Annotated in this window: 55 protein-coding genes (2 of these 55 running past the window's edge); 27 read left to right on the forward strand and 28 right to left on the reverse strand. The window is 66.3% G+C overall.

Annotated elements, in window-relative coordinates:
- The 3 genes in view from sdhA to sdhC are tightly spaced (at most 15 nt apart) and all read right to left on the reverse strand, a layout consistent with a single transcriptional unit that may run on beyond the window.
- A protein-coding gene (gene sdhA / locus Q7514_RS07825; protein ID WP_330132697.1) for a succinate dehydrogenase flavoprotein subunit crosses the window boundary here: on the reverse strand, positions 1 to 1,108 show its 5' portion. 644 nt of this gene lie to the left of the window's left edge; only the first 1,108 of its 1,752 coding nucleotides appear in the window; it begins with the start codon at positions 1,106 to 1,108; the stop codon falls past the left edge of the window.
- Positions 1,109 to 1,123: 15 nt separating this feature from the next.
- Positions 1,124 to 1,564, reverse strand: coding sequence for a succinate dehydrogenase hydrophobic membrane anchor subunit (locus Q7514_RS07830; RefSeq protein WP_330132698.1), 441 nt, complete (start codon positions 1,562 to 1,564; stop codon positions 1,124 to 1,126).
- Between the two features lie 2 nt (positions 1,565 to 1,566).
- Positions 1,567 to 1,974: a succinate dehydrogenase, cytochrome b556 subunit gene (gene sdhC / locus Q7514_RS07835; protein ID WP_330132699.1), complete on the reverse strand. Its 408-nt coding sequence runs from the start codon at positions 1,972 to 1,974 to the stop codon at positions 1,567 to 1,569.
- Positions 1,975 to 2,227: 253 nt separating this feature from the next.
- Between sdhC and Q7514_RS07840 the strand changes: the two genes are divergently transcribed.
- From Q7514_RS07840 to Q7514_RS07850, 3 genes are read left to right on the forward strand one after another with little or no spacing between them, the layout of a single operon-like run.
- On the forward strand, positions 2,228 to 2,647 hold the full coding sequence (locus tag Q7514_RS07840; protein WP_330132700.1) for a cytidine deaminase: 420 nt from the start codon (positions 2,228 to 2,230) through the stop codon (positions 2,645 to 2,647).
- Entirely contained in the window at positions 2,640 to 3,923 is a 1,284-nt protein-coding gene (locus tag Q7514_RS07845) for a thymidine phosphorylase (RefSeq protein WP_330132701.1), read from the forward strand. Before Q7514_RS07840 ends, Q7514_RS07845 begins: the two co-directional genes overlap by 8 nt.
- 18 nt (positions 3,924 to 3,941) lie before the next feature.
- On the forward strand, positions 3,942 to 5,030 hold the full coding sequence (locus tag Q7514_RS07850; protein WP_330132702.1) for an adenosine deaminase: 1,089 nt from the start codon (positions 3,942 to 3,944) through the stop codon (positions 5,028 to 5,030).
- A gap of 64 nt (positions 5,031 to 5,094) precedes the next feature.
- On the opposite strand, the gene Q7514_RS07855 is transcribed toward Q7514_RS07850, so the two are convergent.
- The 5 genes from Q7514_RS07855 to Q7514_RS07875 form a co-directional block, all read right to left on the reverse strand.
- A complete protein-coding gene (locus Q7514_RS07855; protein WP_330132703.1) occupies positions 5,095 to 6,321 on the reverse strand; it encodes a primosomal protein in 1,227 nt (408 codons plus the stop codon).
- Between the two features lie 57 nt (positions 6,322 to 6,378).
- The gene (locus Q7514_RS07860; protein ID WP_330132704.1) at positions 6,379 to 6,678 is read right to left on the reverse strand and encodes a YbaB/EbfC family nucleoid-associated protein; all 300 of its coding nucleotides are present in this window, start codon (positions 6,676 to 6,678) and stop codon (positions 6,379 to 6,381) included.
- Between the two features lie 85 nt (positions 6,679 to 6,763).
- A complete protein-coding gene (locus Q7514_RS07865; RefSeq protein ID WP_330132705.1) occupies positions 6,764 to 7,102 on the reverse strand; it encodes a hypothetical protein in 339 nt (112 codons plus the stop codon).
- A gap of 83 nt (positions 7,103 to 7,185) precedes the next feature.
- The gene (locus Q7514_RS07870; protein WP_330132706.1) at positions 7,186 to 8,202 is read right to left on the reverse strand and encodes a C40 family peptidase; all 1,017 of its coding nucleotides are present in this window, start codon (positions 8,200 to 8,202) and stop codon (positions 7,186 to 7,188) included.
- The gene (locus tag Q7514_RS07875) at positions 8,202 to 8,561 is read right to left on the reverse strand and encodes a type VII secretion target (protein ID WP_330132707.1); all 360 of its coding nucleotides are present in this window, start codon (positions 8,559 to 8,561) and stop codon (positions 8,202 to 8,204) included. Before Q7514_RS07875 ends, Q7514_RS07870 begins: the two co-directional genes overlap by 1 nt.
- A gap of 168 nt (positions 8,562 to 8,729) precedes the next feature.
- Here Q7514_RS07875 and upp point away from each other — a divergent pair, with 168 nt between their 5' ends.
- Together upp and Q7514_RS07885 are read left to right on the forward strand one after the other, a co-directional pair.
- Positions 8,730 to 9,353 (forward strand): uracil phosphoribosyltransferase, encoded by a 624-nt coding sequence (upp, locus tag Q7514_RS07880; RefSeq protein ID WP_330132708.1) that lies wholly within the window; start codon positions 8,730 to 8,732, stop codon positions 9,351 to 9,353.
- Positions 9,354 to 9,533: 180 nt separating this feature from the next.
- Positions 9,534 to 10,229 carry an MspA family porin gene (locus tag Q7514_RS07885; protein ID WP_330132709.1) on the forward strand — a complete coding sequence of 232 codons (696 nt, stop codon included), beginning with the start codon at positions 9,534 to 9,536 and terminating at the stop codon, positions 10,227 to 10,229.
- Between the two features lie 7 nt (positions 10,230 to 10,236).
- Here Q7514_RS07885 and Q7514_RS07890 read toward each other — a convergent pair whose 3' ends face one another.
- Together Q7514_RS07890 and Q7514_RS07895 are read right to left on the reverse strand one after the other, a co-directional pair.
- Complete coding sequence (locus Q7514_RS07890; protein WP_330132710.1) at positions 10,237 to 11,709, reverse strand: phospho-sugar mutase; 1,473 nt, start codon at positions 11,707 to 11,709, stop codon at positions 10,237 to 10,239.
- A complete protein-coding gene (locus Q7514_RS07895) occupies positions 11,706 to 12,515 on the reverse strand; it encodes a purine-nucleoside phosphorylase (RefSeq protein ID WP_330132711.1) in 810 nt (269 codons plus the stop codon). The genes Q7514_RS07890 and Q7514_RS07895 overlap by 4 nt, the downstream gene beginning before the upstream one ends.
- Positions 12,516 to 12,580: 65 nt before the next feature.
- Here Q7514_RS07895 and Q7514_RS07900 point away from each other — a divergent pair, with 65 nt between their 5' ends.
- The 9 genes from Q7514_RS07900 (at position 12,581) to Q7514_RS07940 (ending at position 21,516) form a co-directional block, all read left to right on the forward strand.
- Positions 12,581 to 13,279 carry an enoyl-CoA hydratase/isomerase family protein gene (locus tag Q7514_RS07900; RefSeq protein WP_330132712.1) on the forward strand — a complete coding sequence of 233 codons (699 nt, stop codon included), beginning with the start codon at positions 12,581 to 12,583 and terminating at the stop codon, positions 13,277 to 13,279.
- 62 nt (positions 13,280 to 13,341) lie between these two features.
- Entirely contained in the window at positions 13,342 to 14,502 is a 1,161-nt protein-coding gene (locus Q7514_RS07905) for a M20 family metallopeptidase (protein ID WP_330132714.1), read from the forward strand.
- The gene (locus Q7514_RS07910) at positions 14,499 to 15,659 is read left to right on the forward strand and encodes a M20 family metallopeptidase (RefSeq protein WP_330132715.1); all 1,161 of its coding nucleotides are present in this window, start codon (positions 14,499 to 14,501) and stop codon (positions 15,657 to 15,659) included. Before Q7514_RS07905 ends, Q7514_RS07910 begins: the two co-directional genes overlap by 4 nt.
- An 88-nt stretch (positions 15,660 to 15,747) precedes the next feature.
- Positions 15,748 to 17,037: a sensor histidine kinase gene (locus Q7514_RS07915; RefSeq protein ID WP_330132716.1), complete on the forward strand. Its 1,290-nt coding sequence runs from the start codon at positions 15,748 to 15,750 to the stop codon at positions 17,035 to 17,037.
- Entirely contained in the window at positions 17,034 to 17,687 is a 654-nt protein-coding gene (locus Q7514_RS07920) for a response regulator transcription factor (RefSeq protein ID WP_330132717.1), read from the forward strand. The genes Q7514_RS07915 and Q7514_RS07920 overlap by 4 nt, the downstream gene beginning before the upstream one ends.
- Positions 17,688 to 17,773: 86 nt before the next feature.
- Positions 17,774 to 18,991: a glycosyltransferase 87 family protein gene (locus Q7514_RS07925; protein ID WP_330132718.1), complete on the forward strand. Its 1,218-nt coding sequence runs from the start codon at positions 17,774 to 17,776 to the stop codon at positions 18,989 to 18,991.
- Positions 18,988 to 20,094, forward strand: a complete 1,107-nt coding sequence (locus Q7514_RS07930; RefSeq protein ID WP_330132719.1) for a glycosyltransferase family 4 protein — start codon at positions 18,988 to 18,990, stop codon at positions 20,092 to 20,094. Before Q7514_RS07925 ends, Q7514_RS07930 begins: the two co-directional genes overlap by 4 nt.
- Positions 20,095 to 20,278: 184 nt before the next feature.
- Positions 20,279 to 20,845 carry a hypothetical protein gene (locus tag Q7514_RS07935; protein WP_330132720.1) on the forward strand — a complete coding sequence of 189 codons (567 nt, stop codon included), beginning with the start codon at positions 20,279 to 20,281 and terminating at the stop codon, positions 20,843 to 20,845.
- Positions 20,842 to 21,516: a hypothetical protein gene (locus Q7514_RS07940; protein WP_330132721.1), complete on the forward strand. Its 675-nt coding sequence runs from the start codon at positions 20,842 to 20,844 to the stop codon at positions 21,514 to 21,516. The genes Q7514_RS07935 and Q7514_RS07940 overlap by 4 nt, the downstream gene beginning before the upstream one ends.
- A gap of 18 nt (positions 21,517 to 21,534) precedes the next feature.
- Here the strand turns inward: Q7514_RS07940 and Q7514_RS07945 are convergent, their stop codons facing one another.
- From Q7514_RS07945 to Q7514_RS07975, 7 genes are all read right to left on the reverse strand, one after another.
- The gene (locus Q7514_RS07945) at positions 21,535 to 21,744 is read right to left on the reverse strand and encodes a DUF4287 domain-containing protein (RefSeq protein ID WP_330132722.1); all 210 of its coding nucleotides are present in this window, start codon (positions 21,742 to 21,744) and stop codon (positions 21,535 to 21,537) included.
- Positions 21,745 to 21,805: 61 nt separating this feature from the next.
- The gene (locus Q7514_RS07950) at positions 21,806 to 22,213 is read right to left on the reverse strand and encodes a hypothetical protein (RefSeq protein WP_330132723.1); all 408 of its coding nucleotides are present in this window, start codon (positions 22,211 to 22,213) and stop codon (positions 21,806 to 21,808) included.
- 24 nt (positions 22,214 to 22,237) lie between these two features.
- On the reverse strand, positions 22,238 to 22,744 hold the full coding sequence (locus tag Q7514_RS07955) for a hypothetical protein (protein ID WP_330132724.1): 507 nt from the start codon (positions 22,742 to 22,744) through the stop codon (positions 22,238 to 22,240).
- 20 nt (positions 22,745 to 22,764) lie between these two features.
- Positions 22,765 to 23,526 carry an ABC transporter ATP-binding protein gene (locus Q7514_RS07960; RefSeq protein WP_330132725.1) on the reverse strand — a complete coding sequence of 254 codons (762 nt, stop codon included), beginning with the start codon at positions 23,524 to 23,526 and terminating at the stop codon, positions 22,765 to 22,767.
- Complete coding sequence (locus tag Q7514_RS07965) at positions 23,523 to 25,217, reverse strand: dipeptide/oligopeptide/nickel ABC transporter permease/ATP-binding protein (protein WP_330132726.1); 1,695 nt, start codon at positions 25,215 to 25,217, stop codon at positions 23,523 to 23,525. The genes Q7514_RS07960 and Q7514_RS07965 overlap by 4 nt, the downstream gene beginning before the upstream one ends.
- A complete protein-coding gene (locus tag Q7514_RS07970; RefSeq protein WP_330132727.1) occupies positions 25,214 to 26,215 on the reverse strand; it encodes an ABC transporter permease in 1,002 nt (333 codons plus the stop codon). The genes Q7514_RS07965 and Q7514_RS07970 overlap by 4 nt, the downstream gene beginning before the upstream one ends.
- Positions 26,215 to 27,906, reverse strand: coding sequence for an ABC transporter substrate-binding protein (locus Q7514_RS07975; RefSeq protein WP_330132728.1), 1,692 nt, complete (start codon positions 27,904 to 27,906; stop codon positions 26,215 to 26,217). Before Q7514_RS07975 ends, Q7514_RS07970 begins: the two co-directional genes overlap by 1 nt.
- A gap of 204 nt (positions 27,907 to 28,110) precedes the next feature.
- Between Q7514_RS07975 and Q7514_RS07980 the strand changes: the two genes are divergently transcribed.
- From Q7514_RS07980 to Q7514_RS07995, 4 genes are all read left to right on the forward strand, one after another.
- Positions 28,111 to 28,884 carry an IclR family transcriptional regulator gene (locus tag Q7514_RS07980; protein WP_330132729.1) on the forward strand — a complete coding sequence of 258 codons (774 nt, stop codon included), beginning with the start codon at positions 28,111 to 28,113 and terminating at the stop codon, positions 28,882 to 28,884.
- A 108-nt stretch (positions 28,885 to 28,992) separates the two neighbouring features.
- The gene (locus tag Q7514_RS07985; RefSeq protein ID WP_330132730.1) at positions 28,993 to 29,931 is read left to right on the forward strand and encodes a TauD/TfdA dioxygenase family protein; all 939 of its coding nucleotides are present in this window, start codon (positions 28,993 to 28,995) and stop codon (positions 29,929 to 29,931) included.
- A 1-nt stretch (position 29,932) separates the two neighbouring features.
- A complete protein-coding gene (locus Q7514_RS07990; RefSeq protein WP_330132731.1) occupies positions 29,933 to 30,865 on the forward strand; it encodes a TauD/TfdA dioxygenase family protein in 933 nt (310 codons plus the stop codon).
- A gap of 10 nt (positions 30,866 to 30,875) precedes the next feature.
- A complete protein-coding gene (locus Q7514_RS07995; protein WP_330132732.1) occupies positions 30,876 to 31,964 on the forward strand; it encodes an ABC transporter substrate-binding protein in 1,089 nt (362 codons plus the stop codon).
- Between the two features lie 99 nt (positions 31,965 to 32,063).
- On the opposite strand, the gene Q7514_RS08000 is transcribed toward Q7514_RS07995, so the two are convergent.
- Positions 32,064 to 32,534, reverse strand: a complete 471-nt coding sequence (locus Q7514_RS08000; protein WP_054714223.1) for a gamma-glutamylcyclotransferase — start codon at positions 32,532 to 32,534, stop codon at positions 32,064 to 32,066.
- A 264-nt stretch (positions 32,535 to 32,798) separates the two neighbouring features.
- On the opposite strand from Q7514_RS08000, the gene Q7514_RS08005 reads away from it, so the two are divergent.
- From Q7514_RS08005 to Q7514_RS08020, 4 genes are all read left to right on the forward strand, one after another.
- A complete protein-coding gene (locus tag Q7514_RS08005; protein ID WP_330132733.1) occupies positions 32,799 to 34,196 on the forward strand; it encodes an NAD(P)H-quinone dehydrogenase in 1,398 nt (465 codons plus the stop codon).
- Positions 34,197 to 34,268: 72 nt separating this feature from the next.
- A complete protein-coding gene (locus tag Q7514_RS08010; protein WP_330132734.1) occupies positions 34,269 to 34,697 on the forward strand; it encodes a VOC family protein in 429 nt (142 codons plus the stop codon).
- Entirely contained in the window at positions 34,694 to 35,515 is an 822-nt protein-coding gene (locus Q7514_RS08015; protein ID WP_330132735.1) for a MerR family transcriptional regulator, read from the forward strand. Before Q7514_RS08010 ends, Q7514_RS08015 begins: the two co-directional genes overlap by 4 nt.
- A 71-nt stretch (positions 35,516 to 35,586) precedes the next feature.
- A complete protein-coding gene (locus Q7514_RS08020) occupies positions 35,587 to 37,176 on the forward strand; it encodes an ABC transporter substrate-binding protein (protein WP_330132736.1) in 1,590 nt (529 codons plus the stop codon).
- Between the two features lie 29 nt (positions 37,177 to 37,205).
- On the opposite strand, the gene glpK is transcribed toward Q7514_RS08020, so the two are convergent.
- Complete coding sequence (gene glpK, locus Q7514_RS08025) at positions 37,206 to 38,720, reverse strand: glycerol kinase GlpK (RefSeq protein WP_330132737.1); 1,515 nt, start codon at positions 38,718 to 38,720, stop codon at positions 37,206 to 37,208.
- A gap of 102 nt (positions 38,721 to 38,822) precedes the next feature.
- Between glpK and glpD the strand changes: the two genes are divergently transcribed.
- A complete protein-coding gene (gene glpD / locus Q7514_RS08030; protein ID WP_330132738.1) occupies positions 38,823 to 40,553 on the forward strand; it encodes a glycerol-3-phosphate dehydrogenase in 1,731 nt (576 codons plus the stop codon).
- Between the two features lie 54 nt (positions 40,554 to 40,607).
- On the opposite strand, the gene Q7514_RS08035 is transcribed toward glpD, so the two are convergent.
- On the reverse strand, positions 40,608 to 41,144 hold the full coding sequence (locus Q7514_RS08035) for a hypothetical protein (protein ID WP_330132739.1): 537 nt from the start codon (positions 41,142 to 41,144) through the stop codon (positions 40,608 to 40,610).
- Positions 41,145 to 41,193: 49 nt separating this feature from the next.
- On the reverse strand, positions 41,194 to 42,171 hold the full coding sequence (locus Q7514_RS08040) for an oxygenase MpaB family protein (RefSeq protein ID WP_330132740.1): 978 nt from the start codon (positions 42,169 to 42,171) through the stop codon (positions 41,194 to 41,196).
- A 53-nt stretch (positions 42,172 to 42,224) separates the two neighbouring features.
- On the opposite strand from Q7514_RS08040, the gene Q7514_RS08045 reads away from it, so the two are divergent.
- Positions 42,225 to 42,836: a TetR/AcrR family transcriptional regulator gene (locus tag Q7514_RS08045; protein WP_408016056.1), complete on the forward strand. Its 612-nt coding sequence runs from the start codon at positions 42,225 to 42,227 to the stop codon at positions 42,834 to 42,836.
- Here the strand turns inward: Q7514_RS08045 and Q7514_RS08050 are convergent.
- From Q7514_RS08050 to amaB, 6 genes are all read right to left on the reverse strand, one after another.
- Positions 42,821 to 43,633: a DNA-formamidopyrimidine glycosylase family protein gene (locus tag Q7514_RS08050; RefSeq protein WP_330132741.1), complete on the reverse strand. Its 813-nt coding sequence runs from the start codon at positions 43,631 to 43,633 to the stop codon at positions 42,821 to 42,823. The genes Q7514_RS08045 and Q7514_RS08050 overlap by 16 nt on opposite strands.
- A 1-nt stretch (position 43,634) precedes the next feature.
- The gene (locus Q7514_RS08055; RefSeq protein WP_330132742.1) at positions 43,635 to 48,200 is read right to left on the reverse strand and encodes an ATP-dependent helicase; all 4,566 of its coding nucleotides are present in this window, start codon (positions 48,198 to 48,200) and stop codon (positions 43,635 to 43,637) included.
- 48 nt (positions 48,201 to 48,248) lie between these two features.
- Positions 48,249 to 48,803 carry a hypothetical protein gene (locus Q7514_RS08060; protein ID WP_330133077.1) on the reverse strand — a complete coding sequence of 185 codons (555 nt, stop codon included), beginning with the start codon at positions 48,801 to 48,803 and terminating at the stop codon, positions 48,249 to 48,251.
- Positions 48,804 to 48,892: 89 nt separating this feature from the next.
- Complete coding sequence (locus Q7514_RS08065; RefSeq protein ID WP_330132743.1) at positions 48,893 to 50,266, reverse strand: FAD-binding oxidoreductase; 1,374 nt, start codon at positions 50,264 to 50,266, stop codon at positions 48,893 to 48,895.
- Positions 50,263 to 51,807: an AMP-binding protein gene (locus tag Q7514_RS08070; RefSeq protein ID WP_330132744.1), complete on the reverse strand. Its 1,545-nt coding sequence runs from the start codon at positions 51,805 to 51,807 to the stop codon at positions 50,263 to 50,265. Before Q7514_RS08070 ends, Q7514_RS08065 begins: the two co-directional genes overlap by 4 nt.
- 83 nt (positions 51,808 to 51,890) lie before the next feature.
- Positions 51,891 to 53,417: an L-piperidine-6-carboxylate dehydrogenase gene (gene amaB / locus Q7514_RS08075; RefSeq protein ID WP_330132745.1), complete on the reverse strand. Its 1,527-nt coding sequence runs from the start codon at positions 53,415 to 53,417 to the stop codon at positions 51,891 to 51,893.
- A gap of 36 nt (positions 53,418 to 53,453) precedes the next feature.
- Here amaB and Q7514_RS08080 point away from each other — a divergent pair, with 36 nt between their 5' ends.
- Together Q7514_RS08080 and lat are read left to right on the forward strand one after the other, a co-directional pair.
- Entirely contained in the window at positions 53,454 to 53,903 is a 450-nt protein-coding gene (locus Q7514_RS08080) for an Lrp/AsnC family transcriptional regulator (protein WP_330132746.1), read from the forward strand.
- A gap of 69 nt (positions 53,904 to 53,972) precedes the next feature.
- Entirely contained in the window at positions 53,973 to 55,310 is a 1,338-nt protein-coding gene (gene lat, locus Q7514_RS08085; RefSeq protein ID WP_330132747.1) for an L-lysine 6-transaminase, read from the forward strand.
- A gap of 99 nt (positions 55,311 to 55,409) precedes the next feature.
- Here lat and Q7514_RS08090 read toward each other — a convergent pair whose 3' ends face one another.
- Complete coding sequence (locus tag Q7514_RS08090; RefSeq protein WP_330132748.1) at positions 55,410 to 56,579, reverse strand: DUF418 domain-containing protein; 1,170 nt, start codon at positions 56,577 to 56,579, stop codon at positions 55,410 to 55,412.
- A gap of 141 nt (positions 56,580 to 56,720) precedes the next feature.
- Between Q7514_RS08090 and Q7514_RS08095 the strand changes: the two genes are divergently transcribed.
- Positions 56,721 to 57,207: the 5' portion of a TetR/AcrR family transcriptional regulator gene (locus Q7514_RS08095; RefSeq protein ID WP_330132749.1), read on the forward strand. Its footprint extends 287 nt past the window's final position; the window shows 487 of its 774 coding nt (coding positions 1–487); its start codon is at positions 56,721 to 56,723; its stop codon lies off the right edge, out of view.

Raw genomic sequence — 57,207 nt, forward strand, 5'->3', positions numbered from 1 at the left:
CGCGGAGCACCTCACCCTCGACATTGGTGGGAATTCCACCCATGACGTAGTGGCAGGTGGGGTACACGGGAACGAGCTCGGTGACCGGGTCGACGCCGAGATAGGTGCGCGCGAACTCGGTGATGTCGGGGAGCTTCTCCTCGAGGACGTCTTCGCCCAGGTGGGTCACGTCGATGTAGACGTAGTCCTTGTTCGGTCCGGCACCGCGGCCTTCGAGCACCTCGAGAACCATCGAGCGCGCGACGATGTCGCGGGGCGCGAGGTCTTTGATGGTAGGTGCGTACCGCTCCATGAAGCGCTCGCCGTCGACGTTGCGCAGGATACCGCCCTCACCGCGGACCGCCTCCGAGATGAGAATGCCGAGTCCGGCCAGCCCCGTCGGATGGAACTGATGGAATTCCATGTCCTCGAGCGGCAGGCCCTTACGGAAGATGATGCCGAGGCCGTCACCGGTGAGGGTGTGGGCGTTGGACGTCGTCTTGTACATGCGGCCCGAGCCGCCCGTGGCGAACACGATCGACTTCGCGTGGAAGACGTGGATCTCACCCGTGGCGAGCTCGTAGGCGATGACCCCTGTCGCGACCGGGCCGTTCTCGGTCTCGGTCAGCGCGATGTCGAGCGCGTAGAACTCGTTGAAGAACTCCACGTCGTGCTTGACGCAGTTCTGGTACAGCGTCTGCAGGATCATGTGTCCCGTGCGGTCGGCTGCGTAGCACGCGCGACGGACCGGGGCCTTGCCGTGGTCGCGGGTGTGGCCACCGAATCGACGCTGATCGATCTTGCCCTCGGGCGTGCGGTTGAACGGAAGACCCATCTTCTCGAGGTCGAGGACCGCGTCGATGGCTTCCTTCGCCATGATCTCGACAGCGTCCTGGTCGGCGAGGTAGTCGCCGCCCTTGACGGTGTCGAATGTGTGCCACTCCCAGTTGTCTTCCTCGACGTTCGCCAGGGCGGCGCACATGCCACCCTGTGCGGCGCCGGTGTGGCTGCGAGTGGGGTAGAGCTTGGTCAGAACCGCGGTGCGGGCCCGGGGGCCGGCTTCGATCGCGGCGCGCATTCCGGCGCCACCTGCACCGACGATGACCACGTCATAACGATGTTCCTGCATGAAGTCTTGGCTCCCCTAGCTCGCAACGATGTTGGGATCGAAGGTGAAGATCACGTAGGTGCCCAGGCCCATGATCAGGATCATCGACACGACCAGGATCGTGTTGAGCCAGAACCGGGTGGAGTCCTTGCGTGCGTAGTCCGCGATGACGGTGCGCAGGCCGTTGCCGCCGTGCAGCTGTGCGAGCCACAGCATCGACAGGTCCCAGACCTGCCAGAACGGGCTGGACCAGCGACCTGCGACGAAGGCGAAGTTGATGCGGTGAACGCCGTCGTCGAGCATCAGCATGATGAAGAGGTGGCCGAGCACCAGGATGATCAGTGCGACGCCGGACAGGCGCATGAACATCCACGCGTACAACTCGAAGTTGTTCCTCGCTGCGCGCCGCGGGGACCGCGGATTGTCGAGGCTGGCGGGGCGATCGTGTGCCGTGCCGAGGGTCTTCGCTTCAGTCATGATCAGTGCCCCGCAAACGTGTTGTAGAGGATCCGGATGGACGCGGGAATCATCACCACGAACCAGATCGCCAGGATCGTCCAGAGCATCACGCGCTGGTACTTCGGGCCCTTGGACCAGAAGTCGACGAGCATGACGCGCAAGCCGTTGAGGGCGTGGTAGAGCACCATGGCCACCAGGCCGAGCTCCATCAGGCCGACGATCGGGTTCTTGTAGGTTTCGATGACCGCGTCGTAGGTCTCGGGGTTGACCCGGACGAGTGCGGTATCGAGGACGTGGACGAATAGGAAGAAGAACGTCGCCACGCCGGTGATCCGGTGTAGAACCCAGGACCACATTCCGGGGTCCCCCCGGTATAGCGACCGTGTGCGCCCCGCCGGTGCGGGGGCGGCTTCAGTCGTGCTGCTCATCGAGTGCTGTGCCTCCAACGTCAATGGTGGACGCGTCGAGCCGCTCTCGCCTGTGGAAATCCGCAGTACCGGGCCCGACGTGAAACCTGAACCGACTTGGCATGACTCTAAACCCATCGCAAAGCCGGGAACTAATCTCCCGGCTGATTCGTACCGGCGTGAAAACGTAAGTTAGGTTTGCCTTTCCAACTGTGATCGCGGGCGGTGGGGGCGTCGAATCGTTGCGTGGACCACCGTGGAAGGATGTGGAATTGTGCCGGAAATTGACTGGAAGTCCTTGCGCGCCAATGCACATGAAGCTATGGGGCATGCCTATGCGCCTTACTCGGAGTTTCCGGTTGGGGCTGCTGCTCTCACCGTGGACGGCAGGACGGTGAGCGGCTGCAATGTGGAAAATGTCTCACACGGCTTGGGTCTTTGTGCCGAATGCGTACTCGTCGGTAACTTGATCTCCGGTGGTGGGGGTCGTCTTCGAGCGGTCACCGTGTGCGACGCGCGCGGGGCATTGCTGATGCCGTGCGGCCGATGCCGGCAGGTCCTTCTCGAACACGGCGGCCCCGGTCTGCTCATCGACACCACTGCCGGTGCCCGCCCGATGTCGGATCTCCTACCCGACGCCTTCGGCCCGCAGGATCTTGCAGCGATCGTCCCCGACGGTGGTGACCATGCCTGAGATCACCTCGATCATCCGGAGCAAGCGCGACGGCTTCGAACTGACCGGATCCGAAATCGACTGGGTGATAGAAGCGTTCACCCACGGGATCGTCGCCGACGAGCAGATGTCCGCGCTCGCCATGGCCATCTACTTCCGCGGAATGAGCCGCACCGAGACCGCACGCTGGACGACGGCGATGATCGACTCGGGTCGGCGACTCGATTTCACCGGCCTGGGTCTGCGCACCGTCGACAAGCATTCCACGGGGGGAGTGGGTGACAAGATCACCCTTCCTCTCGCCCCGTTGGTGGCAGCGTGCGGCGTGGCGGTGCCTCAGCTGTCGGGTCGCGGACTCGGGCACACCGGGGGCACGCTCGACAAACTCGAATCGATTCCGGGCTGGCGTGCGGAGCTGAGCACTGCCGAGATGGCAGAGATCCTCACCGACCCGGCCGTCGGTGCAGTCGTCTGCGCCGCTGGTACCGACCTGGCTCCCGCCGACCGGAAGCTCTACGCGCTGCGCGATGTGACCGGCACGGTCGAATCGATCCCTCTTATCGCAAGTTCGATCATGAGCAAGAAGATCGCCGAAGGCACGGGCGCCCTCGTTCTCGATGTGAAGGTCGGCAGCGGGGCGTTCATGAAGGAAATCGGAGAAGCCCGAGAGCTCGCCAGGACAATGGTGGAACTCGGTTCCGATGCCGGCCTGAGCACCACCGCTCTGCTCACCCGGATGGACACACCGCTCGGGCGCACCGCAGGCAATGCCCTCGAAGTAGGTGAGGCGGTCGAGGTGCTCGCGGGCGGCGGCCCCGACGACGTCGTCGAGCTGACTCTGGCACTCGCCCGGGAGATGCTTGCGGCGGCGGGTGTCCACGACGTCGATCCCGCCGACCGGCTACGCGACGGAGCCGCGATGGATCGCTGGCGTTCGATGATTGTCGCTCAGGGTGGTGACCCCGACGCGCCGCTGCCGACCGCGCACCACACCGAGACCGTGCGCGCAGAGTCGGACGGCGTCCTCGTCGGCCTCGATGCCATGGCCGTCGGGCTCACCGCATGGCGGCTCGGAGCGGGGCGCGCACAACAGGGCAGCGCTGTGCAGGCAGGTGCGGGTGTCGAACTTCACGTGACACCCGGCGATTCGGTTCGTGCGGGGCAGCCGATCGCGACACTCCACACCGACACGCCGCAGATGTTCCCGGCCGCGCTGGCGGACCTGCGCGGCGGAGTACGCATCGGAGTGGAGCCGCCGGAACGGCGCCCACTCGTCATCGAGCGGATCACCGAGTAGGCGACTACCGTCCGGGACATGAACGAGCTGCCGGGAGGGACGCGGCTTCGGGTCGCGCCGAAAGTGGTCCTGCACGACCACCTGGACGGCGGGCTGCGGCCCGAGTCGATCCTCCAACTCGCCGATGACTGCGGTCATCGATTGCCGGCCGATACAGCAGACGAGCTCGCCTCGTGGTTTCGTGACTCCGCCGACAGCGGGTCGCTCGAGCGCTACCTGGAGACCTTCGAGCACACAGTCGCCGTGATGCAGACTCCCGAAGGTCTCGAGCGGGTCGCGCGGGAATGCGTCATCGACCTCGCAGAAGACGGCGTCGCCTACGCCGAGGTCCGGTTCGCGCCCGAGCAACATCTCGAGCGGGGTCTGAGTCTCGACCGTGTGGTCGAACATGTCCTCGAAGGGTTCCGTGCGGGGGAGTCGGCTGTGGCAGCGGCCAGTGGGCGGCGCATTCGGGTCGGGTGTTTGCTCACCGCGATGCGGCATGCCGCGCGTTCTCGGGAGATCGCCGAACTGGCCGTGCGGTTCCGCGACCGCGGAGTCGTCGGATTCGACATCGCGGGCGCCGAGGCCGGAAATCCTCCGAGCAGGCACCTCGATGCATTCGAGTACACGCGCGCCGCGAACGCACACTTCACCATTCACGCCGGCGAGGCGTTCGGCTTGCCGTCGATCCACGAGGCAGTCGCGTTCTGCGGCACCGACCGTCTCGGGCACGGAGTACGCATCGTCGACGACATCACGGTGCATTCGGACGGCACGGCAACCCTCGGCCTACTCGCGAACTACGTGCGGGACAAGAGGATTCCGCTGGAACTGTGCCCCAGCTCCAATGTGCAGACCGGTGCCGTGCGGACCATCGAGGAGCATCCGTTCGACCTGCTTGCCCGTCTGCGCTTCCGGGTGACCGTCAACACCGACAACCGGCTGATGAGCGACACCACGATGACGCGGGAGATGACTCGGCTGGTCGGGGCGTTCGGCTACGGGTGGTCGGATCTGGAGCGCTTCACCATCAATGCGATGAAGTCGGCGTTCCTCCCGTTCGACCAACGCCTCGAACTGATCGACGACGTCATCAAGCCCGGGTACGCAGTGCTCCTCGGCTGAGGGGAGGTATCAAGCCTGACCATCCGGCTCGGTACTCGACCGCGGGGAATACCCTGCCCGCCCCTCACAGCTTGCGTAGGTGGGCTTCGAACTCACGCTCGAGGTCGCGCCACGCGAGGGCCTCTGCATCGAACGGCGCACTCGGGGCGAGTCTGCTCGAATCAGGTTCGATCACGTAGTTGACGAACCAGCCCAGCTCGGACGAACCGGCGAGTGCCGCGTCGGTTGCGTCCTCGCCGACGTAGTTCGCCGCATCGGTGAACAGCTCGACGGCGAGTTCCATCTGTTCGGGATCGACCGCGGTGACACCCTCGACGATGTCGTCGGCGATTCCGGTGAGCACGTAGACGTTGTCCTCGGTGACCGCGACCTCGAGCGAGCCGTCCGTGGCGGCGTGCCGGATGGCCTCGTACGTCTCCAGCGGTGCCAGGTCGTGGTCGTGGTTGTCGGCCAGGTACCGGCCGAGCGCACGTTCGGACCCGAATACGAGGATCGAGCCCTCGGAGCCGAGGAACACGGCGTCATCGTCCAGGTAGCACCGCAGTGTGAACCACGTGCCCTCTGAAGTGATGATCTTGATGGGGTCGATGCCCACGGACGTCCAGAAGTCGTCGCCCGCCTCGTCGTCGACGTACTCGTACTCGTCCTCCTCGGCATCATCGACCGCGTCGTCCGCCTCGACGTCGTTCTCGTCGACCGCGACCAGTTCCGACTCGATCTCCGAAACCGCAGCGTCGTCGGTGTTCGGGGTCGTGACGACCGCGTCGAGCGCGTCGATTACGGCGTCCCAGTCCTCGGCGACCGCGGCACCGAGCTTGTTCCACAGCTCTGCGCCGGTGCGGTCGTCGAACGCCGCGACGCCGTACCGAAGCACGGTGTCGACCTCCGGGCGTTCGAAGAATTTGGTGACCACATCGAGCTCGCACACGTCGCCGAGAATGCTGACGATGTCGAAAGTGTCCTGGAGCTCCGAGACGAAGACCGGGTCGAGGTCGCCGGCCACCAGCTCCGGGACCCCGATCAGATCGAACGCGTGCGCCTCGTCGGGCTCGAACTCGACGGCAGCGAGCTTCGACACGACCGGCCACGCCGGATGCTCGACGAGATCGTTGTCGTTGTTCGAGCGCACGAACGCGACGAGGTGCGCGACCGACGGGAACCCGTACAGGTCGTCACCGTGGCCGAGGAAGGCCTCCCACTCGTCGTCACCTTCGCGCCACTTGGGCGCCCACAAGGTGACGAGGTCGCCGTCGGTGAGACCGAGCTCGATCGGGACGATGTCTCCAGCCATGGCGCGAAGCCTAGCCATTGCAGCGCTGAAGATATAGCGGGGGAGGGGAGAAAAGCGTCACCCGAGGGCGCTCCGGAGGTCTTGAAGTAGCCGGGCGCGGTCCGCGCCGGCCCGGCGCGCGGCCTCGTGAACGGTCGCGAGGATCTCCGATCCGAGCTCGGCGGCGTCGCGGCGAGTCACCGATTCGGCAAGTTCCAGGCCTGCCAGAGCGCCCCGACCGTCGACGTGCGCGACGATGCTGCCGTCCTCGTTCCTCGCGGAACCGCGTAGCGCACCGAGTCCGTCGAGTGTGTGCTCGAGTACGCCGAGCTGTGTGCGTACGCGGTCGACGATCTCCTCGACCTGGTGCTCGCTCATGGCCTGTCGTCCTTCCGTTGATGTGGTATCGGGTTCGCGATTGCAGGAACTACTGCGATTGCAGGAACTACTGCGATTGCAGGAACTACAGGGGCCGGTGCATCCAGGTCGGGTGCGTGCCGTAACCGCCTTCGTCGTGTTCGAGATCGGGGAGGTCGTCGCGGGTGGGCATGCCCATCCGGTCGAGGACATCACTGGGGACGCCCTGAGCGGAGAGTTGCTCACGCCGCAGAATCGCCGCGTCGAGCGCGGCCCGCCGATTCAACGCGACGATGGCCTCGGCGAGTTGTGCAGCCCCGAACCGCAGTTCTCGCGGGTCGATGCGCAGATCGATCGGCAGGCCTTCGTCGGTGGCGCGGACCCGGATGGTGCCGGCAGCGTTCTGTGCGGTGGCTGTCACCGGGATCGACTGGTTGGTGTCCATACACGATTGGACGCACCGGACGGCGCATCGGTTCCCGCGGGCGCGGGTGAGATTCGGGCCGCACGGTCGGTCGGGCTTCGCGGTCACTCTGTGGGTCGGTAGAAGCCCTGAAAGCTCATCCCGCTGTTCGTGGTACGGATGGGGGTCACGGCGACGGGGTCGCCTGCTTCGACCATCATCCCGCCACCCACGACCATAGCGACGTGCCCGTCCCAGACCGCGAGGTCGCCCGGCAGCACGGACCCGGAGTCGACAGGCGTCCCGACATCCTGTTCCTGCGCGAGACGCGGAATCTCGAGACCCGCCTGCCCGTATGCCCACTGGGTCAGGCCGCTGCAGTCGAGTCCGCGACCCGGAGTGGTGCCACCCCACACGTACGGTGTTCCCTGCTGGTCGAGTGCGCGGCGAACGGCTTCGGCGGCGGTCGGATTCGGGGCATGTGCAACGGTGCCGTCGGGCAGTGTCACCGCGACCCCGCCACCGGTCGCGGGTGCCGAGCCGCCCATCGTCGAGATCTCACCGGATCCCGTCGGAAGATTCCCTGGCGCGGCCGGTACTGTGCCGTCCTCGTTCGGTATCGGAGCCCCCGCCGGGGGCGCGGGGATCGAGGCGGTCACCGTCGCGGTGAGCTCGGAGAGTGCGGCAACCACTCGTGTGAGCACGTCCAGGCCCTCGGAGATGTGTTCGATCGCGGCGGTGATCAGCATCAGCTGCCCCTGTGGGAGGGCCAGTGCGGGTGCAGCGTTCTGGGCGAGCACGACGAACGAATCGATGATGCGTTTCAACTCGGCCGCTCCGGTGACCACCGTGACCGTGGCGTCGAGCACGCTGGTAGCGAGCTCGATCCCTCGATCGACGGCACCGAGGGTGTCCGCGAGAATCCGCTCGCCGCTGTCGAGCGCGGCCTCGGCGGCGGCCCCGGTCCACCCCCACGAGAGCTCCGCGAGCGCACTCCGGCAGGTGGCGTGCGCTTCCTCTGCCATCGCGCACCCGGCACGCAGTCCGTTGCCCGGGTCCGAACTCGGCGGTACGTCGGTACCGAAGGCTCCGAGCAGATCGTGCAGGGGCGAGACGAGTGCGTCTGCCCCCACGCCGGCCATCACAGGCCGGCCTCACGGATCTCGAGCCCCACGACGATGCCACGCAGGGCAGCGGTCGTCTCCCTCTCGGTGCGTTCGTATGCGGCTGCAGTGAGGGTCGCCGTGGTGCCCATCCCCGAGAGGACCTCGCGGATCCGGTCGAGTTCGCGGGAGTGGCCGTTGTATGCGGCAGTGAACGCCGCGAGGAAGTCGGCGCCGACCGGGCCGAGGAGCGGTGTGAGTCCGATCGGGTCGGTCGTCCTGGTCTCGAGTGCGGCCTGGTCGATCTGTTCGGCGAGGGCTGCAGCAACGCGGCCGAATCCCGCGATCACCTCCGTGTCGGCCTCGAGTGTGTCGGCGTCGGTCTGTGGATGGGGCACCGTATGTCTCCTCGGTCACCGTCGGATGTGTGTCACATCGTTCACCGTCGGATGTGTGGCACATCGTTCACCGTCGGATGTGTGGCACATCGTTCACTGTCGGATGTGTGTCACATTGTTTCGACGCGCCGGAGGGCACTTCGGTTCCGTCGTTCTATCCTTCGATCCATGGATTCGCTCGTGGTCGACCACCCGCTCGCTGCTTCCCTGCTCACGATCCTGCGGGATGAACGCAGCGACAATGCCGCTTTCCGGCACGCGTTGCGCCGACTCACCCAGATGTTGATCTACGAGGCGGTCCGGGAGGCGCCGGTCGAGCAGTTCGACGTCCGGACTCCTGTGGCTGTCACGACCGGAGTGCGTCTGAAGCAGCCGCCCCTGCTCGTTCCGGTGCTGCGTGCGGGGCTCGGCATGGTGGAGCAGGCGCACGCCCTGATTCCGCAGGCGCAGGTCGGGTTCGTGGGGCTTGCCCGGGACGAGGAGACCTTCGAGCCGGTGCCGTACCTGGAATCGCTGCCCGGGGATCTGTCGGGCCTTCCGGTGTTCGTGCTGGATCCGATGCTTGCGACGGGTGGGTCGATGGTGCAGACGCTCGACATGCTGGTGTCTCGCGGCGCGACCGACATCACCGCGGTGTGTGTCGTGTGTGCGCCGCAGGGTGTCGAGACGCTCGCCGCGTCGGGGCATCCGGTTCGCCTCGTGACCGCGGCGATCGACGCCGGTCTCAACGACGCGAAGTACATCGTGCCGGGGCTCGGAGACGCCGGAGACCGTCAGTTCGGCCCGCGCTAGAAACCCCCTGGGGGTATGTTACCAATGGGACCTTTGGTGCTGGAGTGACGCTATAACGTCTCTGATCCGTAACCGTACGGAGACCGGCTCCGTCACGAACAGTGACCCCGCCTCTATACGCTGCTCCCTGTTCGCAACGTCCGTTGTGACCGAACGACCTCTGCGGAACAGGGAAATACGATGCGCGATACCCTTTTTCACACACGTTTGAAAGCGCCACTCCGGATTGCCGCGCTGGGTGCGGCGTCGACGCTCGCCGTCCTCGCCAACCCCGCGGTGGCTTCCGCCGACATCGACAATTCCCGGATCCTACCGCTCGAAGGTGGCCGCGCGATCGAAGTGGCACAGGCGGATACGTCGATCCAGATGTACCCACCACTCGACAGCTCGCCCCTCAGCGTCGAGTTCTTTGCAGACGGAACGACATCCGTCCGGATCACCGGGTATGAAGCGGCGCAGGCCGCGGGTACGAAACTTACCGTCGGTTACCAGATCGGCTATCCGGCTGCGTTGCCCGGCGCGGTCGCCCACGTCATCACTCCGGGTCTGACGGTCGGAGGTGACAACAGCGCGAACCTCGGGGTGGAGCTCATCCCGGATCTGGCGGTGGGAGTCGACCTCGGCACCGGAAACGCCTGGGAGGCGTCGCTGGTTCCGGAGCAGGAACTCGAGGTCGAGCTTGCGCCCGGCGGCATCACCGATGTGCCGATCATCGAAGAGCACACGTTCGACGGCGACTCCACTACGGTGCGATTCGCGGGTATCCGCGGATCGGTGTCCGGCGCGATCGGGCCGGTCACGATCCGGCCCTACGCCAAGGCGGTCACGTCGTCCAACGACGTCGCCATCACCTACGGAAAGCCGGTCCGGCTCTGACCTGTGCTCAGTCGGCCAGTCCGATTGCCCAGCGGCGCAACGAGTCCAGCGACTTCGTCGCAGCATCGCGATTGCCCGTGCGGGCCACCGATTCGAGATAGCACTTGAGTTTCGGTTCGGTGCCGGACGGCCTGATCACCACTCGGACCGTGGCGCCCTCGAAGATGAGTGCGTCGGTGTTCAGTGGTCCCGGGTCGGTCGCCAGATCGGTCAGGGTCACAGGCTCGTCGGCCAGTGTGAGAGGAGGCTCCGACCGCAACCTCGTCATGATCGTGTCGATCTGCGTGAGTGCGGTGACGCGGATCGCTACCTGGTCGCCCACGTGCACCCCGAAGCGGCGGTGCAGGTCGTCGAGTGCATCGACGAGGGTACGGCCCGACCCCTTCAGCTCGGCTGCGTAGTCGGCGACCACGACGGCCGTGCCGATCCCGTCCTTGTCACGCACGGCATCGGGGTCGACGCAGTGCCCGATGGCCTCCTCGTACGCGTAGACCAGGCCCTCGCCGGCTCGGGTGAGCCACTTGAAGCCGGTGAGGGTCCGTGCGAATCGGGCTCCGCGCGCGGCGGCCAGTGTGCCGAGCAGCGTCGACGAGACGATGGTCGTTGCCACCAGCGACCCGGCCGGTGCGTGATCGAGGATGCGGTCGCCGAGCAGCACGCCGGTGTCGTCACCGCGAAGCATTCGCCACCCGGCCGGAGTGGGAACCGCGACCGCGCAGCGATCGGCGTCCGGATCCAACGCGATTGCGATGTCGGCGTGGATGTCGGCAGCGAGTTCGAGTAAGGCGTCGACGGCGCCCGGTTCCTCCGGGTTCGGGAACGCGACCGTCGGGAACGCGGGATCGGGCTCGAACTGCGTCGCGACGACGTGAACATCGGTGAACCCGGCCGCATGCAGCGCGGCGACCGCCGTCTCGCCTCCGACGCCGTGTAGCGGTGTCAACGCGATTCTCAGGTCTCTGTGCGCCGAGCGTGGCAGCGACGCCACCCGTGCGAGATAGCGGTCGACGAGGTCGCTGCCCGAGGTCGCCACTGCCTCGCGAGGAACCGAGTCGGCCTCCGGCGCGTCGTCGATCGCCGCCTCGATCTGCCTGTCGGCCGGCGACACGATCTGGGCTCCACCCGAGAGGTACACCTTGTAGCCGTTGTCGGATGCCGGGTTGTGTGACGCGGTGATCTGCACTCCCGCTGCTGCATCCAGTTCCCGTACCGCGTAGGCGGTGACCGGGGTCGGAAGTGGTCGGGGGAGGGCGACGACGTCGAATCCGGCCGCGGCGAGTACCTCGGCGGTCGCGGTGAAGAACTCTGCAGACCCGTGGCGCGCGTCGCGTCCCACCACGACTGTTCCGCCGCGCTGTCCCTGTGCGACGAGCCAAGCCGCGAGGCCCGCGGTGGTGCGCACGACGTTGGGGACGTTCATGCAGTCCGGTCCGTCGCCGACAGACCCGCGCAGCCCCGCGGTCCCGAACCGGAGGGTCACAGCCCGGCCGCCAGATCGCGCAGGAGATCACCCATGCGGGTTGCGGCCCCGCGCCCCGCGGCGAGGACTTCCGCGTGGTCGAGGTGCTCGCCCGTGATGCCTGCCGCCGCATTGGTGACCAGCGAGAGGCCGAGGACGCGCGCACCCGCCGCGCGTGCGGCGATGGTCTCGTGCACCGTCGACATGCCGACGAGATCTGCGCCGAGGACGCGCAGCATCCGGATCTCGGCGGGTGTCTCGTAGTGCGGCCCGGGCAGTCCGGCGTAGACGCCCTCGGGCAACGTGGGGTCGATCTCGCGGGCGAGCGCGCGCAACTCGGGGGAATAGGCGTCGACGAGGTCGACGAACTGGGCGCCGACGAGCGGCGAGCGGCCCGTGAGATTGAGGTGGTCGGAGATGAGAACGGGCTGTCCCACTCCGAGGTCGGGATCGACACCTCCCGCGGCGTTGGTGAGGATCACGGTGTGGGCTCCCGCGGCGACTGCGGTGCGTACCGGATGGACGACCCGGCTCAGCTCGTGGCCCTCGTAGGCGTGGGTGCGTCCCGCGAGCACGAGCACCGTGTTGTCGCCGACGGTGAACGAGTGCACGGTGCCGGAGTGTCCGGCGGCGGTGGGTGGCGCGAAGCCGGGGAGGTCACTCATCGGAATGCTCGCGGTGGGTTCGCCGAAGCGGTCGACTGCGGCGCGCCAGCCCGAACCGAGGACGACGGCAATGGTGTGTGCGGTGATGCCCGTGCGTTCGGCGACGACGCCGGCCGCGGCCTTCGCCGCGAGGGCGGGATCGAAGATCTCGGGTGTTCCCATGAGGTCAGACCCTAGCGGCAACGCGGAAGTTACTCGTGAGTAGGAATCGGGGTATTCTTGCGATCATGGCTTACCTCGAACGTGACGGCGACGTCTTCGTCCTGTATCTCGGCAACCAGGGCGAAGAGGTCAACGAGAACCGCTTCCATCCCGACATGCTCATCGAGCTGCACCACCGGCTCGACGAGGTCGAGGCGTATGAGGGCCCCGCTGCCCTTGTCACTGCCGCAACCGGGAAGTTCTGGAGCAACGGCCTCGACACCGACTGGATCTTCGGCAACTTGGCAGACCTGCCCGGATACCTGGACTCTGTGCACGAACTCTTCGTGCGGATCCTGACCTTCCAGATGCCGACGATCGCCGCCGTACAGGGACACGCCTTCGGAGCAGGCGCGATGCTCGCCCTCACCCACGACTTCCGGATGATGCGCGCTGATCGCGGTTTCTGGTGCCTGCCCGAGGTGAACCTGAACATGCCGTTCACCGTCGGAATGTCCACGCTGATGCGGGAGCGTCTTCCCATCCAGACCGCGGTCGACGCGATGACCACCGGTCGCCGGTTCGGAGGCATCGACGCAGTTGCCGTAGGCATAGCCGAGCAGCACGTGGACGGCGACGGAGTCCTCGCAGCGGCCGTCGAGAAGGCTGCGGCGCTGACCTCGACCCGCGGCAAGAACCTGGGAGGAATCAAGCGCGGCCTGCATGCGCCCTTGATCGAGGCGCTGCAGACGAAGACGGACGAGTCCAACTTCCGCCTCGGCTGACCGTCGGCCGGGGTCGCGTGGCATCGTCGGATGCGCCCGTCCGGCATGACAGACTGGGCATCGTGACGACCGAATCCGACAGTGCGATCGAGGCTGCCTCAGACACCTTGATCGCACTGTCGCATTCGATCCACGCGGAACCGGAACTGGCATTCGGCGAACACCGCAGCGCCGCCAAGATCGTCGAGGTCCTCCGCGACACCGGGTTCGAGGTCCGCACCGGTGTCGCCGACCTCCCGACCGCATTCGACGCCCGATACGGCAGCGGCGAGCTGGTTCTCGCGTTCTGCGCGGAATACGACGCGCTTCCCGGAATCGGGCACGCTTGCGGGCACAACATCATCGCCGCCGCGGCTGTCGGGGCCGGGATCGGGTTGGCCGCGCTCGCGGACGAACTCGGCGTCACCGTGCGCGTGATCGGCACTCCGGCCGAGGAAACCGGTGGCGGCAAGGTCCTCATGCTCGAGCGCGGCGAGTTCGACGGCGTCGGTGCCGCTCTGATGGTCCATCCGGGCCCCTTCGACATCACCGGGGCGACCTCGCTTGCGCTCGCCGACATCGCCGTCTCCTATGTCGGACGGGAAGCGCACGCGTCCGCGGCACCCGAATACGGGCGCAATGCGGCCGACGCGGCAACCGTCGCGCAGGTCGCGATCGGTCTCATGCGACAACACCTGATCCCGGGGCAGCAGATCCACGGCATCGTCAGCGACGGCGGGGCCGCACCCAACATCGTGCCCGGCCACTCCGAGATGCTCTACTACCTGCGCGCGACCACCGCCGGCCTGCTCGACGATCTCCGCGAACGCGCCGGACACTGCTTCGAGGCCGGCGCTCTCGCCGCCGGATGCACCCACAGCATCCGGACCGTGTCGCCTACCTACACCGAACTCACCCCGGACCCGTGGCTGGTGCAGGCATATCGTGAAGAGATCATCGGTCTAGGGCGCGCACCGCTGCCCGTCGAAGAGGAAGGGTTCCGCCCGCTGGGCAGCACCGACATGGGAAACGTGACGAACGTCCTGCCAGGAATACACCCCGTCATCGGTCTCGACTCGGGTGGTGCCGTCACACATCAGGAAGCATTCGCCGCCGCGTGTATCACAGAGTCCGCCGACCGCGCCCTTCTCGACGGCGCCCGCGCGCTCACCGCGACCGCGGCCCGCGTTGCCGTCGACCCAGGTCAGCGTGCCCGCCTGCTCGAAGGGGCGGGCCGCCGATGAACCCGTACGTGGAGAAATGGATCGACGAGCACGCGGGAGACCTGATCGCGTGGCGCCGTCACATCCATGCCAACCCCGAGTTGGCGCGGCAGGAGTATGCCACCACCGAATTCGTCGCGACCAGGCTGACAGCGGCCGGGCTCACACCCAAGGTGCTGCCCCGCGGCACCGGTCTGATCTGCGATCTCGGGCCCACGAACGGACCGCGAATCGCGTTGCGTGCCGACATGGATGCGTTACCGCTGCAGGAGATGACGGGACTCGACTTCTCGTCGACCGTTCCCGGCGTCTCCCACGCGTGTGGTCATGATGCACACACCACCGTGCTGCTCGGAGCGGGCCTGGCTCTCGCGACGGTGCCCGAGTTACCCGTCGGTGTGCGGCTGGTGTTCCAGCCCGCGGAGGAGGTCATGCCCGGCGGTGCCCTCGATGTCGTCGCGGCCGGAGGTCTCGACGGCGTGTCCCGCATCTTCGCGTTGCACTGCGACCCGCGGCTCGAGGTCGGCAAGGTGGGAATGAGGGTGGGCGCGATCACCTCGGCCGCCGACACCATCGAGCTCGTCCTCGATTCCCCCGGCGGGCACACGTCGCGTCCGCACCTGACGGGTGACCTCGTCTACGGACTGGGCACCGTGATCACCGGACTCCCGGGCATGCTCAGCCGAAGGATCGATCCGCGCACCGGCACCGTCATGGTCTGGGGTGCCGTCAGTGCGGGCAAGGCCCCGAATGCCATCCCGCGCACGGGAATGCTGGCCGGCACGGTGCGCACCGGCGACCACGAGACCTGGGAGCTTCTCGAACCGATGGTCCGTGAGATCGTGCACGGGCTCCTCGCTCCCACCGGGGTGAGCTACGAACTGCACTACCGTCGCGGCGTGCCGCCCGTCGTCAACGACGAGGTCTCGGCGCGGATGTTCGAGGACGCGATCCGGGCGGCCGGTCCCGACGCGCTGTCGGACACCCCGCAATCCGGTGGTGGCGAAGACTTCTCGTGGTATCTCGAGCAGATCCACGGTGCGATGGGTCGCTTGGGTGTATGGTCCGGCTCCGGGCCCGAACTCGACATCCACCAGCCGACGTTCGATCTCGACGAACGGGCACTCCCGGTGGGTGTGCGGGTACTGACCAACCTTGCGCTCGGCGCGGTCGGATAGCTCCTTCGCGGGCGGTGCGGATTCCCCCGCAAGATAAATAGCTCTCCGGGGGGATGCCCGACGACGAACCTTCGACCTAGTGTCGGGTGTGCTCCATACGAGATCGAGGGCGACCGCCCCATCATCACGTGTCCGGGATGTCGCCTCCGGTCAGGTCCGGGCCGTTGTCGAAGCGTGGACACCGGAGACGTCGTACGCCCCGCTGCGCCCGCGCGGGCGCAGCGGAACACCAGGTCTCGCCGGTGCAGTGCTGTTGCTGACCCTGCTGTTCGGCACGTCGGTCGGACAGCTGACCGACATGGTGCCGTGGGTCGTGGCCGCCTACCTGCTCGGGGCGGTACAAGTGCTTCCGCTGGTGTTCGTGTTCGCGAGCCCGCTGGTGACCTGGCAACTGATGACCTTCGGGTTTGCTGCGGGCACGGTCTCGGGGCTGGTCCAGGACGAGGTCGTGCCATGGCCGGTCGCAAGTTGCATCTCGGCCGGTATGGCACTGATCGCACTCGCCTCGGGCCGGCCGCTTCGGGTGGTGTCGGCTGCGGCGTCGACGTCGCTGATCCTGGTCGTCCTTCCTGCAATGTGGACGGTCGGTCTGCCGCTGCATGCGGTTGCGATGATCGCTGTTGCCGCCACGGGGATCGTGGCTGCCGGCGCGGTCTTTCGGCGACTTCGCGCGGCCGAGACACATCTGGTCGTGGAACGAGGGCTGCGCCGTGAACAGGAACACCGCGAAGTCATCGCCCGCGAGCGCACCCGTATCGCACGGGAGCTGCACGACGTGGTTGCCCACCATATGTCGATGATCGCAGTTCAGACACAGGCCGCGACATTCACACATCCGGAACTACCGGTCGGTGTCCACTCCACATTCGACGACATCCACGCGGCGGCAGCGACCGCGTTGACCGAGATGCGCAGGGTCGTCGACGTCCTCCGAGGCCCCGAAACGGAGGGCGGATCGGAAGCCTCCACACTCGACGGGCTCGACGACCTGGTCGCGAGATGGTGCGGTTCGTCGGGGCAGGAGGTGGACCTGCGAGTACTCGGGGATCCGGACACGGTACCGACGGAGATCTCGTGCGCGATGTACCGCATCCTCCAGGAAGCGCTGACCAACGCGCATCGGCACGGCGCAGGCAACGGTGTGACCGTCGAGATCCGGATCGGAGCGGGACATTCGCGCCTCACGGTCGGTAACGCCATCGTGCCCGGCCACCCGGCGTCCGACGGTGGAGGGCACGGGCTCATCGGAATACGCGAACGGGTCGCCGCGTACGGCGGGACCGTGGAGACGGGCCCCGACGAGTATGGACGGTTCGTCGTCGATGTCGAGTTCGACCATCGTGCTGTGGCACACGCCGGTCTCAGGGAGGAGCGATGATTCGCGTGGTGGTAGCCGACGACCAGGCGCTCGTCCGCGACGGAATTGCCGCGGTGCTGAACACTCAGAGCGACATCGACGTGGTGGGATCTGCGGAGGACGGCGCGGAGGCGGTCGAGCTCGTCGCAGCGTTGGACCCCGACGTCGTGGTCCTCGACATCCGGATGCCCAGGCTCGACGGAATCCGCGCTGCGGAGGTGGTACTCACCAGGCCGGACAATCGCACCAGAGTGATGATGCTGACCACCTTCGACCTCGACGACTACGTCTACGACGCGCTGAGTCTCGGAGCCAGCGGATTTCTGCTGAAGCAGTCGACCGCGTCGGATTTCATCACAGGTGTGCGCACCGTCGCAGCGGGGGAGTCGATGCTCGCACCGTCGGTCACCACCCGTCTGATCGCCGAATTCGCCAGGCGCAAGGGCACTGCGGTCGTGGAATCCGGTCGGGCGTCGGTGTTGACGCCGAGGGAACGGGAAGTCCTGCAGGTGATGGCGCGCGGAATGTCGAATCCGGAAATCGCGGCGGAGCTGTCGGTGGCGGAGGAAACGGTGAAAACCCACATCGGGCGAATCCTCGGGAAGCTGGGCCTGCGCGACCGCACTCAGGCGGTCGTCTTCTACTTCGAGCACATCCAGGGCCGGGCCTGAGCACGCGGGGTAGCTCGCCCGAGCTACCCCGAGAATCGCTGCTGCAGGGGATGTTCGGATGATCATGCGTCCGTAGCGTTTTCCGCATGCTACTCGAGCGCACTCACCTTCACGACCGGGCACGTTTCGCCTCGGCCGGTCTGTTCGCCTATCGATGGACGTTGACCTACGCGGCCTTTTCCGTGGTCGTTCTCGTCTACGGGGTAGTGACGCAGCTGCATCCGCATCGCGTCTGGGCTCTGTGGGCAGTCGCCGGATATGCGCTGGCCGCTGCGCTTGCAGCGAGGCGGCGCCTCACGCCGGCCGCGGTGGCTGCGGTGATCGGCGCCGTAGTGGCGCCGGGAACCGTGCTGATCGCGACACGCACCGCGCAGCTCGAGGTGTCGGTGGTCGCGGAGTCGGCCGCTTCTCTGATCACCACGGGCAGCCCCTACGGTCCGGGCCCGTCGGTGCTCGCCGAGTACAACCCGTACGGCCCAGCAATGACGCTCTTCGGTGCACCCTCGCAACTGTTCCCGGAGAACCCGCTCGGTGATCCGCGAATCTTGTTCGCACTGTTCTTCGTTGTGTGTGTCCTGTTGGCCTCGACGATGGTCCTGGCCCGGCCGCTCCCGCGACGCTCCCGGATGCAGCTGACGGTTCTGATCGCGTCGCCGGTGATTGCCCTGGCCATGGCGGTCGGAGGAGTCGATCTTCCGGTTGTGGGCGCTGCACTTCTCGGTCTTGCGGCGGCGACCCGAGGTCGGGTGGTGACGACGGCGGTGTCGTTCGCCTTCGCCTGCGCTCTCAAACCGCTCGCGGTCCCGGTTCTCGTGGTCGCGCTCGTCCTGATGTGTGCGCGATACGACGGCCGCACGGCCCTGCGGGCAGGGGCAACGTGCGCGGCGTTGACGGTCGTGTTCCACATTCCGGCCTTCACTGACCCGGAGGCCTTCGTCGAGCACACACTTCTCTTTCCTCTGGGACGCACGGATATCGTGACCCCGGCCGGAGAGTCGCTCGTCGGTGGGGCACTGACGCGTCTGGTGCCGTACGGCGCGACGCTCACCTCGGCCGTTCTGGCCGTTGCAGGAGTCTGTGGTGCTGTGGTGCTGGTGCGGAATCCGCCGGACTCCTTCGTTCGAGCAGCCTCGTTCGCCGCGGCCGGCCTCATGGTTCTCTTCCTGCTCGCACCCACTTCGCGGTTCGGGTACTTCGTCTATCCCCTGGTGCTCGGTGGAACCGCAGCCGTGTCCGCCTTGGAAACGACCCGTCGCTCCGCGGGGACAAGGGCGCGCACGGGCAGGATGGAGGCGTCCCAGTGAACACACAGAACCGCATCCTGGTCGTGACCAACGATTTTCCTCCCAGGCAGGGGGGTATCGAAACGTTCGCGTTCGAGATGGTCCGCCGCTTCGATCCGGCTGACGTGATCGTCTACACCTCCGCGGAACCGGGTGCCTTCCACCACGATGCGCAGATGCCGTTTCGGGTGATCAGGGATCGTTCGCGCATGCTTCTTCCCACCCGGCGTATGGCACGGACGGTGCAGTCGATCGCGGTCGAGCACGGGTGTGGCCGTGTCTGGTTCGCCGCTGCCGCGCCGCTCTCGTCGCTTGCGCGCCCCCTCCGCACGGTCGGTGTACAGCGCATCGTCGCATCCAGCCACGGGCACGAAACCTGGTGGGCGAAACTGCCGCCTACCCGGGCATGGTTGCGGCACATGGCGCACGGTGTGGATGTCTTCACCTACATCAGCGACCACACCGAGGCAGCGCTACGGTCTGTCGTACCCGCCCGCACGTGCTTCACGCAGCTGTCCCCGGGTGTCGACCCCGGCCTGTTCGCGGCACCGAAACGACACGGTCCCGATCGGGCACACAGGGGACCGGTGATCGTGTGCGTTGCGAGACTGGTGCGCAGAAAAGGACAGGACGCCTTGATCCGGGCCATGCCGATGATTCGCGACCGCCACCCGGGCACCCGTCTCGTGTTGGTCGGCGACGGGCCTCGCCGTCGTGACCTGCAGGCGCTCGCGCGGCGACTCGACGTAACCGATGTTGTGACCTTCGCCGGCGGTCTTCCTCACTCTCGGATTCCCGCCGTGCTCGCAGCGTCCGACATCTTCGCAATGCCCTGCCGAACTCGCAGGGCGGGGTTCGAGGAGGAAGGTCTGGGCATCGTGTTCCTGGAGGCGTCCGCGGCAGGACTTCCGGTCATTGCAGGCAACTCGGGTGGTGCGCCGGAAACCGTCCGCGCGGGTGCAACAGGCTTGGTGACGGCGAACGATGCGGAGTTGTCGAAGGCTTTGCTCCTGCTGCTCGACGACGCCGATGTTGCGACCCGAATGGGCAGCACCGGGCGGGAGTGGGCGCAGGGTTGGTCATGGGACGCGACCTGGAAGACACTCGCCGGTCTCCTGGAGTGAGCCCGTTGCGGAGAGCATGAAAGTTGACCATCGGTTAAGAAAGGCTTACCTTATAAATCGTTACGTCACCTTACGAGCGTCCTGCTCGAACCAACGGAAGAATTCTGTGTCAGCACCTGAACGCATCGCTCCCGGCCCAGGCGAATCTGCCTCCGCCGCACTCGCTCCGGTCCTAAGAATCACCATGGGTAGCGACAATCTCGCGGGAGGTGTCCACGACGACCCCAGGCTCGGCGAGGTCGACCTCTACCGCCTTCCTCACACAGACCTCTCGTCAGTACGCGGCCTGATCATCGGTGGAGGCTCGGACCAGATCTTTCTGGAGCGAAACAAGGACCTGCTCACCGAGTTCGCGACCTCCGGTGGCCGCATTGCGGTCATGGGACACGTGCTCACCGATTTCCTTCCGGGCCTGGGTGTGTGGCGCAAACTGGCCTACACGGGCCCGAAGGACCTGGCGATCACCCTCGGCGATCAGCACCCCGTCTGGGACGGAGTCGATCCGGTCGACCTGAGTACCCGCAAAGGCGTCACCGGGTTCTACGCGCGCGGATACGTCGACAAGATTCCGGAGGACGCCCTCGTGACCACCCGGATCGGTCGGCACGCCCTGCCTCTCGACTACGTCTACCCACTCGGACAGGGGCAGGTACTTGCGCACGGCGGCAACGACCTCACAGGCTGGGCGAACGACCCCAACAGCTCCTCGAAACTGACGACGCAACTCGTCGATTGGCTGGTGCAGCGGTGACGACGATCGAACCCTTCTCCCGTACCGACCGTGCGCCCCAGCAGGGCACGCGACTCGCGCTCGTCCAGGGCGGTTCCTACCCGCACCTGCAAACGATGAAGGACCCGGCGGTGCTCGCCCACCAGCCGGACTTCCATTATCTGGCCGACCTCGTCGACGGAGACCTCGACGGCTACTCGACGGTCATCCTCGCCGACCGCCTGCACCCCGACCTCGTCGCCCGCCATGCCGCGCAATTCCGCGCTGTCGCCGAGCGCGGCGGCACCCTCGTCGTGCTCGGCGAGAACCAGGTCCATACCTGGCTTCCCGGCGTCGAATGGGAACCACGGCCGACGAACTTCTGGTGGTGGCTCCACGGGGAGGACCCGTTGATCCGCACCCGCAGTCACCACCACGAAGCATGGCAGTACTTGACCACCAAGTCGGCGATCTGGCATCACCATGGGCTGCTGCGCACCGATGCGGAGGTGGTGCCGCTGATCATCTCCGAGGAGCCCGACGCCGATGGCAACGTGCATGACGCGGGCATGATGCTGTACGAGGACACCGTCTCGACCCCGGGGCGCCTGATCGTGACCACCCTCGATCCGACCTACCACCACGGCAGCAACTTCATGCCGGGCGCGACCCGGTTCCTCTACGCGCTCCTGCGCTGGGTCGACAACACCTGAGCGCGTGTGCGCCGGCGCCTATGTTCCGGACTCCTTCAGCGTGTGCGCGACAAGTGCATTCGCGTGCCCATGACCCATGCCGTGATCGGCTTTCAGCCAGTTCACGAGTTCCATGTGTTTGTTGAGATCCGAAGTGCGGATCAGTGCCTTCCACTCCTCGATCGGACGGCCGTACTTCTTCTCGATGGACGGGAAGTACGATTCGGGGCCCTTCGGTGTGTCGGTCATGCTCGGCAAGGTAACCGCGGTGTCCGACATGTTCGGCGAACGTCGCCCTTGCCCACCTCGATCAACGCCGGCGTTGTCCTGCGCGGCGAGACACGAGCCAGGTGAGCACTGCGACCGCGGATCCTCCGACAGCAGTGCCTGCTACGAGCAACAGGAGACCGACGACCCATAGGCCGCTCTCGTCGCTCGCCGCTGCGTTGCGCCCCCACGCGAGCGCGAACCCGACGGTCGTGCACGCGACCACTGCGATGCTGCCCTTGACCGAGCAGCGCAGCGCCAGGCACCCAGCGACGACGACGCAGGTGATCGTCGCTCCGGCCGCGACCACCTGCATCGTCGAATACGGTCCTGTCACAATGCCGTCCGGCAGCGTTCGGTAGCCGGTCTCCCACCCGAGCCACGCGAACCAGGTCGCCACCGACGCGGCGGCGACAGCGAGCAGGACCAGTGCTGCGCGTGGGAAGGTCATCGAACGTACAGTACGGACCCGCGGTTATCCGACGATGTCGTAGACCTCGTCCGCGGGTGCGGCGAGCAGACGATCGGCCATCTCCTGCTTGAGGACGGTCAGCCGAGCGTTCTCGGCGTCGGTGCGCTCCGCCTTGCGTCCGAGGGTGATGAACTCGTCGGTGACGAAACCTTCGCGGATCTCGAGGCGCACGCTGGTGCCGCGGTAGGTGAGCACGAACACGTAGCGCTCGAGGGTCGAACCTCGGTCGGTGCGTTCGAGCGTCGAGTCCACTGTGAACCGATCCTCCGTGACGGCGCGAGTGACCGCCTCGAACGTGTCGCGCACTCCTGGACCACGGTGTGCCGTGGAGACGGAGATCTCGCGGCGCTCGGCCGGACCCTCGGGGCACAGGGCCGGCAAGACGCGTTCGAGCACCTTGACGGCGTGGGCGACGCCTCCGGGGAATCCGGGGCCGTGGTACTTCATCACGTCGTCGACGGTGAAGTCGATGAGCGTTCCATTATCGAGGACTGTGAGCGTTGCAGACATGGATTTCTCTCCTGTTTCGGTCAGCGGGTGCCGGTCGCGGCGGCCACCAGGGAGGCCGTGTATCCGTGTGAGGGGGTGGTGAGGACGTCGGTGGATGCGCCGGCTTCGACGACCTGCCCGTCCTGCATCACCATGACGGTGTCGCAGCTGCGGGCTGCGAGAGCGAGGTCGTGGGTGATGTGCAGGACCGCGAGGTCCTGGGAGCGGGCCAGTTCCGACATCATGTCGACGATCTCGATCCGCAGCGACGCATCGAGTCCACTGGTCGGTTCGTCGGCGAGTAGGAGCCGGGGCCGGGTCACGAGTGCCCGCGCGAACGCGACGCGCTGCCGCTGACCGCCGGACAACTCGTGTGGGTAGCGGTCGGCGTAATCGCCGGCCGGCGCGAGACGCACCGACTCCAGCGCGTTCGACACCGCGTCACGTCGGGAAGCTCGGTCTCCGATCCGGTGGATCACCATCGGCTCGGCGACGATGTCGCCGACACGCATCCCCGGTGGGAGCGAGGCGTATGGATCCTGGAAGACCAGATGCATGCCGCGCCGCAGCGTTCGACCCGCGCGTGTCGAGGCGGTGGTCAGGTCGACACCGTCGAACACGATGCGGCCCGACGTCGCGGAGACGAGCCCGGCGATCGCCCGCGCAACGGTTGACTTCCCGGCCCCCGAACCGCCTACCAGGGCGACGGATTCGCCGGTGTCGAGCAGGAAGGACACATTGTCCGCAGCTCGGGACTCGCCGAACACCACCGACAACGAGTCGACTTCGAGCAATGCGCTCATCGAGCCACCTTCTCCCGGAGGGATTCGAGCCGCGGCGCAGCGTCGACCAGCTTGCGGGTGTAGGGGTGTCGCGGGTCGGTGCCGATCTGCGAGGCGGTGCCGATCTCGACGAGTTCGCCATCTTTCATCACTGCGATGCGATCGGCGATCCGCTCGATGACCGGCAGGTTGTGCGTGACGATGAGCAGTGCGAGCGAGTGCCGTGCACGCAGGTCGTCGAGCAGCGCCAGTATCTCCGCCTCACGGAGAACATCGAGGCCACTGGTCGGTTCGTCGGCGATCACCACATCCGGTTCGTTGGCCAGCGCCATCGCAATCACGACCCGCTGGCGCATACCGCCCGAGAGCTGGTGTGGATACGCGTCGGCGCGGTCGGCGCCGAGTCCGACCTGTGTGAGCAACTCGAGCGTTCGCTCACGCGCCTCGTGCCGGCGCCGCGAGCGGTGCACGAGAATCGCCTCGTCCATCTGGGACCCGATGCTGCGCACAGGGTTCAGCGCGCTCAGCGCTTCCTGCGGGATCAGAGAGATTCGATTCCCACGCAGAGCTCGCAGTTCCTCGTCAGGCAGCGCGGCGACATCGCGGCCGGACACGAGCACGCGTCCCGAGGTGATCCTGGCTGCAGAGGGGAGTAGCCCGAGCGTCGCGGCGGCAACGGTGGATTTCCCACTGCCCGATTCGCCGACGAGGCCGACGAGTTCACCCGCCTCGACAGCGAACGACACCTTCGTCGCGCCGCTGCTCTCCTCGCCGTACACGACCGTCAGGCCGTCGACGACGAGGGGTGCGACCGGAGTCCCGTCCACAGGAGGGGCCTCCGCCGGGCGCGTCTTTCGGCGCAACCGGTTCTGCGCCCGGACCGTGAGGATCGGGCGTGACCGTTCCTCGATCGCATTGCCGAGCAGCGCGAAGCCGAGCACGGTGACCGCGATGGCGATGCCCGGCGGCAGAACCCACCAGACCCATGCGTCGGTGAGGAAGGCGTTGCGTGCGTGGGCCATCGACAGCATCGATCCCCAGCTCGCCGCCGAGATGTCGCCGAGCCCGAGGAACGCCAGCGATGCCTCGAGCAGGATCGCTGTCTTGACGGTGAGTACGAACTGCGGGATCACCAGTGGCAGAATCGCGGGAAGGACATGCCGGCGCAGCACATACACCGGACCGGCGCCCATGGCCCGCTCGGCCTGGATGTAGTCCCGTTCGCGCAGAGTCAGTACCTGCGCGCGCAATTCGCGGGCGAGACCTGCCCACAGCACTGCAGAGATCACCATCACCTGGGTGCCCAGGCCGGGGCCTGCGAAGACTCCGATGACGATCGTCAGCGGCAGTACCGGCAACGACAGCACCACATCGACCATGCGCATCAGCACGGTGTCGACGGCTCCGCGCACGTACCCGGCGGCGATGCCCACCGCGGTGCCGATCGTGGTTGCGACGAGAGCCGCGACCACACCGACGAACAACGAGATCTGGGCGCCCTGGATGAGCATCGACAGCAGGTCGTGGCCCACGTCGTCGGCGCCGAGCCAATGGTCTGCGGAGGGTTTGGCGAACGGCCTGGTGACGCGTTCGGTGGGGTCGTACGGCGCGAGCCAGGGCGCTGCGGCCGCGCACAGCAGAAGAATCCCCAGAATCACGGCGCCCACGAGTGCGAGGCGATGCGAGCGGGTCTTCGTGCCGAGAAGGCTCATGCCGGTGTCCCTTCCGGTGCGCGCTTCGTCGCGACGGTGCGGTTCTTGCGCACACGCGGATCGAGCAGCGGGTAGGTCAGATCGGCAAGCAGATTCGCGGCGACGATGCCGACCGTGGCGAGCAGAAACGCACCCTGCAGCAGCGGATAGTCACGCGCGGTGACAGCATCGAAGGTGAGTTTGCCCAGGCCCGGATAGGCGAAGACGGATTCGACGACGACAGCGCCCGACAGCAGCACCCCGACGGTGAGGGTGAGCGTGGTGTACACGGGCAACAGGGCATTGCGCAGCGCGTGCCCGAGAGCGACACGGAACTCACCGAGCCCCTTGGCTCGGGCGAGCCGGATGAACGGCTCGTCGAGCACGCTCACCATCGACGCACGCGTCATGAGGAAGAACCCGCCGATACCGGCGATGGTGAGCGTCGCGACGGGGAGCGCCATGCGGGACGCGACCTCGGTGAGCCATTCGACACCGGCCGCGTCGAACGAGGCCGCGCCGTACGACGGGAACCAGCCGAGTGTCACCGAGAACACCGCGATGAGATTCATGCCGATCCAGAAGCCGGGCATCGAATCGAGCGCGAGAACCGTGACGACGGTCCCGGTTTCCTTCGCGGAGCCACGGCACCATGCCGCCCATGCGCCGAGTAGGGAGCCGATGACGAACGCGAACAGCGTCCCGATCCCGACCAGTGCGAGCGTCCACGGAAGTTTCTCCCACAACACATCGAGAACGGGGCGATTGTGCTGCACGGACATTCCGAGATCTCCGCGCAGCAGACCGGACCAGAAGGAGACGTACTGCTCGAGGATCGGCCGGTCGAGCCCGTAGTCTGCTCGCATCTGTGCGATGTATTTCGGGTCGAGCGACTGCTGGTCGCCGCCGTACAGATAGTTGACGGGATCACCCGGTGCCAGGTGTGGCAGGGCGAAGTTCAACGTCACTGCTGCCCACAGAACCAGCGCGTACTGTCCCGCTCGGCGCAGGGCTGTCATCAGTCCTGCGGGGCTTCCGCGTTCGCGGCGTCGACGACGTCGGAGGGCAGGAACGACCATTTGTGGACGATGCCGTAGCCGGGGGTCTCGACCCAACCGGCGAATCGGTCGGCGCGGAAGGCCCAGGTCTCGTCAGGGTAGTACAGGGCGATGGCGGTGGGCTGGCGGTTGAACAGTTCCTGCATCTCCTGCATCGCCGCGATGCGCGCCTCGTTGGTCTCGGTGGCGCGCCATCTCTCGTACAGCGCATCGAATTCCGGGTACGCAAGATCGGGGTGACTCCACAGGTTGCCCGAACGGTGCGACATGATGAACTGCGTGGAGTCGGCCACCGCGTGCGGACTGTTCGTGGTGACGTAGAGGTCGAAGTTCTTCTTCGCAGATGCATCCGAGAGCGAGCCGGCGTCGAGGGGGCTGACGACGACGTCGATACCGACCTCGGCGAAGTCCTCGGCAATCAGTTCGGCGGCGCGGACCTGCGGCGCGTCACCACCGTTGACGATCAACGTGAACGGTGCATCGTCTCCCGCCGGGTTCTCGCGGGTGCCGTCGCCGTCGATGTCCTTCCATCCGAGTGAGTCGAGCAGCGCTGTGGCCTGAGCAGGGTCGTACGGGGTGGAGGCGTCGGGGTCGGCAAACGGTGCATCCGGGTGCACGTAGCCCTGAGTGCCGGGCCGGCCCTGGCCGAGGCCGACGATGTCGAGCATCTGATCCCGATCGACCGCGAAGTTCAGCGCGGCACGGAAGTCGGCCTGCGCGAAGGGCTCACGGGTGAAGTTGAGTTTCAGCTCGGGGTAGGTCAGCGGCGCCACGGTGATCGTACCGATATCGTTCGACGCGGTGAACTGATCGACCAGTTCCGGGGTGAGCGCGCGGTCGACAGCGTCGACCTGACCGGAGCTGAGCGCGGTGAAAGCTGCCGAGGAGTCGGCGATCACCGGCATGACCAGCTCGTCGACCGTCGGAGCGCCCGCGAAGTAGTCGGCGTTGGCCTCGAACCTGTACCCGGTGGTGGGACTGTAGTCGACGAGCTCGAACGGTCCGGTGCCGATGGGGAGCTCGGTCACTTCCTTCGCTGTCGCGGGGTCGACCTTCGACCAGACGTGCTCGGGAAGCACGGGGAGATCGGCGAGTGTGACCGTGCCGAGTTCGGGGCATGCGTAGTCGCACACGAACCGCACCGAGGTCGGGCTCGTCGCTTCCACCGTCGAGATCGACGGAGTGTCATTGACATGATGCGTGAAGCGCCCGGTCGGGGCGGCATGCATGTAGTGGTAGCTGAAGGCGACGTCGTCGGCGGTGAACGCTTCGCCGTCGTGCCAGGTGACGTCGTCGCGAAGGTCGACCTCCCAGGTCGTGGGATCGACCTGCCGGACGTCGGTGGCCAGCCACGGTTGCGGGTCGGCGACGTACGGCGAAGGGGAAAGCAGTTTGTCGTAGACGAGCTCGGTCATCTGGTCGGACGCACCGGCGAAGATGTTGAGAGGACCGGTGTCCTTGGCGACGGCGACCGTCAGCGACTCGGCTCGGGCCGGTCCTTCTGTGGTGGACGTCGACGACTCGGACGAGCCGCATGCGGCGGCGAGCAACACGGGGATGAGGAGCAGGGCCGGGGCGGCAGAGCGAGCCGCACGAGACGGGGCCGTGCCGGACCGGGCTACGACGCGTGTGCGCCGAGTACTACGAATCACTGGGAGTCCAATTCTTCCGGGAATCAAGATTGGCTTACCTAACTTTGGTAAGCGTGACCTTATAACATGCCTGAAGGTGGCGTGCAGGGTGTCTCTTCGGCCGGGCCGGATTGGGATCGTGCCGCGCCGAACGGTTGTCTGCGGGGTCTACGCCGACAAGAGTTCCGATGAGGAACACGCTGTCGCGCCGGTGAGGCGAAGCGGGTGGTCACTGAGAGTCGTGAGGTGATGGTGAGCAGTCCGTCGAGTGAGGCCCGGTCCGGATCCCGTGCGGTCGAGCGTGCTGTGGCGATGCTCGCGTGTTTCGACGACGGCGCGACCGACCTGTCGCTCTCCTCGCTGGCGGCGCGCACCGGTCTTCCGGTGAGCAGTGCATATCGAATCGCCCAAGCGCTCCTTCGTGGTGGCCTGCTCGAGAGGGTCCCCGGCGGCGACGGCTATCGCATCGGCCCGGGCCTGATCACCCTTGCTGTACCACCACTGGTGAGGGCGGGTGTCGACTTCTGTGCCCCGCAGCTCTATGCGCTTGCGGCCGGCATCGAGATCACGACGAGTTTGGGCGTCGTGAGATCGGGTGAAGTACTCACTCTTTTTTCTGCCCGGCCACCCGAGAAGTTCTGCGAAGTTCAGCTTCCACGCGGCCGGCAACCGGTCGCGAGTAGCGTCATGGGGCAGGTGATGCTCGCGTTCTCACCGAGTTTTCGAGCGGCGGCGCCTCGCGGTGCAGAACTCGAACAGATTCGGCGGCGCGGGTTTGCGGTTGCTCCGGATGCGTCCGACTCTTCTCTGCGCGCTGTAGCGGTGCCGGTGTTCGACCACATGCGGCGGCCGTGGGGTGCGATCGGTGTGCAGGCGCGAAGGTGGAGGCTGACGGACGCTGTGGTGCGGCAGATCGTCCCTCCGATGCGCCGTGCGGCCGACCGTATCGGTGGTGGGTCCGACCGCGTCGCGATCGCGCTCGAAATAAGTTCAGGCTGAGTGTTTTTCGCATCGTGGAAACGGACTACCCACGGGAACCTCCGGCGAGGAAGGGTGATCGCAACGGCCCGATCGGTGGTCGAGTAGCACACAGCCCGAGGGGAATTCATGACGCTTGTACAGGAAACGCCTGTAGAGACCGAACTGTCCGTACGCCCGGTCGCCGGCCATATCGGCGCGGAGATCACCGGAATCGACCTGCGAGAGCCACTCGCAGACAACGATGCCGAGAAGCTGCGCCGGAAGCTGCACAAGTACAAGGTGCTGTTCTTCCGCGATCAGCACATCGACCACACGCAGCAGATCGCGGTCTCGCGGCACTTCGGCACAGTCACGCCGTCGCACCCGTACGACGACGAGGCGCCGGAGGGATTCCCGGAGATTCTGGCGGTCGACAGCCGCAAGTACGAACGACGCTTCGGTCGCAAGAAGTACAGCTACGACAACAAATGGCACACCGATGTCACGGCGGTGGTCAATCCGCCGGCTGTAACCCTGCTGCGCGCACATGAGGTTCCCGAGCGCGGCGGCGACACCACCTGGACAAATCTGGTCGCTGCGTACGAAGGTCTGCCCGAATCCCTCCGCGACCTCGTCGACGGCTTGCGTGCCGAGCATCGATTCGGTGGGCGTCAACCGCAATGGTCCGCAGACAGCGACTACGGCCGTCGCGTCCAGGCCAACCCCTTCGTCACCGAACATCCTGTGGTGCGGGTACATCCGGTGACGGGGGAGAAGGCATTGTTCGTGCAACCGGGATTCACCTCCCGCATCGTCGGGTTGTCGCCGGCACAGAGCAATCATCTTCTCGATCTGTTGTTCGAGGAGGTCACGGCTCCCGCCTACACCGTCCGGTTCCGTTGGTTCCCCGGTAGCGTCGCGGTGTGGGACAATCGCGCGACCGCGCACCTGGCACCCACCGACCTCGACCATCTCGACGTCACCCGCGTGCTGTACCGCACCACCATCGAGGGGGATGTCCCGGTGGGTCCGGACGGCCGAGAGTCCGTGTCGATCTCCGGCGCAGCATTCCGCGGCGAGGAATAAGATGACTACTTTCGCCGAACCCACGACGACCTTCGAGATCGCCCCCGTCGCCGGCTATCTCGGAGCCGAAGTCGAGGGCATCGACCTCCGGAAGCGTCTCGATGCAGTCACCGTCGCGCGACTGCGAGCGGCGCTCCTCGAGCACAAGGTCCTCTTCTTCCGAGGTCAGCCGCTCGATCATGCTGAACAGATCGCGTTCACCCGGTACTTCGGCCGGATCACCAATTCGCATCCGTACAACTATGACCCGGATTCTCCCCACCAGGAGATCCTCGAGGTCGACAGCCGAAAGTACGCCGCGCGGGCCGGTACCAAGCAGTATTCGTATGCCAACTTCTGGCATTCGGATGTCTCGGCGCTGATCAATCCTCCCGCGATCACATTCCTGCGGTCCGAACTCGTCCCCGAGGTCGGGGGCGATACCACGTGGACCGATCTGGGTGCCGCCTACGCGAATCTGCCCGTGTCGCTGAGGAAGTTCATCGAGGGTCTGCGTGCCGAACATCGTTTCGGTGGGCGTACACCGAGGTGGGCATCCGGGAGTCGGTCAGAGCAGCATGTCGCCGCTGAGCCGTACATCACCGAGCATCCGGTGGTGCGTGTACACCCGGAGACGGGTGAGCGCGGCCTGTTCGTGACACCCGGCTTCACGAGTCGGATCATCGGGCTGTCTCCGGGGCAGAGTGACCGGATCCTCGACCTGTTGTTCGACGAGATCACGAATCCTGCGTACACGGTGAGAATCCGATGGGAGAACGACAGCATCGGCGTGTGGGACAACCGGATCACTGCCCATCAAGCGCCCACTGATCTCGATCACCTCGACGTGGTGCGAGTTCTGCACCGCACCACGATCGAGGGCGACGTGCCGGTCGGTGTCGACGGGCAAACATCGGTCTCCGTGGTGGGCGAGCCCTTCTACGGTAACGACTGAGGAGCAGTGAATGTCGTCGATACTGGGAAGGTCTTCGGTGGGTGCGGTCATGCTTGCGGTGATCGCGCTGGTGTCGACGGCGTGTGGTGCCGCACCCGGAAGTGTCGAAGCGGCGCCTCCGGACGGGAAAAAGGTGCTCCGCTACGAGGGTAGCCCGAGCAACGTCACCTTCCCGGAACTTGCCGCCGACCTCGGATACTTCGACCGTGTGACGTTGGAGTGGTTGGGGGACAACACCAGTGGTCCATCGAGTATCCAGAACGCCGCGACAGGGGAGACCGACTTCGGTTCCGCGTTCCACGGCGCGATCGCGAAGCTTGCCGGAGCCGGTGCTCCGCTGACCGCTGTCGTATCGGTCATGGGTGCGGACGGAGACACAGCGGAGCACACCTTCAACGGGTACTACGTCCTCGAGGGAAGTCCGCTGACGTCCGCCCGGGATCTGATCGGGAAGAAGATCGGGATCAACACGCTCGGCGCCTACCACGAGTATGTGATCAAGGAATGGTTGTTCCGGTCGGGTTTGTCCGACGACGAGATCGCACAGGTCGAACTCGTCGTGGTGCCTCCGCTCAACACGGAACAGGCACTGCGGCAGGGGGCGATCGATGTGGGCAACCTCGGGGGCATCATCAAGGACGCAGCGCTCGCCCGCGGCGGTGTGCGGCCGTTGTTCACCGATATCGATCTCTCAGGACCGCTCTCCTACAGTGCTCTCGTGTTTCGCGACGACTTCATCGCGGAGCATCCGGACGAGGTCGCCGACTTCGTGCAGGGAACCGCAAGGGCCGTCCGATGGACGCAGACCCAGCCGCGTGACGAGGTGGTCGATCGCTTCGTCACGATCATCGAGGCGCGCGGTCGTAGCGAGAGCACCGAATTCGTCCAGCAGTGGAAGAGTCCGGGCGTACCCGACCCCGGCGGGCCGATTGCTGCCGACGACTTCGGGATCTGGATCGATCAGAGCGTGCGTCTCGGCATTCTGGAACACGGCGCGGTCGACTCCGAGGACCTGTTCACCAACGAGTACAACCCGTACGTGAACGGGACGTTCCCGCCCGATGCGGGACCCGACGGGAATGCGCCGACCGCCGGATAGTGGGATTCCGGCTGTATGTCCCGGGAGGCTTCGGCGTCCCGGGACATACGCGCGTCGGTGCCTCGGTAGATCAGCAGGCGTTGATCGGCGGGCGGCCGATCAGAAGGCGTCAGGACGCCCCGGACCGACATTGCGGCTGTTGCGGGTGCGTAGGTTCATCACGTAGTCGGACGGAGCACCGGCGATCTCTGCAGCGTCGGCCATAACACCCAGGTAGCGGGCCGACGGAAGTCCACCTTCATACCCGTCGACGACGTACAACCAGGCCAGGATGGGGCCGTCGGCCGTGTCGATGCGGACGCGGATCTTGCGGTGGAAGCCGAGTTCGGCGCCTTCCCAGCGGTCGAGGCTGCGCTCGTCGTCCTCCGGCACGTCGTAGAGCACGACGAAGACCTTGGACTCGGGATCCTCGACGACCGTCGCCAATGCACCTTCCCAGCCGATGTCGGCGCCGGCGAATGTCAGCCGCCACCCGTGCAACCAGCCGGTACCGGACATCGGCGAATGCGGGCAGCGCGTCAGCATCTGCTCCGGATGCATGTTGGACCCGTAGGCGGCGTAGATCGGCACGTCCTCAAGGCTAACGGTTCGGTCTCGATCGCACCGTGCCGGGCACCGCCTGCTGTGACGGAGCCAGCGGCGCGCTCGGGCGGTCTGTCTGCCGCGCTCGGGTGGTCTGTCTGCCGCGCTCGGGTGGTCTGTCTGCCGCGCTCGGGTGGTCTGTCTGCACTGTGCCCCCGCGGTGGCATAGCGTTGTCGCGGGAGTTCGCACACCCCCGCGGACGCACGTGTTCGGCCCGATACCCTTATTCGGAATCGATACAGAGGAGAACAATGACTCGGATTGTCATCATCGGCGGCGGACCCGCCGGTTACGAGGCGGCGCTCGTGGCAGCGCAGTACGGCGCGTCGGTGTCTCTGATCGATTCGGATGGCATCGGCGGCGCATGCGTTCTCTTCGACTGTGTCCCGTCCAAGACCTTCATCGCGTCCACCGGCGTCCGCACCGACATGCGGCGCGCCACCGATCTCGGAATCGAACTCGAACGCACTTCCGTTGCGCTGCCGCAGGTGCATGCGCGCGTCAAGAGTCTTGCGCGTGCCCAGTCGGCCGACATCCGCACGAAACTCGAGGCCGCGGGCATCGCGCTGCTGTCCGGACACGGTGAGCTGATCGACCCCGAGGTCGGGATGGCCGCGCACAAGGTCCGTGCCAGGTTGTTCACCGGTGAGGACAAGGTCCTCGACGCCGATGTCGTGCTCATCGCGACCGGTGCAAGTCCGCGTGTGCTTCCGAACGCCGAACCCGACGGTGAACGCATCCTGACGTGGCGTCAGCTCTACGACCTCGACAGGCTTCCTGAGCACCTCGTCGTGGTCGGTTCCGGTGTCACCGGCGCAGAGTTCGTGTCGGCATACACCGAGGTCGGGGTTCAGGTCACCGTGGTCTCCAGTCGCGACCGCATCCTGCCCCACGAGGACGAGGACGCTGCACTCGTGCTCGAGGATGTACTCACCGAACGCGGAGTCACGCTCGTCAAGCACGCGCGCGCGGATTCGGTCGAGCGCACCGAGAGCGGCGTCCGTGTGCTCTTGTCGGACGGCCGCGTCGTCGAGGGTAGCCACGCCCTCATGACGGTCGGATCGGTCCCGAATACCCAGGGTCTCGGACTCGACAAGGTGGGACTCGAACTCGACCGTGGTGGTTACCTGCACGTCGACCGTGTGTCGCGCACGTCGGTGCCCGGAATCTATGCCGCCGGTGACTGCACCGGCCTCCTGCCGCTCGCCTCCGTAGCCGCGATGCAGGGACGCATTGCGATGTACCACGCGCTCGGCGAGGGTGTGAGCCCCATCAAGCTCAAGACTGTGGCGGCGGCCGTGTTCACCCGGCCCGAGATCGCTGCCGTCGGTGTCACCCAGGCCGCCATCGACAAGGGCGAGATCCCCGCCCGCACGGTGATGTTGCCGCTCAACACGAACCCGCGGGCGAAGATGTCCGGGTTGCGGCGCGGCTTCATCAAGATCTTCTGTCGCCCCGCGACCGGTGTGGTGATCGGCGGTGTGATCGTCGCGCCCAACGCATCCGAGCTCATATTGCCGATCGCACTGGCGGTACAGAACAACCTCAACGTGACCGATCTCGCGCAGACCTTCTCGGTGTACCCGTCGCTGAGCGGGTCGGTGACCGAGGCTGCGCGTCAGCTGATGCGGCACGACGACCTGGACTGATCGGCCGGGTCACGCACAATGACGGCGTCGGGAGTTGACTCTCCCCTCAGGGGAGGGCGGACGGTGACATGCATGAGCACCTTCACAGCACGGAGTACCTCCGTCACTCAGAGCATCTTTCCCGTCGTCCCGGTCGCCGACATTCGCCGCAGTCGCGACTTCTACGCCGGCCTCCTGGGGCTGATTGTCGTGTACGACAGCGATTGGTACGTACAGCTGCAATCGCCGATCACCGAATCGGTCCAGCTCGGGCTCGTCATACAAGACCACGAGACGATCCCCGAGGGCTTCCGCGGATCGCCTGCAGGCGTGCTCGTCTCGGTGGAGGTCGACGACGTCGATGCTGTCCACGCGTGTGCGGTATCAGCAGAACTGCCCATCGTCCTGAGTCTGCGCAGCGAGGACTTCGGGCAGCGACACTTCATGACCGTCGACCCCGACGGTCTGCTGGTCGATGTGATCACGGTGATTCCCTTCACGGTCGGCACTGCCACGACATGACCGATCCGACGCCGTGGATGAGTATCGGTGAGTTCGCGCGAGCGTGCCGACTCACCGTGAAGGCCCTGCGTTACTACGACCGCGAGGAACTGCTGACCCCTGGGCGCGTCGATCCGCACACCGGATACCGGTACTACGCGCCTGCTCAACTCGCGACGGCGCTGCGGATCGGTCTGCTTCGCCGGGCCGGAGTCTCGATCTCCTCGATCCGGCGGATCGTCGACGATCCGGCGCGCAGTGCGGATGTGCTGGCCGTCGAGCGTGCCCGGATCGAGTACGAGGCCGAGCGGGCGCTGCGCTCGCTCGCCCTCGTCGGGTCGCTCGAAGCGATTGCCGCGACGGCACTTCCCGTTCGGCTGCGCCACATCGACGATCAGGTCGTGCTGTGGCGCGAAGGCAGCGCCGACGCGGACGACCTCGACCGCACCGTTGCCGCCTCGATCGAGAATCTCCTGGTGGACGCTGCCGTGCTCGGCGTCGACACGGATGCTCCGGTAGTCGGACGGTACCCGGTGGTCCTCGAAGGAACTGTCGACTTCGGGGTGGGGATCGAGGTCGCAGCCGATGTCGGCTCCGAGGCTGTTCTCATGCCGGGCGGACTCTTCGCTGCTGTGGACTTCACCGGGCCCGCGTCACTCCTGCCGGTCGCCTATCACGCCCTGTTCGCAGAACTCGCGGCCCGCGGAGTCGAAGCCGTGGGTCCGGTGCGCGAGTACTACCTCACCGATCCGGCGGAGGTCGGCGCCGAAAACATGCTCACGAGGGTTGTGCACCACGTGTCCGACCCTGACTCGAAGCCGTCGACATCTCCGCAGTAAATATTATGGTGTGTCTTACAGTAATAACGTAATCTCGGTCTCGTCCAAGCGAGGATGCCGGGAAGGTGCCAATGTTTCGAGGAAGACTGTCATGGAGGCGGCGCAGCATCGATGCGGCAGCCGTCGCGGTATGTTCCGTCCTGCTGCTGAGTGCGTGCGGCGGGTCGGATTCCGGTAGCGCAGACAATGATCCGGCGCAGGTCGGCGAACCGGTTGCGGGCGGTGTCGCGACCGTCATCCAGATGGGTGAGCCGCGCACACTCGACCCCGCGGCGATGAGCAATACATACGCGGGTTCGTCCCTGCTGGGTAACGCGCTGTACGGCACGCTGATGACCACCGACGTCGACACCCTCGAGATCGAATACGGATTGGCCACCGACTTCTCGAGCGACGACGGCGGTGCCACGATGGTGCTGTCACTGCGACCCGACGTGACGTTCTCCGACGGCACACCGCTCGACGCGGAGGCAGTCAAGTTCAATTGGGATCGTTTGCGCGACCCCGCCACCGCGTCGGGATCGATCGGTGAGGCATCGCAGATCGCGTCGACCGAGGTGCTCGGCCCGACGACGCTCGAAGTCACGTTGGCGGCACCGAACCCGAACTACGCGCACAGCGTGATCGTCAGCTCGATGAACTGGATCGCGTCCCCGGGCGCGCTGCAGCAGGGCGCGGCGGCGTTCGACGAGAACCCGATCGGTGCAGGTCCTTTCGCGCTGGCGAACTGGTCCAGACAGGACGTCATCGAGCTCGAGAAGAACCCGAACTACTGGGATGCGCCCCGGCCGTACCTGGACGGACTCACGATCCGCACGTCTGCCGACACCACACAACGGCTCAACTCGATCACCACCGGCGGCGCGGACCTGGCCTCGGACAGCAACTGGAGCACTCTCGCTACAGCGGAAGACGCAGGAACGGCGGTCGAGGTCGTGCCGATGGGCGGTGGGCAGTACCTCGGCATGAATCACCGTCGTGCCCCCTTCGATGATCCACGCGCCCGGAGGGCGGTGTCGCTTGCGGTGGATCTGGATGCGATGAATACGACCGTCTACAACGGCGAAGGCGTCGTCCCCGACACCCTCTTCCTGGAGGATTCGCCGTGGTACTCGGACATCCCGCTCGGTGGCCACGACACGGAAGCTGCACAGCAACTGTTCGATGAGCTGGCGGCCGAGGGGAAGCCGGTGTCGTTCACTTTCACGACGTTCCCGACCGTGGAGAACAAGGCGGTCGCGGAGACCACACAGGCACAGCTGAGAGCGTTCGAGAACGTCGAGGTCGAGGTCGAGGTCCTCGATTTCCCCGCCAGATTCGCGCGGTTCGGCACGCGCGACTTCGACATGATGGTCCACGGCGTGACAATTCAGGACCCCGATCATTCCCTCTGGTCGAGCTTCCACTCGACGTCCATGGGGAACATCGTGGGAATCGATGACCCCGACCTCGACGCGGCGCTCGACGCCGGTCGTGTCGGCACCACTGTGGACGAGCGCGAGGCGGCCTACGGCATTGTGCAGGAACGCCTGGCCGAGCTGATCCCGGGTGCGTGGTACGTCCGGCCCGCGCCGGCGGTGCTCATCGGCGACGACGTGCACGGGGTCCGGCTGTCGGGTCTCGGTGCGCCGATTCCCGACGGCATGTGGCTCACGGGATAGTCGATGGTGCACGAACGGGCCGAGCCGGATCAGGCCCAGTCGTACGTGCGCTCGACCGCCTTGTTCCAGGCGGCGTAGAGACTCCCACGCTCGTCCGCAGCCATGGTGGGTTCCCAGGTCTTGTCGGCCGTCCAGTTCCGCCGGATATCGTCTTCGCTGCTCCAGTATCCGACGGCGAGTCCGGCGGCATAGGCCGCGCCGAGCGCGGTGGTCTCCGGCACGATCGGACGCACCACCGGAACCGCGAGCATGTCGGATTGGAACTGCATGAGCAACTCGTTCGCGACCATCCCGCCATCGACCTTGAGGATGCTCAGGTCCACCTGGGAGTCGGCCCGCATCGCTTCGAGTACCTCGCGGGTCTGGAAGGCTGTGGACTCGAGAGCGGCCCGCGCCAGGTGCCTCTTGTCGACGAACCGAGTGAGACCGGCGATCACACCGCGCGCGTCCGGCCGCCATCGTGGCGCGAAGAGACCCGAGAACGCCGGCACGATGTAGGCACCGCCGTTGTCGGGAACAGACGCCGCGAGCGTCTCGATCTCCGCAGCAGAGTCGATGATGCCGAGATTGTCACGTAGCCACTGCACCAGCGATCCTGTCACCGCGATCGACCCTTCCAGGGCGTAGACGGCGTCCGCATCGCCGATGCGGTAACACACGGTGGTGAGCAGTCCGTGCTTGCTGTGCACCGGCGTCGTCCCGGTGTTCAGGAGGAGGAAATTTCCGGTGCCGTAGGTGTTCTTCGCTTCCCCCGGCGACAGACATGCCTGGCCGAAGGTAGCGGCCTGCTGGTCGCCGAGGATGCCGGCCACGGGCACCCCCGCGAGCGGGCCACGCTCGCGTGCGTGTCCGTACACCTCGGACGAACTGCGAATCTCCGGCAGCACGGACATCGGAATGCCGAAGTCCTCACAGATCTGCGGATCCCACTGCAGGGTCTCGAGATCCATCAGCATCGTGCGCGAAGCGTTGGTCACGTCCGTGACGTGGACGCCCGGCGGATTGCCGTCCTGTCCACAGCCGCCGGTGAGGTGCCACAGGATCCAGGTGTCGACCGTGCCGAATGCGAGGCGGCCCGCCTCGGCCTTCTCCCGCGCCCCGTCGACATTGTCGAGGATCCACCGGACCTTCGGCCCGGAGAAGTAGGTGGACAGTGGCAGCCCCGTGGCGGCCCGATACCGGTCTGGCCCGTCGTCTCCCGCCAGTCGCTCCACCAGCCGATCGGTCCGGGTGTCCTGCCACACGATCGCGTTGTACACCGGCTTTCCGGTGGTGCGATCCCACACGATAGTGGTCTCACGTTGGTTGGTGATCCCGATCGCCGCGATGTCCTTCCTGCGCAGATCCGCCTTCGCGAGTGCCGCAGCACCCACTTCGCGAGTGTTGAGCCACAGTTCCTCGGGATCATGCTCGACCCAGCCCGCCTGCGGGAAGATCTGCCGGTGTTCCTTCTGCGCAACCGACACGACACGCCCGTCGTGGTCGAAGATGATGCATCGGCTGGACGTGGTGCCCTGGTCGATCGCGGCGATGTACTGATTCACGGGGATCCTCGAGGTGTCGAAACGGTGTTCACTGGCACAGCACTGTGCGGTCGAACCTACTAGCGTTGTGCAGGACATGTCGGCGACTGAGGGAGCGGTGCGGTGACCAACCAATCAGGTGTACAGATTCTCGGTCCGCAGCAGCGCGAGGAAGCATGGCGACGACTCGGCGACGAGCAGTTCGACGTCGTGGTGATCGGTGGTGGTGTTGTCGGGGCGGGGGCCGCACTCGACGCCGCGACCCGCGGCCTGCGCGTGGCACTCGTCGAGGCCCGGGACTTCGCGTCGGGCACGTCGAGCCGGTCGTCGAAGATGTTCCACGGGGGTCTGCGCTACCTCGAGCAACTGGAGTTCGGCCTGGTCCGGGAGGCACTGCGCGAACGCGAACTGTCGCTGTCGACACTCGCACCGCATCTGGTCAAGCCGCTGAAGTTCCTGTTCCCGCTCACCCATCGCGTATGGGAGCGGCCGTACATGGCAGCCGGCATCTTCCTCTACGACCGGATGGGCGGAGCGAAATCCGTTCCCGCGCAGAAACACCTGACGCGCTCGGGCGCGCTGAGAATGGCGCCGGGACTCAAGCGCAATTCCCTCGTCGGCGGGATCCGTTATTACGACACGGTCGTCGATGACGCCCGCCACACCATGACGGTCGCGCGGACGGCGGCCCAGTACGGCGCGGTCGTGCGAACTTCGACCCAGGTCGTCGGGTTCCTGCGCGAAGCCGACCGGGTGTCGGGTGTCCGGGTGCGTGACAGCGAGGACGGTTCCGTCACCGAAGTACGCGCCCACGTGGTCATCAACGCGACCGGCGTGTGGACCGACGAAATCCAGGCGCTGTCGCGCCAACGCGGCCGGTTCCGGGTGCGTGCGTCGAAGGGCGTGCACATCGTGGTCCCGCGCGACCGGATCGTGAGCGACTCGGCGATCATCCTGCGGACCGAGAAGTCGGTGTTGTTCGTCATCCCGTGGGGAAACCACTGGATCATCGGCACCACGGACACCGACTGGAACCTCGATCTTGCACATCCCGCCGCGACGAAGGCCGACATCGACTACATCCTCGACCACGTCAACAGCGTTCTCGTCGTCCCGATCACCCACGACGACATCGACGGGGTCTACGCAGGCCTGCGCCCGTTGCTGGCGGGCGAGAGCGACGAGACGTCGAAACTCTCGCGCGAACATGCGGTCGCGCGGGTCTCGCCCGGACTGGTGGCGATCGCCGGCGGCAAGTACACGACCTACCGTGTGATGGCCGAGGACGCGGTGGATCTGGCGGCGGAGGACATTCCGTCGCGCATCGCGCCGTCGATCACCGAGAAGGTGCCGCTCCTGGGCGCGGACGGGTACTTCGCCCTGGTCAATCAGACTATGCATCTCGCCGAGCAGCACGGACTCCACCCGTACCGGGTCAAGCACCTCCTCGACCGGTACGGCTCATTGATCGACGACGTCCTCGCGTGCGCGGACGGCCGTCCCGAACTGCTCGAGCCGATCACCGACGCTCCGCTGTACCTCCAGGTCGAGGCCGTCTACGCGGCTGCCGCCGAGGGTGCGCTGCATCTCGAGGACATCCTCGCCCGCCGTACCCGGATCTCGATCGAGTATCCGCATCGGGGCATGCACTGTGCGGAACAGGTGACGCATCTGGTGGCGCCGGTTCTCGGCTGGGACGAGGCGACGGTGGACCGGGAGGTGGAGACGTATCGGGCCAGGGTCGAGGCCGAGATCGATTCGCAGAGCCGGCTGGACGACGAATCCGCTGATGCGTTGCGCGTCGCGGCTCCGGAGGCGCGCGCGGAGATCCTCGAACCAGTGCCTGTGAAGTAAGTGCCGGCCTGTGAAGTAAGTGCCGGCCTGTGAGTGATCAGTGTCCGCGAACCCTCAGTGGGTGAGCAGCACCTTGACCACCACGACCGTCGCACCCACCAGGGTCAGCGCGGCTGCGGACATCAGCAGTCGAGTGCTGGGACGCTCACCGTTGAGCCGTCCGATCACGAACGCGATGCCGCCGATCCGCACGAGCACCGCCAGCTCCGCAAGCAACTGAGCGGTACGCGGCTCGATCCAGCCGAGCCATCCGATCGCGAGGACGACGCACGGGACGACCGCCGAGGTGAGGATGGGCACTGAGTCGCGTAACTCCGCCCGCCGCTCGGCAGTGGTGAGACGGCTTCCCTGCCGGACGCTGTGGCCCACCGATTCCGCGAAGGCGTGTGCCACGAACGTCGACAATGCGGTGCCGAGGACGATCGCGATTCCCACGTAGTTCGGTCCCGGGACGATCGGGATGAGCACCGCCAGCACCAGCACGTTGCCGTAGACATACGCGCTGATACGGCTTGCAGCATTGGTGCGGTCGAGTGGCGTGCTTCGGGAGAACAACGGCCCGTGGAGTAGTGCGTTGGCGTCGAGTCCCATACCGACCAGCGTGGCAGGTGCCGGCGAAAATCTCAGCGTTGTGAGAATCTCAGCGTTGTTCGGAAAGGTCCGGGCTGTAGTGCACAGGGGAGTCGCGTCGGTCGATCGGCGGCAGGTTCCGGGCGGGGGTGTGCACGAGCGGAGTATTCGCCGTGATGCGGCCGGATACGCGATCCCAACCGGCGCGGGCCCGCGGGTGGTAGCGGTACCGCCAAGGGACCAAACGGTTCCCGAGCCCGATGGCACGGCCGATCAGTCGGTGGAGCTTCTCCTCGCGGGGGCTCCAGCTGTATTCGAGGAGGTCGCGCACGGCCTGGTCGTACAGACCCACAGTGAGCCAGATGAACCCGCGTGTGGCCGGTGGGCGCACGATCTTCCATATCGGTTCGGGGAACCAGCGCATGAACGGCGGCCGGTCGAGGTTCGACAGGTCGAGAACGTCGCGGGTGGCCTTGTTGTCTTCGAGGACGTTGCGGCACATGTCGTCCCAGTACTCGGTGAACGCCTCCCACGATCCGGGGACGGACTTCATCGACATACCGTAGAGGCGGTACCACTGGACGTGTTCGTCGAACAGCCGGTGCTTCTGCTCGAGGGTGAGCGGTCCCTCGAACCATTCGACGGAGATCACGAGACTGTAGAAGAACGTGGCGTGCGCCCAGTAGTAGGTGCCGGGGTCGAGCGCGTGGTACTTGCGGCCCAACTTGTCGACGCCCTTGATCGTGTTGTGGTAGCCGCGGACCTGCCTGGCCGTCTCAGGGGCGCGTTCGCCGTCGAAGACGACCCCGTAGATCGGGTACAGCGACCGGTAGAGCCGTTCGAATCTCTCGTCGAAGAACTGCGAGTGATCCTCGACGCCGGCGCCGAGACCGGGGTGCATGTTCTGCATCGACCCGGCCCACGGGCCGAACAGCATCCCGCGCCATCCACCGAAGTACTTCCAGGTCAGTGAATCGGGCCCGAGAGGAAGGGGATCGCTCTCGGGTGTGGTGGACTCGGCGTCCTGCGAAGAGCTCTGACTACGCATGTTGTCAGAGTAGGATCCGGTTCACACGTAGTCAACGACAGGAATTGCACACGGTGGACACCACGCGCCGAAGCTGGGCGGGAATCGGCCTCGACGAACGTCGGCGTGTCCGCAGGGAACGTCTCCTCGACGCGGGGATCGCCCTCATCGGCGCCCCCGACGGATCCGTCGCGAATGTGCGCGCGGTGTGCCGGGCCGCCGAACTCACCGAACGCTACTTCTACGAGAGTTTCACCGACCGCGACGCATTCGTCCGGGAGGTGTACGGACTCGTGGGCGAACGCGCCCGCGACGCACTCGTTGCAGCAGTAACCTCTGCGGAGCACACCCGCCGGGCGGAAGCAGCGGTCCGGGCCTTCGTGGCCCTGATGGTCGACGAACCTGCGATGGGTCGCGTGCTTCTGCTCGCGCCGTTGCGTGAACCCGCGATCAGCGGGAGGGGCGTCGAACTTGCACCGGTGTTCGTCGCGCTCGTCAGCGCCCAACTCACGGAGATCGGCGACGACGCCGTCCGCACCATGGTGGCCGTGGGGCTCGTCGGTGCCTTGACCAGCCTGTTCATGGGATATCTCGACGGGGCGATCACCGTCCCACGCGAGACGTTCGTGCACCACTGTGTTGCGCTCCTCGAGCGGGCCGCGCACGACGCTCAGCGCGGCGGCTGACACCCGGGACAGCGGTAGACCACGCGTTCGGCACCTGCCGCGGCGCGGCTGTTCATGAGGCCGGATGGATCGGCCAGGGTTCCCGATTCGATGGGCAGTCCGCAGCGCAGACACGGTTGGCCGCGGCGTCCGTACACCCACAGCTGACGACCTCGGCGCAGATCCCCGGTCGTCACCCTGGGGGTCCTGTTCCGGTTGGTGTGCAACACTCGGTGCGCGAGTTCGGCCCACGCGGTCGGGTCACCGGCCAATCGTACCGGTGTCGCGGGATCGACTCCGCGCAGGAAACACAGTTCACTACGGTAGACATTGCCCACGCCGGCCATGATGCGCTGGTCGAGCAGCGCAAGCCCGATCGGACGGTCAGGCTCACGCGTGAGATTGCCGGCGGCAAGCAGCGGATCCCAGTCGGGCCCGAGCAGGTCCGGTCCGAGGTGCCCGACCGCGTCGGCTTCCTTCTCACGAGGGAGAACTTCGATGATGCCGAGGTCGAATCCCACCGCCTGCATCCGTTCGGTACCGAGTACCGCACGGGCCCGGAAACCCGGCTTGCGCCAGCGGCTTCCGCGCTCGTACACGTGCCACTGCCCGTCCATCATCAGATGCGAGTGAAAGGTGCATTGCGGCAGGCGAACCAGAATGTGCTTTCCGCGCGCGGCGACTTCCTCCACCGTCTCACCGGTGAGATCGGCCGTCGCGAGCCGCGGGACTCGGAAATCGCTCTCGGTCAGGATGTTTCCCGCCAGTACTGCGTGCAGCCGTGCGGCCGCCTGGAACACCGTGTCGCCCTCGGGCATGTCAGGACCTCAACCGATACCCGCGTGGTGTCGCGGAGAACCCGGCCTCGCCGAGCAGTTCCGCGAGGGTATGGCCGTGGATCGAAGCGCCGTCGATCTTCTCGACGACGATCTTGTCGACGCCGCCGTTCTTGACGGTGTGGGCGAGCGACGCGAACGCGGTGCGTAGTCGGCCGGGATCGTCGGTGAAGGTGAGCAGCGTCCGCCCACCGCGCTCGACGAACACTACGAGACTGCCGTCGACAAGCACCACGAGGCCGCCGGCTTTCCGTCCCGGCCGATGTTTCGACGTGTTCGCGGTCTCCGCCGCTGCTTTCGGCCAGGGGAGTGCGGCACCGTACGGGTTGGCGGGATCGCACGCGGCGAGCGTCACCGCCTCGGTGCGGGTGTGGCGGCCTTCGAGGGAATCGGAGAACGAGCGCAGCCCATCCACCACGTCGGGAGTCGAGAACTGCGCTCCTCCGAGCGAATCGACGAAATACCCCCGCCGGCAACGACCTGTTTCCTCGAATCGGCTGAGCACCCTGTACATGAGCGCGAAACCACCCGGAACGGATTCGCTCGTCACGGCACCTCGGGTCACCACGCCGTACCGCTCGAGGAACAGCTCGGCGGTGATGTGTGCACGCACCGTCGGATCGGTCTCACGCTCGGGCAGCACCGACCAGCGGCCGGCCACCGTCGGCGGCCCCGACCGTGACGGAACGACCGGACGTGCCCGGTACATGCGGGCGCGGGGAGCCCGCCGCGGCGTGCGGTGCGCCGGCGTCGCGCGCGACGTGTCGCCGATGAGGGCACGCAACGGTGCGAGGGTGTCGCCGACGATGTGCCCACTCCACACCAGATCCCACATCGCTGCAGCCAGAGCCGTGTCGGTGGCGTCCGGTACGAGTGCGTTCACCGCATCCCCGAGTTGCCGGAAGAAGTATGCGCCTCCACCTGAGAGGGCTTCGAGGATCGTCCGGTGGAGACCGGTCATCTCGATGTCCTCGGCGGGTGCGAGCGTGGCGGGAGCCAGGTCGGCGGGATGCAGCGCGATCCAGCCGTCCTTCCCCGAGATCGAGCCGGCACCGGACCAGACGATCTCGCCGTTCGACGTCAACTCGTCGAGCATGGCGGGTGAGTAGTCGCGCACTCGTGGCGCGAGGATCAGCGGTTCGAGTGCGCTCGCGGGGACGGGCACACCCGCGATCTGCTCGGCGACGGCCGCGACACCGTCGAGACCGTAGAGCGCGCTCGCACCCGGCCCCCGTCCGAGGTGATGCCAGTCGGGCAGGAACCGGCCGAGGGTTGCGGTGCTCACCGGCTCCACCTCGTGGCGAGCCGCGGCCAGGGAACGTCGACGCAGACGGCGCAGAACCTCGCTGTCGCACCACTCGGGTCCGGTGGCGCCGGGACGGAACTCACCCGAGGTGACGCGCTTCTCGTCGGCCAATTGCTGCAGAACGGATTCGACGACGGCCGTACCGAGACCGAGACGGGCCCCTACCGCCTCCGAAGTGAACGGTCCGTGTGTCCGGGCATGACGGGCGACGAGATCGCCGAGTGGATCTGCGACCGGTTCGACGAACGCCGTGGGCACCCCGATCGGCAAGGGCACACCGAGCGCATCACGCAGACGCGATGCGTCTTCGATTGCTGCCCACCATTTCTCGCCTGCGTACGATACCGGCAGCACGCGTCGCTGCACCGACAGGTCGGCGAGCCACGAACCCGGATCGTCGGTACTGCGCTCCCACAGTTCGGCGTCGGTCAGCGGCCCCAGCAGACGCAGCAGGTCCGCAACGCCCTCCGCGTCCCGAGCACGCCGCTCTGGCACCAAGCGCTGCAATTCGAGCTCGGCCTGATCGATCACGTCGGCGTCGAGCAGTTCGCGCAGCTCGACCCGGCCTAGCAACTCGGCGAGCAACGTCGAATCCAGCGAGAGCGCCGCCGCGCGCCGCTCGGCGAGCGGACTGTCGCCCTCGTAGAGGAATGCGCCGACGTAGTCGAACAGCAGCGAGGTCGCGAACGGCGACGCCGTGGGGGTCTCGACCTCGACGAGCCGGATCTGTCGCCGCGCCAGACGGCCGAGAAGCTCACGCAGCGCAGGGAGGTCGTAGACGTCCTGCAGGCATTCCCGCACTGTCTCGAGCAGGATCGGGAAACTCGGATACCGGCGGGCCACATCGAGCAGTTGCGCGGAACGCTGACGTTGCTGCCACAGCGGTGCCCGCTTGCCGGGGTTGCGCCGCGGCAGCAGCAAGGCGCGCGCCGAACATTCACGGAACCGGGACGCGAACAGGGACGAGCCACCCACCTGCTCGGTGACCAGATCCTCGATCTCGTCGTGGTCGAAGACGAAGATGTCGGCGCCCGGCGGGTCGTCCTCGGTGTCCGGCAGCCGGACGATGATGCCGTCGTCGGACGGCGACGGGTGCGCCTCGACACCGAACCGGTCGAGCAGGCGCGCCCCGACGGCGAGAGCCCACGGTGCGTGGACGCGCAGACCGAACGGGGAATGCAGGACGAGACGCCAGTCGCCGAGTTCGTCGCGGAAACGCTCGACGACGAGGGTGCGATCGGTGGGGAGGTGGCCGGTGGCTGTGCGTTGCTCGTCGAGGAGGCCGATCAGATTCGCGGTCGCGTATTCGTCGAGCCCCCCGGCGCGGCATCGCGAGTCGGCGTCGTCGGGTGCCGCGTGGCCGAGCTCGCGGATGAACGCACCGAGGGCCGCGCCGAGCTCGGCAGGGCGGCCTTGGTTGTCTCCGTGCCAGAACGGCAGCCGCCCGGCGCGGCCGAACGCGGGCGACACGAGCACCCGGTCGAACGTGATCTCCTCGATCCGCCAGCTGGTCGCGCCGAGCGCGAACACATCGCCGACCCGCGACTCGTAGACCATCTCCTCGTCGAGTTCCCCGACCCGGGTGTTCTTCTCACCCACCATGTACACGGTGAACAGACCACGGTCGGGGATGGTTCCGCCGGAGGTGACGGCGAGGCGTTGCGCTCCGGGCCGGCCCGCCAGCGTGCCCTCGGTGCGGTCCCACACCACGCGAGGACGCAGCTCGGCGAACTCGTCCGACGGATAGCGGCCCGAGAGCAGATCGAGCACCGATTCGAAGACGCCGCGTGACAGGGACGCGAACGACCCGCTCCGCCGGACGGTGTCGAACCAGTCGTCGACACCGATCGGTTCGAGCGCGGCTGCGGCCACCGTCTGCTGCGCGAGGACATCGAGAGGGTTCGCAGGGACCTGCAGGGCCTCGATGTGCCCGGCGACCATCCGCTCCACGGTGACGGCGCAGTGGATCAGGTCGGTGCGGTGCTTGGGGAACAGCACGCCGCGTGAGGTCTCACCGACCTGGTGCCCGGCCCGGCCCACCCGTTGCAACCCGCTCGCCACAGACGGTGGAGCCTCGACCTGGATGACGAGATCCACCGCCCCCATGTCGATACCGAGCTCGAGACTCGACGTCGCCACGACGCAGCGCAGGCGGCCCGATTTCAGGTCGTCTTCGATGAGAGCGCGCTGGTCTTTGCTCACCGAGCCATGATGGGCGCGGGCGAGAACGGGTTCGGCGCCGTAGGTCACCTCGGTCGACGCGCCCAGGAGCGCGGGCGGTGCGGGCTCGCGGTCGACGGTGCTGCCGGTGCGTTCGGTGTAGATCTCGTTGAGCCGGCCGGTCAACCGTTCGGACAGTCGCCGCGAATTCGCGAACACGATCGTCGAACGGTGGGCGGTGACGAGATCGACGATCTGTTCCTCGACGTGCGGCCAGATCGACCCTGCCTGGGGAGTGGGCGATTCAGAGTCCTCATTCGGATGGGACCCTCCGAGCTCGGTCATGTCCTCGACCGGAACCTGGACGGTGAGATCCCAGGTCTTCGCCGCGGGCGGGGCCACGATCCGGATGGGTGCTCCGCCGACGAGGAAGCGGCCCACCTCCTCGTGCGGGCGCACGGTTGCGGACAGCCCGATCCGCTGCGCGGGTTTCGGCAGCAGCAGATCGAGACGTTCGAGGGACAGCGCCAGATGCGCGCCGCGTTTGGTTCCGGCGACGGCGTGCACTTCGTCGACGATCACCGATTCGACGCCGGCGAGGCTCTCGCGCGTGGCCGAGGTGAGCATGAGGAACAGCGACTCGGGGGTAGTGATGAGGATGTCGGGGGGAGTGCGGGCGAGCTTGCGGCGGTCGGCCTGCGAGGTGTCGCCCGAGCGGACACCCACGGTGATCTCGGGTGGCGTCAGGCCGAGCCGCTTCGCGGTCTGAGTGATGCCGACGAGCGGCGACCTGAGGTTGCGTTCGACGTCGACCCCGAGCGCCTTCAGGGGCGAGATGTAGAGGACCCGGGTGCGGTGTTCGCGCGGGGCGTCGGATTCTTCGGGGTGTGCGGCGAGCCTGTCCAGTGACCACAGGAACGCAGACAGCGTCTTACCCGAACCGGTGGGCGCGACGACGAGAGTATGCGCACCCGACGAGATCGCATCCCACGCGCCCAGCTGGGCGGGTGTGGGTGCGTCGAAAGCGCCGTCGAACCACTCCCGGGTGGGAGCGGAGAAACGAGCGAGGACGTCGGTCACCATTCCATGGTGCACCCGACGTCCGACAGGTTCGCGAACTACGCGCGGCTTCTACTCCAGAGCGAACATGGCGAGCTGCGGGCAGTGCGCATCCGCCCAGTAATTCCTGCCGTTCTGCATCAACCGGCGGACGAGTTCGTGCGCCGCGGGCCGCCACGGGAGCGCATCGAACTGTTCGCGACTGGCCGGCGTCTCACTCCAGCCGATCGACACCTGGTCGCCGCTACGGTGGACACTCAGCGCCGGGGAGCTCTCGGTGATCCGGTCGATATCGGCGCCGCACGACTGCTCGAGGACGCGTGTGTCGACAGTCACGAAGCCGCCCACCTGCCTGTCCTCGCGGACGCTGGTGTCGACGTACAAGCACGCAATTTCCTGGTCACCGGCATGGACACTGATCATGCGATGGCCCTCGTCCGATGCACCGACGGAGGGAAGACATACGACAGACCAGTACTCGCGCTCGCTGATGCGTGCATTGTCGATCGTCGAGCGGACGTAGTCGCGCAACCAGGCGGTGACGAAGTCGAACTCGGGGTAGAGCTCGAGCTCCCGATACCGGGTATCGCGTAGCGGAAGATCGGTACCGGACTCTGGCGTACGCATGTTCACGCCCCGATTATGGCGTGTTCTCTGCCACGGCGGCACCGAGGTGCGGATAGGGCTGGTCGCGGGGTCGGTCGGTTGGCTTTTCGTCACAGGACAGCCCCTGGGTTGAGGATCGAACGGGGATCGAGAGCGTTCTTGATCAGGCGGGTCAACGCCATGACGTCGGGTCCCACCTGAGCGGGAAGCCAGGGTTTCTTGAGCCTGCCCACACCATGCTCCCCGGTGATGGTGCCACCGAGGTCGATCGCGAGGTCCATGATCTGACCGAAGGCAACGTGTGCTCGCTCCGTCATCTTCTCGTCCGCGGGGTCGTAGACGATCAGCGGGTGGGTGTTTCCGTCTCCCGCATGCGCGATCACCGCGACCGTCACCGCGTTGAGGTCGGCGATCTCCGCTACGCCCGCGACGAGTGCGGGGAGCATCGGCAACGGCACTCCGACATCCTCGAGGAGGAGGCTTCCGAGGCGTTCGACCGCAGGAATGGCCATCCGCCGCGCCGCTGTGAACGCCTCGCCTTCGTCGGGGTCGGCCGTGTCGAACACGTCGTGGGCCCCGGCATCCCGGCATGCGCGGACCATCACCTCGATCTCGTGTGCCGCGGCCGGGCCCGGGGCGTCGGACCGTGCGATCAGCATGGCCTCCGCACCGCGGTCCAGGTCCATCCGCAGCGCATCCTCGACCGCGTTGATCGTGGTGCGGTCCATGAACTCGAGCATTGCGGGACGGAGGGTCGCGGTGATCGCGATGACGGCCGCTGCAGCGGCCTCCACCGACCCGAACGTCGCGACCATGGTCGACGCCGGCGGTTGCGGCGGGATCAGGCGAAGCGTTACCTCGGTGATGACTCCGAGGGTCCCCTCGCTACCCACGAACAGTTTCGTGAGCGACAGGCCCGCGACGTCCTTGAGCCGGGGGCCGCCGAGTCGTACCGCGGTGCCGTCGGCGAGGACCACCTCGAGACCGAGCACATAGTCGGACGTCACCCCGTACTTGACGCAGCAGAGCCCGCCCGCATTGGTCGCGGCGTTGCCGCCGATGGAGCAGATCTCGAACGACGACGGGTCGGGCGGGTACCACAGGCCGTGGTCGGCGGCGGCAGCCTTGACCTCGGCATTGAGCAGACCCGGCCCCGCGACGGCGGTGCGTGTGGCCGGGTCGATCGTGATATCGCGCATCTTCTCGGTGCTGAGCACGATTCCGCCGGCCAGACCGCCCGAGCCGCCGGACAGGCTCGTTCCGGCACCGCGGGGCACCACGGGGACACGGTTCTCGTGCGCCCATCGCAGTGCGGTCTGTACGTCCGCGGTGGAGGTCGCACGGACGACCGCGAGTGGCACGGCCGCATCCGGGTCGAACGCGCGATCGTGTCGGTAGCCGGCGAGGATGTCGGGATCGGTGACGAGAACCCCGGCCGGGAGTTGCCTGGCCAGGGTGCTCGGATCCGCGCTGGACGACGTCACGATACCGCCGGAGCGTACCGGGCTCGCAGTTTGTGCTTGACGAGCTTGCCGGTGGGGGTGCGGGGCAGGTCATCGGAGAAGTCGATGCTGCGCGGAGCCTTGAACTTCGACACCTTGGACCGCACGTACTCGAGCAGTTCCTGCTCGACCTCGGGCCCGGGCTCGACACCCTCGGCGAGTTGCACGACGGCCTTGACCTCCTCGCCCAACTCGAAGTTCGGCACACCGATGACCGCGACGTCGAACACCTTCGGGTGCAGAGTGAGGACGTTCTCGGACTCCTGCGGGTAGATGTTCACGCCACCCGAGATGATCATGAACGCCGCGCGATCGGTGAGATACAGGAACCGGTCCTCGTCCAGATACCCGATGTCGCCGCTCGTCGTCCACGTGGGGTGGTCGGGATGTGTTGCCTTCTCGGTCTTCTCCGGATCGTTGTGGTACTCGAACGGACGCTCGTCGCGCTCCCACCACACTGTGCCGATCGACCCGGTGGGCAGCTCCATACCGTCCTCCCCGCAGATTCGGACGTGTCCCATCACGCCGTCGTGTCCGACCGAACCCGGACGAGCAAGGGCCTGCTCGGAGTTGATGAAGGTTGCGCCGGAGCCTTCGGTGGAGGCGTAGTACTCGTTGATCACGGGACCCCACCACTCGATCATCGCCCGCTTGATCTCGGGCGGGCACGGAGCCGCCGCGTGGATCGCGACCTTCATAGTCGACACGTCGTACTTCGTGCGGCTTTCCTCCGGAAGCTCGAGCATGCGGACGAACATCGTCGGAACCCACTGGCTGGCGGTGACCTCGTACCGATCGATCAGCGCGAGTGCCTCTTCGGCATCGAACCGGTCCATGAGGATCACGGTCCCGCCCACCGACTGGATGGTGCCGCAGAACCGCAGTGGCGCAGCGTGGTACAGCGGGGCAGGGCACAGGTACACCGTGTCGGAGTCGAAACCGTACATCGGGGCGAACACCGCCGTGTAGGGGTCGGGGATGTCCTGGACCTGCCCGTCGGGCAGCTTCGGCTTGATGCCCTTGGGGCGGCCGGTGGTGCCGGACGAGTACAGCATGTCCTGGCCGCGCGGCTGATCCTCGAGAGGTGTGGTGTCGAAGCGCTCGACGGCCTGTGCGTAGTCTTCGAACCCGCTCAGCTCGCCCCCGTACACGAGGCGGTGTTCCACGTTGGGGTACGCGTCGGCGGACATGTCCACCGCGCCGGCGGCATGTGCGGAGACGATCAGGGCCTTCGCGCCGCAGTCGTCGACCACGTAGGCGGCCTCGTGCGCGGTGAGGTGCCAGTTGACGACGGTGATGTACAGGCCCGAGCGCAGTGCTGCCCAGTACACCTCCATCACGCGCAGATCGTTGTCGGAGATGAGCGCGATGTGGTCACCAGGTTTCAGTCCGAGTTCCCGGAGGTACTTCGCGAGCCGGATCGAATTCTCGTCGAGTTGCCGGTAGGTGAGTGACTCGCCGGTGGCAGGGCGCACGATGGCGGGCTTGTCCGGTGTGGTGGCGACGAAGTTACCTGGGTACATGCACCATGGTCTACCACAGGTTGTGGCGTGTGCCACAGTGTCTGTTCCGGTGTCGCGATCGGGTGCCGCTGGTCAGGGTGTTCTCACCCGAATTCGACCCCCTGTGCGAGTGGGAGTTCGTCCGAGTAGTTGACCGTGTTGGTGGCGCGGCGCATGTAGGCCTTCCACGAGTCGGAGCCCGACTCACGGCCGCCGCCGGTCTCCTTCTCACCGCCGAACGCGCCGCCGATCTCGGCGCCCGACGTGCCGATGTTGACGTTGGTGATCCCGCAGTCCGAGCGCGCCAGGAACCGCTCGGCCTCGCGCTGATCGGTGGTGAAGATCGACGACGACAGCCCCTGGGGAACACCGTTGTGCAACGCGATCGCTTCGTCGAAATCGTCGTAGGGGAGCACATAGAGGATCGGTGCGAACGTCTCCTCGCGCACGACCTCGGTCTGGGCGGGCATGCGTACGAGGGCGGGGGAGACATACACGCCTGCGCCCGGCACCTCCACCTGCTGCCCGCCCGCCACGAGGATGCCGCCGTCGAGTTCGGCGCGGTCGAGAGCCGAGCGCATCGCGTCGTGGGCGCGCGGCGAGATCAGCGGTCCTACGAGGACGCCGTCGTCGAACGGGTTTCCTACCCGGAGCCCTGCATACACGGACGCGAGGCGCGCGACCAGATCGTCCGCGACGGAGCGATGCACGATCAATCTGCGCAACGTCGTGCAGCGTTGCCCGGCAGTACCGGCCGCGGCGAACACGACTCCCCGAGCGGTCAGCTCCAGATTCGCAGATGGGGTGACGATTGCCGCGTTGTTGCCACCGAGTTCGAGCAGGCAGCGGCCGAACCGTGCGGCGACGCGCGGCGCCACGATCCGCCCCATCGGGACCGAACCGGTTGCGCTGACCAACGCCACCCGGGGATCGTCGACGAGTGCTTCGCCTGCCGAGGCGTTGCCGATCAGGACATGATGCAGGTCGGCGGGGGCATCGACGTCCGCGGCGGCGCGGCGAAGAAGCGCGTCACACGCGAGCGCGGTCAGTGGAGTGGTTTCGGAGGGCTTCCACACCACCGGGTCGCCGCACACCAGCGCGATCGTGGTGTTCCACGACCACACTGCCACCGGGAAGTTGAATGCGGATATCACGCCCACCACACCGAGGGGATGCCACGTCTCCATCAGGCGGTGCCCGGGCCGCTCGGACGGCATCGTTCGCCCGTAGAGCTGCCGGGACAGGCCCACGGCGAAGTCGCACACGTCGATCATCTCCTGGACTTCGCCGAGCGCCTCCGACGGAATTTTTCCGACCTCGAGCGTGACGAGCTCGGCGAGATCGTGTTTGTGTTCGACGAGCAGGTCCCCGAACCGGCGGACAAGCCATCCCCGCGCGGGTGCGGGGACGTCGCGCCACCGCTCGAATGCGTGTGCGGCCGAACCTATCGAGTCGTCGATCTGCGCGGCGGTGTGTGGTTCCAGACGTGCGAGTTCGGTGCCGTCGATGGGCGTGGTGACCACCAGCGCGGCAGTGCCATCGGGCGCCGTTCCACCGCCGTCGGGCAGAGTGGCGCCGCACCTCTGCGCTGCGGTGCGCGCACGATTGCTGAAACTGTCCGTTGCATTCATCGGTGTGGTCCTTTGTCGCTCGGTTAACCTGCGCTGGTGCCGGAATCTTCAAAAGAATCGCTGGACGAGATCGATCGGTTGCTGTTGCGGGAACTGGTTGCGGACGGACGCGCAACGTTGTCGGTGCTTGCGGAGAAGGCCGGGTTGTCGATCTCCGCGGTGCAGTCGCGGGTGCGCAGACTGGAGTCCCGGAACGTGATTCGCGGATACACCGCGAAAGTCGACCCGGAGGCCCTCGGCCTCATGCTGTCGGCGTTCGTTGCGATCACCCCTCTCGACCCGTCCCAACCCGACGATGCACCCGCACGTCTGCGTCACATCGAGGCAATCGAATCGTGTCACTCGGTGGCGGGCGACGAAAGCTATATCCTGCTTGTGCGTGTTGCGACGCCGCGGGAACTCGAGTATCTCCTCCAGGAGATACGTGCCACTGCGAATGTTGCCACTCGCAGCACCGTCGTGCTGCAGACATTTTACGAAAAGTGACCGTATCGGCTCCTGGTTCTTCAGCCGAAAATGCGGATGAGCTGTAAAAATTCGCGTACCCTCGCGAATATGAGCACTGCATTCCGTGATCGGGACGGTGCCGAAGTCGTGGCACCCGGCCGGGTACACGCCGTCCTCGGGTCCCACATGCTGACCGACGGGTTTCCCCTTGTCCTCGACCTCGAACGTTCGAGGGGTGTGCGTCTCGTCGACCGACGCGACCGCACCTGCTATCTCGACATGTTCGGATTCTTCGCGTCGTCTGCGCTCGGGATGAACCACCCCGACCTGGCAGATGATCCTGCGCTCCGCGACGAACTCGCTGCGGTGGCCGCCAACAAGCCCAGCAACTCCGACATCTACACCGTGGCGATGGCCCGGTTCGTCGACGCGTTTGCACGGATACTCGGTGACCCTGCCTTGCCGCACCTGTTCTTCATCGACGGCGGTGCCCTCGCCGTCGAGAACGCGCTCAAGGCCGCATTCGACTGGAAGAGCCGACTCAACGAGTCGCGGGGCCGCGATCCCGCGCTCGGGACCAAGGTGCTGCACCTGACCGAAGCGTTCCACGGGCGCACCGGATACACGATGTCCCTCACCAACACCGATCCGGTCAAGACCGATCGGTTCCCGAAATTCGATTGGCCGCGCATCGACGCTCCGTACATACGTGACGGGCGTGCTGTCGACGAGGCCGAAACGCTCGCACTCGCGCAGGCACGTGCTGCCTTCGCTGACAATCCCCACGACATCGCATGCTTCATCGCCGAACCCATTCAGGGTGAAGGCGGCGATCACCACTTCCGACCGGAGTTCTTCCGGGCGATCGCGGCGCTCTGCCGCGAGCACGATGCGCTTCTGGTCGTCGACGAGGTACAAACCGGCGTCGGCATGACGGGCACCATGTGGGCGTATCAGCAGCTCGGGATCGAGCCCGACATCGTTGCGTTCGGCAAGAAGACGCAGGTGTGCGGGATCATGGCAGGGGGGCGACTCGACGAGGTCCCCGACAATGTCTTTGCGGTGTCGTCACGGCTGAACTCCACCTGGGGTGGCAATCTCACCGACATGGTGCGTGCCCGTCGGATCTTCGAAGTGATCGAGCGCGATGGACTGGTCGATCACGCGCGAACGACCGGCGCGCATCTGTTGGCGGCGCTGCAGCAGCTCGCGATTCGGCACCCGGTCGTCACCGAACCGCGGGGTCGCGGACTGATGTGCGCGATTACGTTGCCGTCCCAAGGGTTTCGCGATGAGATACTCGCTCACCTCTACCGCAACGAACAGGTCCTCATGATCGGTTCCGGACAGCGCGGAATCCGTTTCCGGCCGCCGCTCACCGTCACCCCCGACGAACTCGACGAGTCGATCGCCGCACTCGACAGGGTTCTTGCCGCTGCGGTCTGAGAATCAAGGTCCGCACGCGCTCGTGGATCCTGGCGACTTCCTGACGTTGACCTGAGAACGTAGTGCGCAAGCCTGGTCCTTCAAGGCCGGGTCAGCGCATCAATCATGTCGGTGGTCGTGGCTATGGCACACGAGAGCCCTGGAATCCGCCCCTGGACGGCTCCAGTTGGTGAAGCAACGCAGGAGGTACTCGGCTGGGCCATATCGGTGGCGCCGTAACCATCCGGCACTCACCATTACCTGAACAGCGAAGACGACAAGGGCAAGAAGAACAAGCAGAGGCGGCGATACCCGGCCGGCGAGCCCCAGGCCGATTCCTGAGAACAGGATGATCCCGACCAGTGATTGCCCAAGGTAGTTCGTCAGGGCGATGCGGCCGACCGGTGCCAGGACTGTGCGCACGCAGGCACCCCAGGGCGCATGCATCATGCGGATCAGTGTCGCAACGTAGGCGGCCGTGAGGAATGGGGCCGTCACGACACTCACTGTCGTTGCCCAGGTGTTCGTGTCGCCTCCCATCAGCGCAAAGAGCGCTCCTCCTGGAAGGCCGACTGCGAAGCCGACCCACTGAACCCGCTGAAGCAGTGCGGTCCGGTTGCCAAGCGTCGTGAACAGCTTGCGCCGAGCGGCAACCATCCCCAAGAGGAACATCGCCAGTGCTGTCGGCCCCTGCAAGGACGCGGCCTGGATGACGAGAAGCTCCAGCCCTGACACGTGGTGCCCCACGATCTCGACTGGTGATCCGAGCATGGTCTGAGTCTGGGCGGCCGCCGTGACGAGCGCATCGTCGTGGCTCGGCATGAACATCGAGCGATCGAGGAGCGCGGCGCTGACGACGAGAGAAAGCACCACGAAGGCATAGATAACTCCCGATGTGAGCAACGCCGTCCGGTCTCGCACCCGGTGCATCGCCAACAGTGCCAGACAGACCACAGCGTAGGTGGTCAGGACATCCCCGCCGTACAGCAGGACGATATGGCCGGCTCCGAGCAAGAAAAGCCCCAGTGACCTACGCAGCATCCGCGGCGCGAACGACGCACCGGCACGCTCGGCAGCGTCCATCTGCAGCACGAAGCTGTATCCGAAGAGAAGCGAGAAGAGCAGATAGAACTTCATCGAGAACAACGCCGCCACCAAGAACCTGGCCGCGTCGTCTATCGGTGTTGAAAAACTGGGATCGTCGACCAGATTTCCCGGATAGGCCGAAGCCATGAAGGTGATGTTGACAACGAAAATACCCAACAGAGCGAACCCGCGGACGGCGTCCACGTCATGAACTCGTCCGCTCTCCACAGCGCCTTCGGCAGTTGCGTGTCGACTCATGCAGAAAAGCATAACAAAGAAACTATATGACGTAAACTATATGGGGGAGGTAGGCTTGATCTTGACTTGTCAGAAGGGGAGTGCCCGATGGCCGACACTGCGGTACCCGACTTCGTCCGACGTCTCTGGCGTCTCCCGACGGAACCCTCATCCCGGGGCCGCAAGTCCGTCCTCGATGTCGACACCGTCGTGAACACGGCTGTTCGACTCGCTGACAGCCACGGCTTGGAGGCTGCAACGTTGCCGAAGGTAGCCAGGGAATTGAGCGTTACGGCGATGTCGCTGTACCGACACATCGGCTCCAAGCATGAACTGCTCCTGCTCATGGTGGATGCAGCGAGCGAACCGGCTCCCGCAGGGAAGGTCGCATCAGGATGGCGAGAAGGCCTGCGATCATGGGCCCGCGACCTCTGGAAGCTCTACCAGAAGCGACCTTGGCTGCCTCGGGTTCCCGTGTACCGTGCGCCTTCTGGGCCACGCCAAATAGCGTGGCTCGAAAGAGGTTTCGCGCAGTTGGCATCAACGGACCTCACTGGGAAAGAGATGCTCGCAGCACTTACCCTGCTGAGCGGTT

It is taken from the genome of Rhodococcus artemisiae (assembly GCF_036327795.1).
In the GTDB taxonomy this organism is placed as follows: Bacteria; Actinomycetota; Actinomycetes; order Mycobacteriales; family Mycobacteriaceae; genus Rhodococcus; species Rhodococcus artemisiae.

Bases quoted from the DNA above. Each gene is read 5' to 3' on its own strand.
- Q7514_RS07865 (WP_330132705.1), bottom strand. From the start codon at position 7,102: ATGGACACCAACCAGTCGATCCCGGTGACAGCCACCGCACAGAACGCT.
- Q7514_RS07925 (WP_330132718.1), top strand. From the start codon at position 17,774: ATGCTACTCGAGCGCACTCACCTTCACGACCGGGCACGTTTCGCCTCG.
- Q7514_RS07995 (WP_330132732.1), top strand. From the start codon at position 30,876: ATGTCGTCGATACTGGGAAGGTCTTCGGTGGGTGCGGTCATGCTTGCG.
- Q7514_RS07985 (WP_330132730.1), top strand. From the start codon at position 28,993: ATGACGCTTGTACAGGAAACGCCTGTAGAGACCGAACTGTCCGTACGC.
- Q7514_RS08035 (WP_330132739.1), bottom strand. From the start codon at position 41,144: ATGGGACTCGACGCCAACGCACTACTCCACGGGCCGTTGTTCTCCCGA.
- Q7514_RS07910 (WP_330132715.1), top strand. From the start codon at position 14,499: ATGAACCCGTACGTGGAGAAATGGATCGACGAGCACGCGGGAGACCTG.
- Q7514_RS08050 (WP_330132741.1), bottom strand. From the start codon at position 43,633: ATGCCCGAGGGCGACACGGTGTTCCAGGCGGCCGCACGGCTGCACGCA.
- Q7514_RS08020 (WP_330132736.1), top strand. From the start codon at position 35,587: ATGTTTCGAGGAAGACTGTCATGGAGGCGGCGCAGCATCGATGCGGCA.
- Q7514_RS07830 (WP_330132698.1), bottom strand. From the start codon at position 1,564: ATGACTGAAGCGAAGACCCTCGGCACGGCACACGATCGCCCCGCCAGC.
- Q7514_RS07960 (WP_330132725.1), bottom strand. From the start codon at position 23,526: ATGAGCGCATTGCTCGAAGTCGACTCGTTGTCGGTGGTGTTCGGCGAG.
- Q7514_RS07845 (WP_330132701.1), top strand. From the start codon at position 2,640: ATGCCTGAGATCACCTCGATCATCCGGAGCAAGCGCGACGGCTTCGAA.
- Q7514_RS07935 (WP_330132720.1), top strand. From the start codon at position 20,279: ATGGGTAGCGACAATCTCGCGGGAGGTGTCCACGACGACCCCAGGCTC.
- Q7514_RS07965 (WP_330132726.1), bottom strand. From the start codon at position 25,217: ATGAGCCTTCTCGGCACGAAGACCCGCTCGCATCGCCTCGCACTCGTG.
- amaB (WP_330132745.1), bottom strand. From the start codon at position 53,417: ATGAATGCAACGGACAGTTTCAGCAATCGTGCGCGCACCGCAGCGCAG.
- Q7514_RS08040 (WP_330132740.1), bottom strand. From the start codon at position 42,171: ATGCGTAGTCAGAGCTCTTCGCAGGACGCCGAGTCCACCACACCCGAG.
- Q7514_RS08055 (WP_330132742.1), bottom strand. From the start codon at position 48,200: ATGGTGACCGACGTCCTCGCTCGTTTCTCCGCTCCCACCCGGGAGTGG.
- Q7514_RS08015 (WP_330132735.1), top strand. From the start codon at position 34,694: ATGACCGATCCGACGCCGTGGATGAGTATCGGTGAGTTCGCGCGAGCG.
- Q7514_RS07945 (WP_330132722.1), bottom strand. From the start codon at position 21,744: ATGACCGACACACCGAAGGGCCCCGAATCGTACTTCCCGTCCATCGAG.
- lat (WP_330132747.1), top strand. From the start codon at position 53,973: ATGAGCACTGCATTCCGTGATCGGGACGGTGCCGAAGTCGTGGCACCC.
- sdhC (WP_330132699.1), bottom strand. From the start codon at position 1,974: ATGAGCAGCACGACTGAAGCCGCCCCCGCACCGGCGGGGCGCACACGG.
- Q7514_RS07970 (WP_330132727.1), bottom strand. From the start codon at position 26,215: ATGACAGCCCTGCGCCGAGCGGGACAGTACGCGCTGGTTCTGTGGGCA.
- Q7514_RS07870 (WP_330132706.1), bottom strand. From the start codon at position 8,202: ATGGCCGGCGTGGGGGCAGACGCACTCGTCTCGCCCCTGCACGATCTG.
- Q7514_RS07990 (WP_330132731.1), top strand. From the start codon at position 29,933: ATGACTACTTTCGCCGAACCCACGACGACCTTCGAGATCGCCCCCGTC.
- Q7514_RS08070 (WP_330132744.1), bottom strand. From the start codon at position 51,807: ATGTACCCAGGTAACTTCGTCGCCACCACACCGGACAAGCCCGCCATC.
- Q7514_RS07950 (WP_330132723.1), bottom strand. From the start codon at position 22,213: ATGACCTTCCCACGCGCAGCACTGGTCCTGCTCGCTGTCGCCGCCGCG.
- Q7514_RS08010 (WP_330132734.1), top strand. From the start codon at position 34,269: ATGAGCACCTTCACAGCACGGAGTACCTCCGTCACTCAGAGCATCTTT.
- Q7514_RS07860 (WP_330132704.1), bottom strand. From the start codon at position 6,678: ATGAGCGAGCACCAGGTCGAGGAGATCGTCGACCGCGTACGCACACAG.
- Q7514_RS07955 (WP_330132724.1), bottom strand. From the start codon at position 22,744: ATGTCTGCAACGCTCACAGTCCTCGATAATGGAACGCTCATCGACTTC.
- Q7514_RS07885 (WP_330132709.1), top strand. From the start codon at position 9,534: ATGCGCGATACCCTTTTTCACACACGTTTGAAAGCGCCACTCCGGATT.
- upp (WP_330132708.1), top strand. From the start codon at position 8,730: ATGGATTCGCTCGTGGTCGACCACCCGCTCGCTGCTTCCCTGCTCACG.
- Q7514_RS07855 (WP_330132703.1), bottom strand. From the start codon at position 6,321: ATGGCTGGAGACATCGTCCCGATCGAGCTCGGTCTCACCGACGGCGAC.
- Q7514_RS07850 (WP_330132702.1), top strand. From the start codon at position 3,942: ATGAACGAGCTGCCGGGAGGGACGCGGCTTCGGGTCGCGCCGAAAGTG.
- Q7514_RS07895 (WP_330132711.1), bottom strand. From the start codon at position 12,515: ATGGGAACACCCGAGATCTTCGATCCCGCCCTCGCGGCGAAGGCCGCG.
- Q7514_RS07920 (WP_330132717.1), top strand. From the start codon at position 17,034: ATGATTCGCGTGGTGGTAGCCGACGACCAGGCGCTCGTCCGCGACGGA.
- Q7514_RS07900 (WP_330132712.1), top strand. From the start codon at position 12,581: ATGGCTTACCTCGAACGTGACGGCGACGTCTTCGTCCTGTATCTCGGC.
- Q7514_RS08060 (WP_330133077.1), bottom strand. From the start codon at position 48,803: ATGCGTACGCCAGAGTCCGGTACCGATCTTCCGCTACGCGATACCCGG.
- Q7514_RS08005 (WP_330132733.1), top strand. From the start codon at position 32,799: ATGACTCGGATTGTCATCATCGGCGGCGGACCCGCCGGTTACGAGGCG.